50 protein-coding genes and 3 tRNA genes (2 of these 53 running past the window's edge) are annotated in these 57,671 nt (G+C 44.8%); 18 read left to right on the top strand and 35 right to left on the bottom strand.

Annotation, left to right across the window (positions count from 1 at the left end):
- From nusA to MHN00_RS13190, 9 genes are all read right to left on the bottom strand, one after another.
- Positions 1-928, bottom strand: the 5' portion of a protein-coding gene (gene nusA, locus MHN00_RS13150; RefSeq protein ID WP_014949255.1) for a transcription termination factor NusA. 569 nt of this gene lie to the left of the window's left edge; 928 of the gene's 1,497 nt are visible here — the first part of the coding sequence; its start codon is at positions 926-928; its stop codon lies beyond the left edge, outside the window.
- 45 nt (positions 929-973) lie between these two features.
- Positions 974-1,432, bottom strand: a complete 459-nt coding sequence (rimP, locus tag MHN00_RS13155) for a ribosome maturation factor RimP (protein ID WP_014949254.1) — start codon at positions 1,430-1,432, stop codon at positions 974-976.
- A 377-nt stretch (positions 1,433-1,809) separates the two neighbouring features.
- Entirely contained in the window at positions 1,810-2,811 is a 1,002-nt protein-coding gene (locus tag MHN00_RS13160; protein ID WP_014976349.1) for a two-component system response regulator, read from the bottom strand.
- Positions 2,812-2,825: 14 nt separating this feature from the next.
- Positions 2,826-6,161 (bottom strand): MHYT domain-containing protein, encoded by a 3,336-nt coding sequence (locus MHN00_RS13165; RefSeq protein WP_239301401.1) that lies wholly within the window; start codon positions 6,159-6,161, stop codon positions 2,826-2,828.
- Positions 6,162-6,332: 171 nt separating this feature from the next.
- Positions 6,333-6,409: transfer RNA gene (locus MHN00_RS13170), tRNA-Met, on the bottom strand.
- A 52-nt stretch (positions 6,410-6,461) separates the two neighbouring features.
- A tRNA-Met gene (locus MHN00_RS13175) sits at positions 6,462-6,538 on the bottom strand.
- A 53-nt stretch (positions 6,539-6,591) separates the two neighbouring features.
- A tRNA-Met gene (locus tag MHN00_RS13180) sits at positions 6,592-6,668 on the bottom strand.
- Positions 6,669-6,869: 201 nt separating this feature from the next.
- Complete coding sequence (locus tag MHN00_RS13185) at positions 6,870-7,172, bottom strand: 4a-hydroxytetrahydrobiopterin dehydratase (RefSeq protein WP_014949251.1); 303 nt, start codon at positions 7,170-7,172, stop codon at positions 6,870-6,872.
- A 190-nt stretch (positions 7,173-7,362) separates the two neighbouring features.
- A complete protein-coding gene (locus MHN00_RS13190; protein ID WP_239301402.1) occupies positions 7,363-10,068 on the bottom strand; it encodes a TonB-dependent receptor in 2,706 nt (901 codons plus the stop codon).
- Between the two features lie 421 nt (positions 10,069-10,489).
- On the opposite strand from MHN00_RS13190, the gene MHN00_RS13195 reads away from it, so the two are divergent.
- Both MHN00_RS13195 and MHN00_RS13200 read left to right on the top strand, forming a co-directional pair.
- Positions 10,490-11,476, top strand: a complete 987-nt coding sequence (locus MHN00_RS13195) for a mechanosensitive ion channel family protein (protein ID WP_239301403.1) — start codon at positions 10,490-10,492, stop codon at positions 11,474-11,476.
- A 17-nt stretch (positions 11,477-11,493) separates the two neighbouring features.
- Positions 11,494-11,658: an entericidin A/B family lipoprotein gene (locus tag MHN00_RS13200; RefSeq protein ID WP_014949248.1), complete on the top strand. Its 165-nt coding sequence runs from the start codon at positions 11,494-11,496 to the stop codon at positions 11,656-11,658.
- A gap of 274 nt (positions 11,659-11,932) precedes the next feature.
- Here MHN00_RS13200 and MHN00_RS13205 read toward each other — a convergent pair whose 3' ends face one another.
- On the bottom strand, positions 11,933-12,382 hold the full coding sequence (locus MHN00_RS13205) for a MaoC family dehydratase (protein ID WP_239301405.1): 450 nt from the start codon (positions 12,380-12,382) through the stop codon (positions 11,933-11,935).
- A 231-nt stretch (positions 12,383-12,613) separates the two neighbouring features.
- Here MHN00_RS13205 and MHN00_RS13210 point away from each other — a divergent pair, with 231 nt between their 5' ends.
- Both MHN00_RS13210 and MHN00_RS13215 read left to right on the top strand, forming a co-directional pair.
- Positions 12,614-13,516, top strand: a complete 903-nt coding sequence (locus tag MHN00_RS13210; protein WP_239301407.1) for a LysR family transcriptional regulator — start codon at positions 12,614-12,616, stop codon at positions 13,514-13,516.
- Between the two features lie 163 nt (positions 13,517-13,679).
- A complete protein-coding gene (locus MHN00_RS13215; protein ID WP_014949240.1) occupies positions 13,680-14,072 on the top strand; it encodes a DUF3718 domain-containing protein in 393 nt (130 codons plus the stop codon).
- A 170-nt stretch (positions 14,073-14,242) separates the two neighbouring features.
- Here the strand turns inward: MHN00_RS13215 and MHN00_RS13220 are convergent, their stop codons facing one another.
- Both MHN00_RS13220 and MHN00_RS13225 read right to left on the bottom strand, forming a co-directional pair.
- The gene (locus MHN00_RS13220) at positions 14,243-15,760 is read right to left on the bottom strand and encodes a mannitol dehydrogenase family protein (protein WP_239301409.1); all 1,518 of its coding nucleotides are present in this window, start codon (positions 15,758-15,760) and stop codon (positions 14,243-14,245) included.
- A 10-nt stretch (positions 15,761-15,770) separates the two neighbouring features.
- On the bottom strand, positions 15,771-17,486 hold the full coding sequence (locus tag MHN00_RS13225; RefSeq protein WP_014976338.1) for a membrane protein: 1,716 nt from the start codon (positions 17,484-17,486) through the stop codon (positions 15,771-15,773).
- A 440-nt stretch (positions 17,487-17,926) separates the two neighbouring features.
- On the opposite strand from MHN00_RS13225, the gene MHN00_RS13230 reads away from it, so the two are divergent.
- The 4 genes from MHN00_RS13230 (at position 17,927) to MHN00_RS13245 (ending at position 20,988) form a co-directional block, all read left to right on the top strand.
- Positions 17,927-18,607, top strand: a complete 681-nt coding sequence (locus MHN00_RS13230; RefSeq protein ID WP_239301411.1) for an HAD family hydrolase — start codon at positions 17,927-17,929, stop codon at positions 18,605-18,607.
- On the top strand, positions 18,604-19,560 hold the full coding sequence (locus MHN00_RS13235) for a sugar-binding transcriptional regulator (RefSeq protein WP_014949236.1): 957 nt from the start codon (positions 18,604-18,606) through the stop codon (positions 19,558-19,560). Before MHN00_RS13230 ends, MHN00_RS13235 begins: the two co-directional genes overlap by 4 nt.
- 332 nt (positions 19,561-19,892) lie before the next feature.
- Positions 19,893-20,291, top strand: a complete 399-nt coding sequence (locus MHN00_RS13240) for a DUF3718 domain-containing protein (RefSeq protein ID WP_014949235.1) — start codon at positions 19,893-19,895, stop codon at positions 20,289-20,291.
- A 298-nt stretch (positions 20,292-20,589) separates the two neighbouring features.
- The gene (locus MHN00_RS13245; protein ID WP_014949234.1) at positions 20,590-20,988 is read left to right on the top strand and encodes a DUF3718 domain-containing protein; all 399 of its coding nucleotides are present in this window, start codon (positions 20,590-20,592) and stop codon (positions 20,986-20,988) included.
- A gap of 94 nt (positions 20,989-21,082) precedes the next feature.
- On the opposite strand, the gene MHN00_RS13250 is transcribed toward MHN00_RS13245, so the two are convergent.
- The 5 genes from MHN00_RS13250 to MHN00_RS13270 form a co-directional block, all read right to left on the bottom strand.
- A complete protein-coding gene (locus tag MHN00_RS13250; protein ID WP_239301412.1) occupies positions 21,083-21,658 on the bottom strand; it encodes an alpha/beta hydrolase in 576 nt (191 codons plus the stop codon).
- Positions 21,643-21,966 (bottom strand): alpha/beta fold hydrolase, encoded by a 324-nt coding sequence (locus MHN00_RS20560; RefSeq protein ID WP_239301413.1) that lies wholly within the window; start codon positions 21,964-21,966, stop codon positions 21,643-21,645. The genes MHN00_RS13250 and MHN00_RS20560 overlap by 16 nt, the downstream gene beginning before the upstream one ends.
- A 155-nt stretch (positions 21,967-22,121) precedes the next feature.
- Positions 22,122-23,921, bottom strand: coding sequence for an acyl-CoA dehydrogenase C-terminal domain-containing protein (locus MHN00_RS13260; protein WP_014949232.1), 1,800 nt, complete (start codon positions 23,919-23,921; stop codon positions 22,122-22,124).
- Between the two features lie 9 nt (positions 23,922-23,930).
- A complete protein-coding gene (locus MHN00_RS13265) occupies positions 23,931-25,112 on the bottom strand; it encodes an acetyl-CoA C-acyltransferase (RefSeq protein WP_014949231.1) in 1,182 nt (393 codons plus the stop codon).
- A gap of 160 nt (positions 25,113-25,272) precedes the next feature.
- Positions 25,273-27,396: a 3-hydroxyacyl-CoA dehydrogenase NAD-binding domain-containing protein gene (locus MHN00_RS13270; RefSeq protein WP_239301414.1), complete on the bottom strand. Its 2,124-nt coding sequence runs from the start codon at positions 27,394-27,396 to the stop codon at positions 25,273-25,275.
- Between the two features lie 245 nt (positions 27,397-27,641).
- On the opposite strand from MHN00_RS13270, the gene MHN00_RS13275 reads away from it, so the two are divergent.
- From MHN00_RS13275 to MHN00_RS13285, 3 genes are all read left to right on the top strand, one after another.
- Entirely contained in the window at positions 27,642-28,556 is a 915-nt protein-coding gene (locus tag MHN00_RS13275) for a haloalkane dehalogenase (protein ID WP_239301415.1), read from the top strand.
- Between the two features lie 44 nt (positions 28,557-28,600).
- Positions 28,601-29,365: a glucose 1-dehydrogenase gene (locus MHN00_RS13280; protein ID WP_014949228.1), complete on the top strand. Its 765-nt coding sequence runs from the start codon at positions 28,601-28,603 to the stop codon at positions 29,363-29,365.
- 218 nt (positions 29,366-29,583) lie between these two features.
- The gene (locus MHN00_RS13285) at positions 29,584-29,859 is read left to right on the top strand and encodes a hypothetical protein (RefSeq protein ID WP_014949227.1); all 276 of its coding nucleotides are present in this window, start codon (positions 29,584-29,586) and stop codon (positions 29,857-29,859) included.
- A gap of 455 nt (positions 29,860-30,314) precedes the next feature.
- Here the strand turns inward: MHN00_RS13285 and MHN00_RS13290 are convergent, their stop codons facing one another.
- Positions 30,315-30,680 (bottom strand): DUF4870 domain-containing protein, encoded by a 366-nt coding sequence (locus MHN00_RS13290; RefSeq protein ID WP_014949226.1) that lies wholly within the window; start codon positions 30,678-30,680, stop codon positions 30,315-30,317.
- 11 nt (positions 30,681-30,691) lie between these two features.
- Complete coding sequence (locus MHN00_RS13295; RefSeq protein WP_239301416.1) at positions 30,692-31,072, bottom strand: gamma-glutamylcyclotransferase family protein; 381 nt, start codon at positions 31,070-31,072, stop codon at positions 30,692-30,694.
- 226 nt (positions 31,073-31,298) lie between these two features.
- On the opposite strand from MHN00_RS13295, the gene MHN00_RS13300 reads away from it, so the two are divergent.
- From MHN00_RS13300 to MHN00_RS13310, 3 genes are all read left to right on the top strand, one after another.
- Complete coding sequence (locus tag MHN00_RS13300; protein WP_014976329.1) at positions 31,299-33,119, top strand: M2 family metallopeptidase; 1,821 nt, start codon at positions 31,299-31,301, stop codon at positions 33,117-33,119.
- A gap of 264 nt (positions 33,120-33,383) precedes the next feature.
- On the top strand, positions 33,384-36,233 hold the full coding sequence (locus MHN00_RS13305; RefSeq protein WP_239301417.1) for a ligand-binding sensor domain-containing diguanylate cyclase: 2,850 nt from the start codon (positions 33,384-33,386) through the stop codon (positions 36,231-36,233).
- A 195-nt stretch (positions 36,234-36,428) separates the two neighbouring features.
- Entirely contained in the window at positions 36,429-37,061 is a 633-nt protein-coding gene (locus MHN00_RS13310; RefSeq protein ID WP_014949222.1) for an SDR family oxidoreductase, read from the top strand.
- Between the two features lie 168 nt (positions 37,062-37,229).
- On the opposite strand, the gene MHN00_RS13315 is transcribed toward MHN00_RS13310, so the two are convergent.
- From MHN00_RS13315 to yceD, 14 genes are all read right to left on the bottom strand, one after another.
- Positions 37,230-37,787 carry a pyridoxamine 5'-phosphate oxidase family protein gene (locus MHN00_RS13315; RefSeq protein ID WP_101564346.1) on the bottom strand — a complete coding sequence of 186 codons (558 nt, stop codon included), beginning with the start codon at positions 37,785-37,787 and terminating at the stop codon, positions 37,230-37,232.
- 35 nt (positions 37,788-37,822) lie between these two features.
- Entirely contained in the window at positions 37,823-38,605 is a 783-nt protein-coding gene (locus MHN00_RS13320; protein WP_014979120.1) for a TatD family hydrolase, read from the bottom strand.
- A gap of 63 nt (positions 38,606-38,668) precedes the next feature.
- Positions 38,669-39,556, bottom strand: coding sequence for a DNA polymerase III subunit delta' (holB, locus tag MHN00_RS13325; protein WP_239301418.1), 888 nt, complete (start codon positions 39,554-39,556; stop codon positions 38,669-38,671).
- Complete coding sequence (gene tmk / locus MHN00_RS13330) at positions 39,556-40,206, bottom strand: dTMP kinase (RefSeq protein ID WP_014949218.1); 651 nt, start codon at positions 40,204-40,206, stop codon at positions 39,556-39,558. Before tmk ends, holB begins: the two co-directional genes overlap by 1 nt.
- Before the next feature lie 59 nt (positions 40,207-40,265).
- Entirely contained in the window at positions 40,266-41,285 is a 1,020-nt protein-coding gene (gene mltG / locus MHN00_RS13335) for an endolytic transglycosylase MltG (protein ID WP_239301419.1), read from the bottom strand.
- 113 nt (positions 41,286-41,398) lie between these two features.
- Entirely contained in the window at positions 41,399-42,250 is an 852-nt protein-coding gene (gene pabC, locus MHN00_RS13340; RefSeq protein ID WP_239301420.1) for an aminodeoxychorismate lyase, read from the bottom strand.
- Between the two features lie 233 nt (positions 42,251-42,483).
- A complete protein-coding gene (gene fabF, locus MHN00_RS13345) occupies positions 42,484-43,722 on the bottom strand; it encodes a beta-ketoacyl-ACP synthase II (protein ID WP_014949215.1) in 1,239 nt (412 codons plus the stop codon).
- A gap of 80 nt (positions 43,723-43,802) precedes the next feature.
- Positions 43,803-44,042: an acyl carrier protein gene (gene acpP / locus MHN00_RS13350; RefSeq protein WP_012518211.1), complete on the bottom strand. Its 240-nt coding sequence runs from the start codon at positions 44,040-44,042 to the stop codon at positions 43,803-43,805.
- 199 nt (positions 44,043-44,241) lie between these two features.
- Positions 44,242-44,982, bottom strand: a complete 741-nt coding sequence (fabG, locus tag MHN00_RS13355; protein WP_014949214.1) for a 3-oxoacyl-ACP reductase FabG — start codon at positions 44,980-44,982, stop codon at positions 44,242-44,244.
- A gap of 9 nt (positions 44,983-44,991) precedes the next feature.
- Positions 44,992-45,921: an ACP S-malonyltransferase gene (gene fabD / locus MHN00_RS13360; RefSeq protein WP_014949213.1), complete on the bottom strand. Its 930-nt coding sequence runs from the start codon at positions 45,919-45,921 to the stop codon at positions 44,992-44,994.
- A gap of 100 nt (positions 45,922-46,021) precedes the next feature.
- Positions 46,022-46,987, bottom strand: coding sequence for a beta-ketoacyl-ACP synthase III (locus MHN00_RS13365; protein ID WP_014949212.1), 966 nt, complete (start codon positions 46,985-46,987; stop codon positions 46,022-46,024).
- The gene (plsX, locus tag MHN00_RS13370) at positions 46,984-48,009 is read right to left on the bottom strand and encodes a phosphate acyltransferase PlsX (RefSeq protein WP_239301422.1); all 1,026 of its coding nucleotides are present in this window, start codon (positions 48,007-48,009) and stop codon (positions 46,984-46,986) included. Before plsX ends, MHN00_RS13365 begins: the two co-directional genes overlap by 4 nt.
- Positions 48,010-48,024: 15 nt before the next feature.
- On the bottom strand, positions 48,025-48,195 hold the full coding sequence (rpmF, locus tag MHN00_RS13375; RefSeq protein WP_012518206.1) for a 50S ribosomal protein L32: 171 nt from the start codon (positions 48,193-48,195) through the stop codon (positions 48,025-48,027).
- A gap of 3 nt (positions 48,196-48,198) precedes the next feature.
- Complete coding sequence (gene yceD, locus MHN00_RS13380) at positions 48,199-48,732, bottom strand: 23S rRNA accumulation protein YceD (protein WP_014976324.1); 534 nt, start codon at positions 48,730-48,732, stop codon at positions 48,199-48,201.
- A 153-nt stretch (positions 48,733-48,885) separates the two neighbouring features.
- On the opposite strand from yceD, the gene MHN00_RS13385 reads away from it, so the two are divergent.
- Complete coding sequence (locus MHN00_RS13385) at positions 48,886-49,506, top strand: nucleoside triphosphate pyrophosphatase (protein WP_039229658.1); 621 nt, start codon at positions 48,886-48,888, stop codon at positions 49,504-49,506.
- A gap of 51 nt (positions 49,507-49,557) precedes the next feature.
- Here MHN00_RS13385 and MHN00_RS13390 read toward each other — a convergent pair whose 3' ends face one another.
- Together MHN00_RS13390 and rluC are read right to left on the bottom strand one after the other, a co-directional pair.
- Positions 49,558-50,265, bottom strand: coding sequence for an HAD-IA family hydrolase (locus MHN00_RS13390; RefSeq protein ID WP_039229661.1), 708 nt, complete (start codon positions 50,263-50,265; stop codon positions 49,558-49,560).
- A 3-nt stretch (positions 50,266-50,268) separates the two neighbouring features.
- On the bottom strand, positions 50,269-51,210 hold the full coding sequence (gene rluC, locus MHN00_RS13395; RefSeq protein ID WP_014979112.1) for a 23S rRNA pseudouridine(955/2504/2580) synthase RluC: 942 nt from the start codon (positions 51,208-51,210) through the stop codon (positions 50,269-50,271).
- 841 nt (positions 51,211-52,051) lie between these two features.
- Between rluC and rne the strand changes: the two genes are divergently transcribed.
- The 3 genes from rne to MHN00_RS13410 form a co-directional block, all read left to right on the top strand.
- Entirely contained in the window at positions 52,052-55,456 is a 3,405-nt protein-coding gene (rne, locus tag MHN00_RS13400) for a ribonuclease E (protein ID WP_239301424.1), read from the top strand.
- Positions 55,457-55,562: 106 nt separating this feature from the next.
- Complete coding sequence (locus tag MHN00_RS13405; RefSeq protein ID WP_239301426.1) at positions 55,563-56,705, top strand: ecdysteroid 22-kinase family protein; 1,143 nt, start codon at positions 55,563-55,565, stop codon at positions 56,703-56,705.
- A 207-nt stretch (positions 56,706-56,912) separates the two neighbouring features.
- Positions 56,913-57,671, top strand: partial view of a HAMP domain-containing sensor histidine kinase gene (locus tag MHN00_RS13410; protein ID WP_239301428.1) — the beginning only. It continues 810 nt past the right edge of the window; the window shows 759 of its 1,569 coding nt (coding positions 1-759); it begins with the start codon at positions 56,913-56,915; the stop codon falls past the right edge of the window.

The following is a 57,671-nucleotide window of genomic DNA, read 5'->3' on the forward strand; positions in this document are numbered from 1 at the left end:
CGTCCATGCTGTTGCTGTCTTCATCAACAACGATTGACGCCACTTCGGCGGGAGCCATAGCATTGATAACGAATTGCGCTGGGTTTTCGTCCCATAACACGATATCAACACGTTCACCGCCAAGTTCCCCTGATACGGCTTGTACACGTGAACCACGCATACCAACGCACGCACCAACCGGGTCTAAGCGTTTGTCATTAGTTTTAACCGCAATCTTTGCACGAGAACCTGGGTCACGCGCTGCAGATTTAATTTCTAGTGTCTCTTCCGCAATTTCTGGTACTTCCAGACGGAAAAGCTCAACTAGCATGTCTGGGTGCGTACGGCTAATAAATAGCTGTGCGCCACGTGCTTCTGGACGAATAACGTAAAGAAGGCCACGTACACGGTCGCCCGGACGGAAAGTTTCACGAGGAAGCATGTCATCGCGGTAGATAACACCTTCAGCGTTGTTACCTAAGTCGATGATGATGTTGTCGCGGTTTACTTTCTTAACCGTACCTGTAACCAACTCACCTACTTTGTCTTCGTACTCAGCAATCATTTGCTGACGCTCAGCTTCACGTACTTTTTGTACAATCACTTGCTTTGCGGTCTGCGTAGTTATGCGGTCGAATTTAATAGATTCAATCTGTTCTTCCACATAATCGCCGAGTTGTATCTCTGGTTCGTCGATTTGTGCAGCAGAAATCGTAATTTCAGCAAATGGGTTTTCCTGTTCTTGATCATCAGGGATAACCAACCAGCGACGGAATGTATCAAAGTCACCAGACGTTCTGTCGATGCTTACACGAACTTCAATTTCGCCTTCGTTTTTCTTTTTTGTTGCACTAGCGATCGCAAACTCTAGCGCTTCAAAAATTTTCTCTCTAGGCACTTGTTTTTCATTTGAAACGGCTTCCGCCACTAACAAAATTTCTTTATTCATTTTCGCCTCTCTTTTGCTTTCGTCGATGAAAGCAGAGCTGTTCCGTTAATCGAACGTGGGAACAACGTTACCTTTTTCGATATTCGCCACAGCTAACTGGAACTGCTGGCCATCCACTTCAATACTTACGATGCCATTTTCGCACGCGAGTACTTTGCCTTTAAAATTACGTCTGTCATCCATTGGCATAGACAAACGAATTTGAACCACTTCACCCACAGACTCGATATAGTGCTTCTCTTTGAAAAGCGGTCTGTCCATACCCGGTGATGACACTTCCAAGTTGTATTCAGTGCTAATTGGATCTTCAACGTCCAAAATTGCGCTAACCTGATGACTTACATCTGCACAATCATCAACGGTAATACCGTTTTCATGATCAATAAAAACGCGAAGAATAGAATGCTTCCCCGCTCGTACAAACTCGATCCCAACCAACTCAAAACCCAGTGCTTCAACACCTGGCTCTAGCATTTCGGTTAGTTTCTCTTCAAGTTTTGCCAATGCAAACCTCCAAAAACGAAAAAAGGGCCTAAAGCCCACCTGTCATCACCCGGCTCAGCGAGGCTGACTCCAGGTTTTAATACAACAAAAAGCCCCGGACTAGCGGGGCTTTTATTAAAATTCTGAACCCATACCTGCCAACAAGGGCAGTTGCAAACCTATGGGTAAAACCACCGTTAGGTGATAGCTTGCTAATGATAAGTGCGTTACTTTCCTGTACTGAGGGAGCCCGCTCTCATCACTTAATGAGCACATTATACGTATAGCCGTCGCATTAAGCAACAGCCAATAGGCGCACACACTGGAGGGTATCGATTTTTTCTGTGTAAAATTCGGCCTGCATGAAAGTATTTTAATTGCCGTTTAGTCCAGCAGACTTAGTCTTCGTCTTTAAATGTCGCTTTAATATCAAGAATTTTAGGCATAATTTCTATCATCAAATCGACAAGTCTGGGTTCGAAATGCTTTCCCTTTTGGCTTTGAAGAAAATCTACCGTTTTTTCAATACTCCAGGCGTCTTTATAAGGACGTTTGCTGGTTAAGGCATCGAACACATCAGCAATGGCGCAAATACGCCCCTCAATGGGAATATCTTCACCCGCAAGCCCTTTAGGATAGCCTGACCCGTCCCATTTTTCATGGTGGGTAAGCGAAACAGACTTTGCAACTTTCAACAACAAAGAATCGCCGCAATCACCAATGATTTCCGCACCGATCTCAGGGTGGTTTTTCATGGTGGCAAACTCTTCGTCTGTCAGCTTCCCTGGTTTCAACATTATACTATCAGCAATACCAATTTTGCCGATGTCGTGCATCGGTGCAGCATGAAGCAGAATTTCAGCCTGTTTATCTGTAAGTCCATAGGCTAGCGCAAGCTCTTTCGAATAATGGCTCATGCGCATGACATGCATGCCCGTCTCATTGTCTTTATATTCCGCCGCTCTACCTAAACGCTGTACAACTTGTAAACGGCTATCAAGTAGCTCGTCAGCTTGCACCAAACTGAGGTGGGTTTTAACCCGCGCTTTTACGATGGCCGGAGATATAGGCTTAGTAATGTAGTCCACAGCGCCCGCTTCGAAGCCTTCCGTTTCTTCGTGTTCATCATTTAAGGCGGTGACGAATATAACGGGAATGTGCCTTGTATCTGCTTGCTGTTTAAGCTGGCGGCATACTTCAAAACCCGTCAGTCCTGGCATCATAACGTCAAGCAATATCAAATTTGGCTGTCTAGTCTCAGTGAGCTTTAACGCTTCTTCGCCATTTCTCGCAAAAATAAGCTGATAATCATTAGCGAGAAGTTGCTTTAAAACCCTTAGGTTTACTGGCTCATCGTCAACGAGTAATAAAGTAGGTTTTGTAATTTCAATGTTTAACATGCCGCGTCTCTTGGCTACTTTAATTCTTGTATCAGTGTAGAGATGCGCTCATGCGCCAACTCGAACTCAAAATCATCGATATCTAAGAGAATTTGAGTTATTTGTTCTTTGTGACTAGAACACCCAACTTCGCGTAAAAATGACAATTCATCTTCATCTACCATGTTTTGCTCTACACTATCGAGCATAGCCTCCAAATGACTCAGCAGCAATGCATTATCGATACTTTCATTAATGGCATTTTCGGCATACAGTGGCGATTCGCTAAGCATCAACTCGATTTTATCTAAGGCATCACGAAGACGGTTAACGTCTTCAATATTCACCTCTGATTTTAGAGCCTGAGCTTCAATTTCCCTGGTCGTATGATAGAAGGTGGTTAAGCAAAGATTACCCGATGTACCTTTTAAACCGTGTGAAAGTGTGGCAACCGCTTTATAGTCTTCACGAATTGCCGCCCCCATTAAGTCGTCGATTTTATCCCTGCAGGTAGTAGAGAATTTATCCACCTCTTGTAGGACGGCCTCTTCACTCCCCCATAAATCGATGGCCTTCTTCAAATCCAACACGTTTTTATCAACTTTAAGCGCAGATGCTGGAGCATTTACTTCTAATGTGTCTGGTACCGAGTCGACCTGAAGCGTATCTATGTTAAGCACGCGAGCAATCTCGTCCATCAATTGAGGGAAATCGACGGGCTTGTTGGCGAACCCTTCCATTCCCGCCTGCTGCGCGGCATGTTTGTCCTGTACTAACACGCTAGCAGTCAGCGCAATAATGGGCGTAGGTGGTAAGCTATTTTCTTTTTCAAACTCTCGACGCTGTTTGGCTGCCTCTAGGCCATCTAACTTAGGCATCTGTAAATCCATCAGTACCACGTCAAACGACTTAGCGCGCATTTTATCTAATGCAATCTGTCCATCTGTTGCCGTTTCTACACTGTGGCCAGCGCGTTTTAGCAGCAACGAAAGCAACTCAAGGTTTTGCTGCACATCATCAACAACCAGTACGGTTAACGAGGTTTCAATACGTGCTGCTTTAGAGGAGAGCTCACTAGATACGTAATCATCAATTTCTACAACTTCTAGAGGAAGTCTGAAAGTAAAGGTCGTTCCTTTACCTTTTTCACTAGTTGCACAAATATTTCCGCCCATCAGTTCAACTAACTGCTTGGAAATAGTTGTTCCCAGCCCCGTGCCGCCGTACTTTCGACTCATCGATGCATCTGCTTGAGAGAACGGGTCGAATACTCTTTCTACTTGCTCTTGCGTCATACCAATGCCGGTATCTGTCACGTCAAAATACACAAACTTTTCATCACTTTTGACATTGATAGTCACTTCACCCTCGTGAGTGAATTTAACGGCGTTGCCTATCAGATTGTTAAGTACCTGTCGCATTCGCTCCGGTACACCTCTATATCCGTTAGCTACCGAATCATCGACATTAAGTACAAGTCCAACTTTTTTGCGTTTGGCTTCTAACCAAAATGTTGAAATAACCAAATCCAACTCTTCGCGAATAAGGAAATCGCGATAATCTAAATCAAGCTTACCTTTATCTAACTTCGCGCTATCAAGTATGTCGTTAAGAAGATGCAGCAATGAACGTGCGGAACGGTTTATCGTGGTTAAGTGAGATTTTTGCTCTTCGCGTAAGGCTTCTCCTAACATGAGGTCGCTAAAGCCTATTATTGCATTCATAGGCGTACGGATTTCATGACTCATATTAGCAAGAAATGCGGTACGCGCAGCGGCAGCTTGCTCTGCTTTTTCCTTTGCTGCTTTTAATTCATTTTCCATCACTTTTCGATGTGTGATGTCAGATATAAAGCCGTCTACATAAAGCACCATGCCATCATCGTCTTTAACCTGCACTCCATGCTCGATAACCCACTTCACCTCGCCAGATTTCGCGACAATTCTATATTCATATGAGAATTCGCCCACCTCAGGACTAATAGACGAAAGGCGTTCAACATCATCAGGATGGTAAAGATCGGTGAAAGAGCGCTTCGGGTTGGGCAAGGTAAAATCTTCAGGCGGGTATCCGGTTACTTCTATTACAGCATCACTAATAAATACCATGGGCCACCCTGGCATATTTAAACAGCGATAAGCCATACCAGGAATGTTAGAGATAAGGCTTCTAAACTTAGCTTCGCTCTCACGCAGTGCATCTTCCATTTCCTTGCGTTTGCGTAAATCAGAAGCGAAAGAGACAAAAACGGGTTTCCCATCAATTTTTGTGTAGCCGACACCAAGGCGCACTGGTATGCGCTCACCATCTTTGCGAAGTACTTCTACTTCTCTTCCTGTACCAATAATTTGCTCAGTTGGTACTACTCGTTGACTGAAGAAGTCATCACCGTATAAATGACGTCTTTCAGGAGTTACTACCTCAGCTGCGTGCATACCGATTATTTCTTGCTGAGTATAGCCATAGATGCGCTCAACAGCGGGGTTAGCGGTTTTTATGATGCCTTTGTCATCAACGGTCAGGATGGCGTCGACGGCGGTATCGGTAATAGCACTTTGAATTCGCTCACTTTCAATGGCGCGTACCATTACATCGCGATATTTAAACAGAAGGCTAATGCCTAATACCATGGTAATTAATATTAACGTAACGATAGCAATCGAAATTGCTAGATAAACAGCAATATCTGAAGACTGACCCGACGTTTCCATTCCTGGTGGCAATACGAATCTTGCTGCCGCCATCCCCGTATAGTGCATACCAGAAATAGCCAGTCCCATGACGATACTTGCAAGTAATACATGTTTTCCTAACAGCTTTTTACTTTTCGTAGCAGCTGTAATGCCGAATTTAATCCACAGCGACAGCATGGCTAAACACACAGCTACCACAATAGAAAGGGCGAACGTACCAAGGTCGTAACGAAGAAGCGGTGCCATTTCCATAGCGGCCATACCACTGTAGTGCATAGTGCCAATACCAGCACCTACCAGTACACCACCTAATATTATTTCAGCGAGGCTAATACGGGACTTAGTTAAAAGGTGAAGCGCCACCCAAGCAGCGGCAATCCCGGGAACGGCAGAGAGCCCGGTAATCAGAGGATCATAGTCAACGGGCAGACATAAATCAAAAGCGGTCATCCCCAAGAAATGCATAGACCAAATACCACCGCCCAATGCAACGCTGCCGGTGCCTAATAAGGTATTTCGTCGAAGTTTGTCTTCGGTGATCGCGGCTTGTCCTGCCACATTAAACGCCATAAATGAGGCAAATACAGCCACCATAAGCGATAGAACAACCAAAGGAAAATGATAAGCACCTTCTATTAAGGTGGCGTGTTCTTCAAAAGTAAAAAAACGGGATATCATAACGCGGCCATACTACCTATTAGTTTAATTTTCAATGGTGGCGTGAGGTTAACTTAGCACACTCATTTACACAGTGTAGTAATTAATTCAAAATTATCGTGTAAATCAAGGAACGCTATTATGTTTTGCTGTATAAAAAGAAAAAACCCAGCAAAAGCTGGGTTTTAAATGTGGTTGCGGGAGCAGGATTTGAACCTACGACCTTCGGGTTATGAGCCCGACGAGCTACCAGACTGCTCCATCCCGCGACTGTACGGTAAAGCTTGCGATTGCAATGCTTTGTAATTCTGGTTTTCAAATTGGTTGCGGGAGCAGGATTTGAACCTACGACCTTCGGGTTATGAGCCCGACGAGCTACCAGACTGCTCCATCCCGCGCTTGTACGGTAAAGCTTGCCTTTGCAATGCTTTGAAATTCTGGTTATTTTCTGTGGTTGCGGGAGCAGGATTTGAACCTACGACCTTCGGGTTATGAGCCCGACGAGCTACCAGACTGCTCCATCCCGCGCCAGAAAATTATTGTTGTAAGCGCTTCATTTAATGCCTCGCTTCAACGTGGTGCGTATTATACATAGGGACTTTCGCAACACAAGTACCAGCATGCGAAATATTTCATTTTTCTGACTGTTAGCGGTTTAATTGACCAACATGAACAAAGTTAATACGAATTAACCGATTTTTAGCTCCTATTTACACACGTTGATTCAAGCTATTTAAATTTTTCCATTTTTTCAGCCAACGAAAAATCTAATTCTGTTAGCCCACCAGCGTCGTGCGTAGTCAATGTTACCTCTACTTTATTATAAACATTGAACCACTCTGGATGATGTTTTAGCTTTTCCGCCCAAATCGCAATTTGAGACATCCACCCAAAAGCTCGGATAAAGCTCTTAAACATAAACGTCTTTTTGATAGTGTCTCCACTTTGCTCCCATGGTGTGTCATCGGAAACCAGTTCATTGAGCGCTTTCAATTTTTCGTTAATTTCATTATCAGACAGCTTCGTCGCCATTCTTATCTCCTTCAATCACTGATGATTACGTAAAAGTCTTACCTACTACGAGGTACTTTAATCGATTGGTTTAACATTAGAAGAGACTGGAGACAAAATCACAAAGAGGAGTGGAGGCTAAGGTTTACAAAAAAGCCACCCTTCAACTTTTATAGTCAAAGGGTGGCTATACTTCTACCTTATTAACCGATTAGAACTCGATAGCTAAGCGCGCATAGATTTGACGACCTCGAGGATCGTGAACCTTAGAGTCAAATCCGCTGTTAGTGAATAGCTGTGGAGGCTCTTCGTCGAACATGTTAATTGCACCTAACGTCAACACATAACTTTGTTCTGTATCATATAAGCCGCCTAAGTCGATGTTGTATTGAGCATCTACCGTCAAGTGACTATCCACTTCGTAAAAGCCACCTGAACAACCACCCACGTTTGCAGTACCGTCCGCGCAATTTTGATCATCGTCATACGATGAGATGTAGCGAAGGAAGATATTGGCTGCATGGATATCGTTTTGCCAAGCCAGCCCCAAGTTCGCGCGCAATTCAGGAGAAGACACACCAATGTTATTGAAATTACGGCGTCCTGCACCATCAATGTTCCCTGCCTGTGGGTCCATCAAGTCATACTTAGTGATGTAGGTCGCATTCAACGTAGGTGTAAAGTTACCGAAGTCTGTCTCTATTTTATAACTGGTTACAAAATCAAGACCCGATGTTTCCAAAGAACTCGCGTTAACATACGTGTTATTTACTTGAAGAACAGGCCCAGTCAGCGGGTCTCCAGCACGGATAACGCGGTCTGGGTTAGTCGGATCATCATTTAGTACCGCCTGCGCGTTCTCTTGAATGATCAAGTCTTCAAACTCGAAATTCCAATAATCAACTTCAACAGAAAAGTCTCTGAAAGGCTCGTATGAGAAGCCAATATTATAGGCTGTCGACTCTTCAGGTTTTAGATCTTCATTACCCGATGTTCTAACAGCCACAAATGCCGTAGCACCTTGAACGGGGTCAATAAGCTGTTGCAACGACGTTGCACCACCTTGTGCTAAGAACACTGTTGGCGCTCTAAACGACGTAGATATCGAGCCCCGAAGTGAAAACTCATCAGTCGCACGCCACGAAATCGCTAACTTTGGATCCACCGTACTTCCAATGGTACCGCCGTAATCTTCATAACGAACCGCTAGCTGAACATCTAATTCGTCATTTATTGGTAATGCAAGTTCACCGAACGCTGCCCATACATCCTGGCTACCATCAATATCAGGGTTGCCGATAACGAATGTGAAACTGTCTTGGTTAGCAAGGTCATCGTAATCTTGGCTAAGCTGGTTTTCACGATATTGAACACCCAATGCTAACGCAGCAAAGCCACCGCCCATTTCGAACACATCAAACGATGTAAACGCTTCGAAAACTTCAAGGTCAGCTTTAGAGTCAATCACTTCGGTTCCCGTAAAGGAGCTAACCACGTAATCAGAGTTAGGTGCCGTTGTGTAAGACGTTGCAAATGGGTTGAAGAATTCGCAATCCCCTACCCCTGGCGTTCCAGCGATAGGGTCACAATTAGAGCCACCTAGACCGTATAGCGCAAGCTGAAACTCGGTATTTAGTACGTCAGGAACCCTAAATACAAAATCGTTAACCGCACGTGTATAGCTTACTTCCCAGAACCCAGTGTCTGTCACACCTTGTAAACTGGTGCTAAAGCGAAAGGTGTCTGATTCGGTATTAGCTGGGTCACCAGGGAAGCCGTTACCTTCAGCGCGACCGAAGAAAGCGACAGGCTGACCAAATGGATTCTGCGGATGATAATCAGGAACAATTGGAGAGGTTAAAATTGGGAAGCTCGGTGCTCCACCACGTTCAGCACGGTTTCTCGCTAAACTGAATTCAGCCGACCATGTAATATCGTTATCGAACTCGTAGTCTGCACGTACATAAGCATTTGTTCGGCTCTCATCGGCAACATATGAATAGAATTTACCGAAATCAAAACCACAAAAACCAATTTCTAAACCTGGCACTGTACCACTTGGCGCAAGTAAATTGGGTGCACCACCAAACTCCTCACATCCGTACGGGTCGATAATGGGCAGTGCCCCTGCACCTGGAATATTTAAGAAGAAAGAGCCTGGGTTACCCAGAGCACTTGTATCGTCTTGGGGACGACTTAGTCGTCTATCGCTGAGAAAAAGCGGCGAACGGTTGGTATAGCTTATCGCCGCTAGTACGCTTCCGTTATCTCCGGTTGCGCCCCATAAACCTTGTAAAATGTATTCTTTGTTGTCGCCATGCGCACCATCTTGATAGTCAAGGCTTACCATTGCTCCGTCATAATTGCGTTTGGTGATAAAGTTAACGACACCTGCAACGGCATCAGAACCATACAGAGCCGACGCACCATCTTTAACCACTTCCATACGATCAATGGCTATCATCGGTACAAGAGAACTGGTATCGACGAAGTTCAGGCCTTCGTTCGTTGGTTGCGCTGTAACGACCTGACGCTTGTTGTTAAGTAAAACCAGAGTAGACGCTACGCCTAAACCACGAAGGTTAATATTCGACGTACCCGCTGTTGCGTTTTGCGTAAAAGCATCTGGGTTGTTTTCAGCACCCGTGTTAATAGTGAGTGTTTGTGTAATATCCGCAATATTCTTTGCGCCAATCGCGTCGATAGCCACGCTATCTACCACGGCTAGTGGAGAAGGAGATTCGAAGTTTTCGCTACGGCGAACAAAACTACCGGTAACCAAAATGAGTTCTACGTCTTTCTTAGCTTCTTGCTCACTTTCAACGTCTGCTTCTTGGGCTGATGCGATATAAGGAGAGCAAAATAAAGCAGTACCGACCATTGCCGCCACTGCTGTCTTACGCGTTTTAAATTTCATAGTGTGATTCCAAATCTGGGCTTATCACTACCGGCATTACTACCCACACTTTCCGCTAGCGACAGGCTGTTCGATTTCGTGTTGTTATTGTCTGAGGCCATGAACAAATATTGACCTACGCAATTGATACTATGCTTGAATTTCACCTTTGTAAATTTATTGTGAATAATATGTTTACATTAATTTTACACATGGTCTGACCAGATATCCTTTAGGATAAATTGACGCCGCTTCACTGAATTTAGCCATATCCCAATTGAGAATATGTTTCCCAATTTGGGAAATTTATTCATTACGCTTGATTGATCGCGCACCTCAAAAATCAGGCATACCCTCTAACTTTCAATACGTTACAAGATTATTTTGAAAGGAATGATTCTTGAAACATCAGGAGCACTTTATATGAAGGTGCGCGAGGTCTATGGAGTTTCCAAAAATAGATGAGGTTTATAAATTACTCAGCGAAAAGCTAGAGTCTTGGGTAGAGGGCGGCATTACGCTTCTTCCTAACATTGTTGTCGCATTTTTTATTGCGATAGCCTTTGGCATTATCGCCAAGGTGATCGGCAACGTTGCTGGCAAGATTATGCGCAGAACGTTTGAGTCTCGACAAATTGCAAGCCTCCTCACCTCCATAATCAAATCTATCGTTTTAATAGCGGGAATTTTCATTGCGCTAGACTTTGTTGGCCTCAAAGGTACCGTTACCTCTTTACTTGCAGGCGCAGGTATTGTCGGGTTGGCCATTGGTTTTGCGTTTCAGGACATGACGGAAAACTTCATTGCCGGTGTGGCCATGGGAATTCGAAAACCCTTTGAAATCGGTGACGTCATTGAGGCAGAAGGTGTATTTGGTAACGTAAAGGAAATAAACCTTAGAAACACCTTAGTTGAAACCTTTTATGGTCAACTTGAAGTTATACCCAACAAGATTCTTTTCCGAAATATATTGACCAATTATTCATATCTTGGTTATCGAAGAATAGAGATCCCTGTCGGCATTTCTTATGCTGATGATATAGAAGAAGCCGCTAAAGTTATTACGGATGCTATGAATGAAAAAGATTATGTCATCAAAAAAGAAGAGACCGCGGTTTACGCAGAGTCTTTTGGCGATTCAAGTATCAACCTATTACTGTGGTTTTGGATTCGATATCCAGGAGAGCCTGGATTTATGGTCGTACGCCACGACGCGATCAGTACAGTAAAAACGGTATTAGAAGAAAACGATATTCTTATTCCTTTCCCTATCAGAACATTGGATTTCAATGCTAAAGGGGGAGATAAGCTTAATAGCATGCTTAAAAAGCAGGATGAGAGAAGTTCAAGTAAAGGTAATACAAATTCATCAACTGAGCAGTCTGATGTGAAAGCGGGTGATAACCCTGAGCAACCCGCAGAAAAATGAAACTAACGGAGATGCAAATGGAAATGTTGAATTCAAAAACACTTAAACACGCTTTTTTAGTACTTATACTCGCAGCCAGTTTTGGGAGTTTAGGCGGTTGTGCAACAGTTGAAGGGGCCGGTAAAGATATTCAAAGTGCTGGAGAAGCCATTGAAGAAGGTGCCGAGGAAGCGTCTAACTAACTCGTTTCTGTCAACATCGGTCTTGCCGATAAAGTACGACTGTGTAGGTAAAAGCCTGACGATTGCTAAACTAGGCCCTGTTGACCTTTGCTATATATCAAAGGTCAACAAACGCCAGCATCTCAGGCTTTTTTATTTTGTGGCATTATGATTCTGCAATACACGGTGCGACATATCAACTAGACAACGACGTAGTACACGCATCGTAATACGCATTTGGCAATATGCCATACTAGTCTGTACAGCCACTTTTACCGCGTACAACAACAATCTATCAAGGCTTAAGCACCGCGAGCATGAGAAAGCCACCTATTAGCGCAGGGTTCCCATTCGATTTAAGCAGGCAACTTGCCTCTACTTTATAAAGCTTCCCTTGTGCCTTCTCAGTAATTTCGACAAGTTTGAATTGGTATTTAACGGCGTCATTACTTTTTACTGGTTCAAGAAAACGTAACTTATCAATGCCATAATTAATCATAGACGCGATACGTTCGTCTGGCGCAATCACTTCAGCAAATGCTTTAGGCATGAGACTGGCAGTCAAGAAGCCGTGAGCAATTGTTGTTTTAAAGGGACTTTCTTTTTCACAGCGCGCAACATCTAAATGTATCCACTGGTGATCGCCCGTGGCGTCTGCAAACTGATTGATCATGTCCTGCGTAACCGTCAGCCATTCAGGTTGTTCAAGGGTATCTCCCACTGCTAAGTCTAAAAGTGTTTTCATTTTTCAGTCCAATCTCCATTTATTGACGATAAAACTACTATTATTACCTTGAATGTTTCAATTAACTTTTAATAATAGGTATTTATAAATATTCTTGTTACACTAACGTAAATTATTCGTAGATGCTATGTAGCATTGGATCACAGTTTTCTATTAAACGCACCGTGATACAAACTAGCGCCTCTTCATCTATTGGCTTTTTTCAGGGCACTCGCTCTTAAAGGATTAGTTATGAATCTCAATAGAATCGATTTGAACCTTTTTGCAGTATTCGACGCCATTTACACGGCAGGAAGCTTAACCAAGGCAGCAGATGTCTTATGCATTACTCAACCAGCGGTAAGTAACTCTTTAGCGAGACTAAGGGAAATGCTTAACGACCCGCTGTTCGTTCGTACTGGCCACAGTATGACGCCTACCCCCGTAGCGCAAAATATTATTGTTCCAGCTCGACAAGCTTTAGCCTTACTACGCAGAAGCGTGCAAGAAAGTCATACATTCGACCCTCTCACAGCCGAGAAGTCCTTTAACTTTGCCAGCCGTGATTTGCTTGAAGTAAGCATTATGCCTCGACTCATTTCACGTTTGCAGAATTTGGCGCCAAATATTGGGTTGACCAATTACGAGATTCCTAGAAGCCAAGTTGTTTCGGCGATGGCATCGGGCACGTTGGACTTTTACTCAGATGCATCGACATTTACAGACCCTCATTTGTGTAAAGAAAAAATCGCCCAAGACAGACTTGTTGTGTTAGCACGTAAAAATCACCCAGCGCTCAAAAACGGGCTTAACTTAGATACCTTTCTACGATTAGGTCATATTAATGTGTCACAGCGTAAATCTGGTGTGGGTCCAATAGATATTGCGTTAGATAAAATGGGCAAAAAACGCAAGGAAGTTATGCGAGGTCAACATTTTTTAACCGTACCAAGTACGATAGTAAAGACAGACCTAATCGCGTGCCTGCCGTATCACCTTGCTAAACATTACGATCTTGCGTTGTACGAGGTTCCTTTTGATTTACCGCCTGTAGAGTATTTCCTTTATTGGCATGTAAGCGCCGACCATGATCACGCTCATATGTGGATGCGTGAACAAATAATGGAAGTAGCGAGCAACTATAAACCTCACTAACGCCACTTCTCCAAACAGCGCTCGTTATGGGCGCTTTTTTGCCTCCACATACTTATGAAACCACATACCTAAGTATCGCTTAGAACGTTTTCAAGATTTCATTTTTGTCGTTTAATCCTCTCGAACAAACAAACAATCTATAGAAGTACTTGAGGAATTAACCATGTTGAAAATTGTTAAAACTTCTCTTGTTATCGCAGCGACATTAGGTGTGTCGGGCGTAGCACAGGCTGATGTTAACGAAGCACTAGCGAATATTTGTACTATCGTTCAAGCGGACGATAAAGGCGAACTACGTAAGAAAATGCGTTCAGTCGAATCAGACTACCGCATGAAGCTTAAAGACTACTACTCAGCAATTAGCTGTGGCGGTAACAGCCTAATTCGTACAGCACTGCTAAACAATGCTTTAGAAGCTGGCGAGTTACTTGTTAAGAAAATGCCAAAAAGTGATTTAGAAGCACCTGAAGCTGATGGAAAAACACTTCAAGCTTGGGTTGCGGAAAACGGTCTGCAAGATAACCCAATTGCTGCGGTTATCAACGACCGCCTATAAAACAGTTTCACACCATGTGAACCAGTTCAACATGGTTGCAGAGAAATCTGCACTTTAGAAAGCGACCTTCGGGTCGCTTTTTTCTTTTGTATCAGTTGATAAAATTCAATGCATAAAAAAGGAGAGTATTCCCTACTCTCCTTCGTACTAATACAGATTACCCATACAATCTAACAAGCTCTGGCAAGCTCGAGTTTATTGTTTGCTACCTTTTCGCTAATCAGCAACACCGGCTCTTGTTGATACAAGCGCTCTACAAAGCCCTGGAAACTAGCGGTAAAACGCGCTTCATCAACCAGCTTACCAAATACTTCTTCTAGCATTAAAAAACTAAGGCTGTCTATTTGGTTATTACTAGCCGCGTTGTGTAACTTATCAGCTAACACATCGTTGATTTCAAGTGACTTCCCGTCTTGAGAGGCATGCCTGTCTGAATAGAAGGCCCAGCAAGCAACAACTAAAGCACTTATATCGGTGTCTCTGTTGGCCGCCAAATTATCTCGTACGGTGGGAAATAAAAACACCGGAAGCTTAGCCGAACTTTCAAGGCAAATTCGCGCTAGCGTATCTTTAATGAAAGGGTTGGAGAAACGAGATAGCAGCGTATCTCTGTATTCATACACGTCAATCCCCTCTACTGGGTCGAGTGTTGGCATAACCTCTTGTTCCATAAAGATTGATAGAAGACGCTTTAACTGTTTCGCTTCAACACTTTCATGGATAGTTTCAAGCCCTGCTACAGAACCAACCAAGCCAAGTACTGAATGGCCCGCATTGAGCATACGAAGCTTAAGCTTTTCGTACGGTGCCACATCGCTTACAAACTGCGCGCCTACTAAATCTAAACACGGCTTGGTATTGCAAAAGTCATCTTCAATAACCCACTGGTCAAAAGGCTCACACACTACAGGCCAAGCATCTTCTACGCCCTGAGCCCTTAACGTTTCGATATCTTCATTTGTGGTTGCAGGCGTTATTCTGTCTACCATTGAATTAGGGAAACTCACGTTTTCGTTAACCCAAGTAGCAAACGCTTGGTCAAACAGTTCAATATACGCAAGCAGCATTTTCTTTAACACATGGCCATTGTGCTGAATATTGTCACATGACATAACGGTAAAAGGCCTAACGTTGTTTTCTTTGCGTTTTTTAAGCGCTGCAACTAAATAGCCGAAAACCAGTTTAGGCGTTTTGGGGTTTTCGATATCGTGAATGACATCAGGGTTAGTGGTAATAAATTCCCCTGAGGAAGCATCAAAATTATAGCCACCTTCGGTAATGGTTAACGATACGATGCGTACTTCGGGCTCAGCCATTTTATCAATGACTGCTTGAGGATCGTCCGGCGCCATCAAAAACCCCGTCATTGCACCGATAACTGATGCACTGCGGGAACCGTCATTGTGCTTTTCAACCAAGGTATATAAGTTATCTTGTTCGTCGAACACTTTTTTCATCGCACGGTCGTTCTCGCGAAGACCCACACCACAAATGCCCCACGATAGATCGCCGGTTTTTGCCATTAATCTGTCTACATACATGGCTTCATGTGCCCGATGAAAACCACCCACACCAATGTGAACAATACCCGTTTGAACGTTCTCCACATCATAAGCTGGACGCCTTATGTCATTTGGCAACGACGATAAGTTCGCTCTGTTCAATAAAATAGACGTTTGAGATTGCATAAGAACCTTATTAGCTTTGTAACGCTTTGTGGCGACGCATCGCCCAATACGCAGTAACGAAATAGATAACGGTGCACGCGAACCCAACATTAAAGAATAAGTCTCGGTTCAATTCGTAAGCGGCAACCGTGTCACTAAGAGAAAAAGTTTTGATTGCCAATGCTATGGACACCAACAAACTCGCTAGCGAAGTAAGACGCAGTAATTTAGATACGGCAGTAACGTCTTCAACGTGTTCGTTTTCTAACGCCGCTTCTTGCTGCTGATGAGCTTCAACACGTGCATTGAAAGCATCTACTTGTGCTTCTTGCTCAGGATAAGCTTGTTTTGCGCCATACTTGGCGGCCAGTGCTGTATAGACAGCTATAGTGAAGAACCACGTGGGTATGAATAGATAGTAAAAAGACATGACGTCTAATACATTTAAACCAAAGCCAAACACAAGCCCCAAACCCCAACTCGCTACCGCTGGTGTGCTGTGAGTAAGGCTTTGATAATGTGCCCAATAACGTGTGAATCCAATACGCGGAAAAATCATGTGCTCTGCGAACACAATTGCTCCTACAGGAACAACAAGTAATCCAGCATACGTTAACAGTGGCAGTAATTTAGTAAACACGAACGGGAAACACGCAATTGCAACGGTGACCATACCGACGACCGCGGTCGTTGTGGTACGTGATTTATCTTTAAAAATGGCTTGCGCGGCAAGTCCAGCGCGATAGAGATTCGCGTTTGCTGTAGTCCAACCTGCAACGATAACAATAACGAGTCCAGAAAGACCTAATGCATGGAAAGCCACATCGCCCGGGTCTAATTCACCAATGGACTTTTGAACAATAACCGCTGTTCCTGCGCCCATAATACCGGCTGAAATCCATGCTATATAATGACCAAATAACATACCCGCCGACGTACATAAACCGTAACGTTTACGCTTGGCAAAACGCAGTAATGCCATATCAATAAGGCCGAAATGCGTTATCGTGTTCGCTGCCCACGAAAAGCCAATCACTTCTAATAAACCAATACCAGGCTCACCACTTTGGGTGAAGCCCGTCCACACCGATGTACTACCGATATGAATAAAGTCATTCCACGATGTAAGAAACGTTTGCCCAATTACAGATTCAGCGAGTGCAGGCATTAGAATAAGTGGACCGCAAATGAACATGGTGAACAACCAAGGCGCACAAATACGAGAAAAATTGGAAACGGCGTTAAAGCCATACATAGCGACAAAGACAACTATCACACCGACTGCAAGCACGACGGCAACAAAAGCTAAATTAGTCGGATACCAATTTAACTGCGCCGGAATGTTCAATGCAAAACGCACGGCGGTTGCCGACACCGTAATCATAGCGGCCGATATCACTGTAAATATGATGACATTCGCCCAGTTATAGAGCTTGGTCATAGAGTCGCCAGCTATTTTCTGAAGATACGAGTACAAGCTCAAACGGGTATCTACAGCGATAGGCGTAGTGATAAGTGTCCAGCTTAGGACAGCAAGTAGATTACCAATTAATAAACCCAATAGAATATCGGTCATGGTGGCGCCTAGCGCAACAAAGGTTGCACCAAATACGAATTCAGTGGCTGCAACATGTTCACCGGCGTACAAGCCCATGAAATGCTTCCAGCCTTTCAGTTTATGTTTAGCGACGGGGAGTTGCTCGTCACTAACTTGTGAAATATCAATATCACTAGACGTCGACTTCATCTTCAAATCTCGTGTTGTAGGTGTATTTCCCACTGGTTTCAAAATACCTCAAGAGCATTTGCCCATGCATTGGGATATATCTCAATTTTTGTAAATATTTGCATATACCCACTACTTTGTAAACAGCCATTAACAAAATAAATGGAGGCTTGTTTATTTAATTAACACAATAAAAATGCACAATTAACCAATCAAAATAAACGCGATATAATCTATCCAATTGATACTATGAAGAAATTTTAGAGACGAAATTTGAGGCCGAAAACCGCGTATGTAGTCGTATGACTCAAGAACTGCTTGTTAAGGTAGAACAAACGCCATCAATTACCTTACACTTAGGCAAATGTTCATATAATTAGGGCCTGTTGACCTTTGGTGTACGAATACGGAATTGGCAAGGGGACGTTGGTTAAATGTTAATACTTAAAGGAAGGTGACTCTTGCAGGCACACAACGTGGAACTGGTGATTTTTGATTGTGATGGCGTACTGATTGACAGTGAAGTGCTGTCGATGCAGGCGTGGCAAGCACTTCTGTCTAGTTTCGATATTGCATTATCGAAACAATATTTTATAGAGCATTTTCTTGGCAAGAGCATGGAGCACGTTCAGGGTAAGTTAAAAGATGACTTTGCGCTCACACTTTCCACGTCCATGAAAAACAAATTCCATGGATTACTGTTCGACAGCTTCGAGTGCCATTTACAAAAGACTACCGGTATCACCTCTGTACTTTCTGCACTTAACTCACTAGGTATTCCATTTTGTGTCGCCACAAGCAGTTCACCTGAAAGAACAACAAAGGCGTTAACCAGTACAGGGCTTCTTTACTATTTTGAAGGCCGCATTTTCACGCGAGCACTCGTAAATAAAGGCAAGCCAGCACCAGATTTATTTTTATATGCGGCAAATGCTCTCAACATTGCCCCTAAAAACTGCCTAGTTATTGAAGACTCTCAGCCGGGGATCGCTGCCGCTAAAGCCGCAGACATGCGCTACTTCCACTATACAGGTGGCGCACATCTACAGAATTGTATTGTGACATCGGACAACACCATTAATTCATGGGACGAGTTTTACTCTCGAATCCCTGACATTTTTGACATGAGAAAAATTAAATGAGTAAGAAAGCACAAAACGAACTCAATAAACTCGACGAGGCCGCCAGAGCAGGATGGATGTACTATGTTGGTGGTAAGACACAAGATGAGATAGCTAAAACGCTCAAAACATCACGCCAAAGCGCACAACGCTTAGTGGCGTTATCCATGTCGGAAGGTCTTGTGAAAGTGCGCTTAGAACACCCGATTGCTAGATGTATGGAATTAGCGCAAGGCATAAAGAAAAAATTCGGATTAACTTTCTGTGAAGTCGTGCCCAGTGTTGATGACGATCCCAATTCAACGCTTGGCCTTGGTCAAGCGGGTGCAGCAGCAATAGAAAGAGCTTTAAAATTCGACGCTCCACAAACCATCGCGTTTGGCACTGGCCGTGTACTGCGTGCCTGTGCTGATGAATTGTCAATACTTCACTGCCCTCAGCATAAAATTGTTTCCCTTGTTGGTAATATTGCTGATAACGGAGAGGCGACGCGTTATGACGTTGCTGTTCACGTAGCCGACAGAGTTAAAGCACAGCATTATCCTATGCCTATCCCTGTAATAGCATCTAGTAAACTAGAACGGGAAATTTGGCAACAGCAACAACACATATCTAGAATTCACACGCTTGCCGAACAAGCGGATATTAGCTTCGTAGGCATTGGTAACTTAGGCAGTGTGTCTCCATTGTATAAAGACGGATTTATCGACGATGATCAATTAGCAACCCTCGCTGAATCTGGTGCAAGTGGCGAAATCATAAGCTGGATCTTTAATGAAGAAGGTGCGTTGATTAGTTGCGATATTAACGAGAGAGTAACGAGCTTTAAGTTGAAAGCAACGCCAGAAAAGCCTGTAGTAGGTGTTGCAGCGGGCGACAACAAACTGCACGCTATAAGAGGCGCTCTGCGATCGAAATTGCTCAATGGGCTCATCACGACAGAACGTACTGCCTCAGCACTGCTCACTTCTTAATTTCGTTCTTTTCTTATTAATACAATGCCTATTGCGTACATTTTTAATACGCATTAACTTCAACAAAAAGCAAAAAAACAGCATTAACGTTGTTTTTTTACACTTTATTTGGCTATTTATTGATCTTCGATTGCAATTCAACTTAGTTTGCCTGCGCCCTTTAATACTAAAGGCTACAGCGCATTTCATACCTCTTACATCTTTAGTCTAACGTATTATTCGATATACCTTGTTATTTGAATGAATGTTTTTCATTCGACCTGATTGTTTTTTAATTAATCCCGAACAGACAAACCGATTAATTAAACAAATATAACGAAGGAAATTTAACCATGTTGAAAATCGTTAAAACTTCTCTAGTCATCGCAGCATCAACATTAGCTTTTTCAAACGCAGCACAAGCAAATGACGTAAACGAGGCACTAGCAAACATCTGTACTATTGTTCAGGCTGACGACAAAGGCGAATTGCGTAAGAAGATGCGTCGCGTACAGTCAGACTTCAAATTAAAGTTACGCGATTATTACTCAGGTGTTTCATGCGGTGGTCAAAGCCTTATCCGCACGGCTTTAACGAACAACGCAGTTGAGGTAGGTACACTGCTTGTTAAGAAAATGCCAAGCAAAGACCTTTCTGAGCCCGAATCAGACGGCAAAACACTTCAAGCGTGGATAGCAGAGCAAGGCTTACAGAGCTCGCCAATTTCTGCTGAGCTTAACGATAGAATCTAAGCACTAATTCACATAGCCATGTGAGTCGATTCAACATGGTTGCAGCGTCAGCTGCAATGAAAGGCCCCGCTACGGGGCCTTTTTACTTTCTGTCTCTTTAAATTTTCACGTTCTTCAACCCAGTGACTTAGGTAATCAAGCTACGGTATGCGTGAGCTCGTAACGCAAGCTCACACTTTAGGTATGGATTGACATACCATGTTATTTTACAACATGTTTTTCAAATAGTTAGATTCGGGTTTAATGCATCTCAACGAACGAACACAATCTTAATAACAACAACCGAAGGAATTTAACCATGTTGAAAATCGTTAAAACTTCTCTAGTAATTGCAGCATCAACTTTAGCTTTTTCTAACGCAGCTCAGGCTAATGACATCAACGAAGCACTTGCAAACATTTGCACAATTGTTCAAGCAGATGACAAGGGCGAACTACGTAAGAAAATGCGTAGCGTTCAGTCAGACTACAAACTTAAGCTTCGCGATTACTACTCTGGCATTTCTTGTAACGGCCAAAGCCTAATTCGCACTGCTCTTACTAGCAATGCGGTTGAAGTAGGTACTCTACTGGTTAAGAAAATGCCAAGCAAAGACTTAGCAGAGCCTGAGTCAGACGGTAAGACACTTCAAGCGTGGATTGCTGAACAAGGTCTTCAAAGCTCTCCTATTTCAACAGAGCTTAACGGCAGAATCTAATATAACTAATTAATCACACCATGTGATGTAACGATTCAACATGGTAGCGGCAGGACGCCGCACTGGAGGCCCCTTTTAGGGGCCTCACCCCTTTCTAGAGCCCTATAAAATTTATCACTTCTTTTTGTACCCATTCAGGCTTTTCCCTGTGTAACCAGTGCGACGCGTGCGGATTAAACCGCTTAATTATCAATGGAACATAGTGTTCGATTTTATCTAGTACACTTAGATCAAACGCATCATCCTGCTCACCCCACAATAATAGAGTTGGGCAGTGAATGAATATTTCGGGTACACGAATATCATCCAACACTTTCTCAGATACATTCTTTTGTGGCACTTGTTGAGGCATTTGCCGATAGTAATTGAGCATCGCACTGAGGGTTTCAGGTTTACCCCAGTCGTTAAGTAGAGTCCTTGAATAGCTGGTTTCTTTCTCAAAAAAGCCGTTGCCTAACATATTTTTCAATAACGTAAAGCTTGTATTTGTAAGGGTCCGCTCTGCCCCCTTATCAATAAGCGCAGAGATATACTGGCTTTTTGCTCTTTGCGTAGAAGAGGTCTTTATTGCCCGTGTAAAACAAGAAGGATGAGCAGCATTAACAATAATAAGTTTGCTAATTAATGTTTGGTGAAAGGCTGCTAGGGGCCACGCTATTGCCCCCCCCAATCGTGTCCCAACAAAATAACTTTTCGGCCTTTTTGAACTTTCTCGATGAAGGCGGCCATTCGACTTATCAATGATGGAACTTGGTAGTCCGTTTCATTAGGTAGTGGACTCGATAAATGATAACCGGGCAAATCTGGGGCAATGATGTCAAGTGATGTGGGGAGTATCGCCATTAACGCTTCCCATGTGTGCGCATTTTCTGGGAAGCCATGAAACATGATAAGCAGAGGGTTCTCTGCGCTCTCTTCTTCTCGGGATAAATAATGAAGGCTGGCTCCCTCAACATTCACGTACTTTGACACAACCACTGTGCTCACTTCCTCTATGTTGTTTTTAAGAAACAAAAAGGCCGAGCAAAATAACGTATCCAAATGATTATTTGGTTAAATCATTTTCTCGGCTACATTATTTTCTCGGCCTTTCGTACGTCTTTTAATTACGCACGTGCATTGCTTTTATGTCGTTACTCGATAGCGAACATACTCTCTGGCATAGACATCAAGTTGTCTGCGCCTGATTGCATTGCCGAAACCAGTGAGCGAGTACGGGTTAACAAACGGTCAAAGTAGAAGCCCGTTGTTAAGATTTTACTCTTATAAAACTCGGTTTCGGTGCTACCTGCATCAAGCTGTTCTTGTGCTTTCACTGCCATTTTTAGCCAGAAGTAAGCAACGGTGACATAACCTGAATACATTAAGTAATCGACAGACGCTGCACCAATTTCATCTGGGTTCGATGCTGCTGCCTTACCGATATCCATAGTGATCTGCTGCCACTCGTCAAGATGAGAGTTTAGCGCGTTAGTCCAAGCACTAAACTGAGCGTTGTCACGCAATGAATTACAGTAGTCGCGCACTTCTTGAACAAACACATTAAGCAATTCGCCATTAGAGCCCATTACTTTACGACCTAATAGGTCAACGGCTTGAATACCTGTAGTACCTTCATACATGGTGCAGATACGGGTATCGCGAGCTAGCTGCTCCATACCCCATTCTTTGATAAAGCCGTGGCCGCCATAAACCTGCATACCGTAACTCGTGGCTTCTTGCGCGGTTTCAGTTAAAAAGGCTTTTACGATAGGCGTTAAGAATGCAAGTTTTGCATCCGCAAGTTGCTTCTCAGCCTCGTCGCTACCATACAAAGTAACGTCAACTAACTGCATACAGTAAGCGGCAAGCGCTCGGTTGCCTTCCGCGAACGCTTTCTGCGTTAACAGCATACGACGTACATCAGGGTGCACTATAATAGGATCAGCTGGGCCATCAGGATTTTTACGCCCTGTTAATGAACGGAACTGAATGCGGTCTTTTGCGTAGCGAAGCGCACCTTGGAATGCTGCTTCAGATGATGCCAAGCCTTCTAGACCAGTGCCAATACGTGCGGTATTCATGAACGTAAACATGCAATTTAGGCCGCGGTTTGGTGGCCCAATCAAATAACCTTTTGCACCATCGAAGTTGATCACGCAGGTTGCGCTGGCTTTGATCCCCATTTTATGTTCAATGCTTCCGCATCCTACTGCGTTTCTATCTTGCTTTTCGCCATCTTCAGACACGTTAAACTTAGGCACAACAAATAGTGAAATACCTTTGGTACCCTCTGGCGCATCTGGCAATCGAGCTAACACAATGTGTACGATATTTTCAGACAAGTCGTGTTCACCTGCCGAAATAAAAATCTTCGTTCCTGTTAAGCTGTAGGTACCATCTTCTTGAGGTTCCGCGCGACATTTCAACATGCCAAGGTCTGAACCGCAGTGTGCCTCGGTCAAACACATAGTACCTGTCCACTCACCGCTAACCAGTTTTTCAAGGAACATTTTTTGTAGCAATTCAGAGCCATGGGCTTTTATTGTTGCCATACAACCCTGGCTTAGACCTGGGTACATCGCCCAAGAATGGTTTGCGCCTGAGAACCACTCAGCAATGATAGATGACAATGAATATGGTAGTGCCTGACCGCCAAACTCCTCAGGGTGAGACATTCCTGGCCATCCGCCCTCAACATACGTTTGATAAGCTTCTTTAAAACCTTTAGGCGTTGTTACTTCACCATCAACCCACTTACACCCTTCTTCATCACCTGATGCATTGATGGGCGCCAGTACGTTCTCTGAAAACTTTGCAGCTTCAGCGAAAATCGCCGACACCAGATCTTCTGATGCTTCGTCGAAACCTAGCTTTTGATAGTGATTTTGATAATTTAGTAGCTCATGTGTTACAAACATGGCGTCACGTTGTGGAGCTTTATAACCTTCCATACCCAATACCTATATTACTTCAAATAGACCAGCAGCGCCCATGCCGCCACCGATACACATGGTGCAAACAACATATTTCGCACCGCGTCGTTTACCTTCGATGAGTGCATGACCCACCATGCGAGCACCGCTCATGCCGTATGGGTGACCAATAGAAATGGCACCACCGTTTACGTTTAATAATTCGTCTGGAATGCCTAACTTATCGCGGCAATAAAGTACCTGTACCGCAAACGCTTCATTAAGCTCCCATAGACCGATATCGTCCATGGTCAATCCATGCTGCTTTAATAGCTTAGGAATGGCGAACACTGGGCCAATTCCCATTTCATCTGGCTCACAGCCTGCCACTGCAATACCGCGATAAATACCAAGAGGTTGAGCATTGCCTTTTGCCGCTGAGTGCTCATCCATAATCACTGTCGCGCTGGCACCATCAGAAAGCTGGCTTGCATTACCTGCGGTAATACAACCACCTTCTATCACTGGGTTAAGCGCTTTAAGCCCCTCTAGCGTTGTTTCTGGGCGATTTCCTTCGTCTTTCGACAAGGTCACTTCACGCTCAGAGGTTTCACCTGTTTCTTTATTAAATAAGGCTTGCGTTGCTGTGATAGGTACAATCTCATCATCAAACTTGCCCGCTTCTTGAGCCGCTGCTGTGCGCATTTGGCTTTGGTAACCGTATTCGTCTTGTACGTCACGGCTAATGTTGTAGCGCTTACCCACCACTTCCGCAGTTTGAAGCATTGGCATATAAATATCTTTGTGCTTAGCAACCAGTGCAGGGTCTACTGCACGAAACATATTCATATTTTTGTTTTGCACTAAAGAGATAGAATCTAAGCCACCCGCAACCATAATGTTGGTATCGCCTGTACGAATTGAATTCGCTGCGGTAGCAATGGCATACATGCCAGAACTGCATTGGCGGTCGAGTGTCATGCCCGCTACGGTGACCGGTAAACCACCCGCTAAACCAGCCAAGCGGCCAATATTCATGCCGCCACTGCCTTGGGTTAACGCTGCGCCCATTACCACGTCGTCGACACTGGCAGGGTCGATCCCTGCGCGTGCTACTGCGTTTTGAATAGCATGGCCACCTAATGAAGGGGCTGGTAAATTGTTCAGTGCACCTTTATAAGCGCGCCCGATTGGCGTACGTGCTGTACTTACGATAACTGCATCGCGCATTTTCATATTCCTTTCAGTTGGGCTGAAAGTTCAGCCAAAGTTTAGCTAGGCCTATGTGCTTCCTCTCGAAGTTACCTAGCTTTACCAAATTCGGATGTCGGGTAACGAGAGCTATCGCTAGCTCTCACCGTCGATTAACTCTCGCTAACGAGAGCTTTGTCTACTTCGCTTTATAGCTTTTAAACGTGCCGCCGCTTTGGGCCAATTTCACCAACAAATCACTTGGTTCAAGCCACATCTTTCCGTAATCACCCAATTGATCACGATAGGTAGTCAGCTTATCTAAAATAGTGCCTAGCCCTACTTCGTCGGCATATTGCATAGGGCCGCCGCGATACACAGGGAAGCCATAACCGTAAACATAAATCACATCGATATCGCTAGATTTAGCTGCAATGCCTTCTTCTAAGATGGCAGCACCTTCGTTGATCAATGAGTACATGACGCGAACTAGAATTTCCTCATCGCTAATGTCTGAACGCTGAGCCACGCCTAAACGTTCTGCTTCTTGCTTGGCAATTTCTAATACTTCTGGATCTGGGACAGGAACTCGACTCCCAGGTTCATAGTTGTAAGCTCCGCGTCCGGTTTTGAGTCCGTTGCGCCCCTTTTCTACTAAGCGATCTGCCACTGCACCGTAAGCGGGGTCGTGTGCAATGTGCTCTTGTCGAGACTGTCGTACATAGTAACCAATATCTAATCCAGCCATATCACCCATAGTGAACGGCCCCATTGGCATGCCAAACTCGGTTAAAACACGATCAACTTGCTCAGGTGTTGCTCCTTCAAGCAGTAAGCGGTTAGCTTCACGGCCGTAAGGCTCAATCATGCGGTTACCTACGAATCCGAAGCAAACGCCTACCAACACCGCTACTTTCTTGATGCGTTTAGCCATCTTCATGCAGGTTTTAATGACTTCAGCAGATGTCTTCTCTGCTTTAACCACTTCTAGCAGTCTCATCACATTCGCTGGCGAGAAGAAGTGAAGACCAATCACATCTTCAGGACGGGATGTGGCTGTCGCTATTTCGTCTATATCCAGTGTTGACGTATTTGAAGCCAAAATGGCGCCTGGCTTACACACTTTATCCAGCGTCGAGAATACGGTTTTCTTTACTTCCATCTTCTCGAAAACGGCTTCGATGACGAGATCAACATCAGCTAAGTCGTCATACGACGTAGTACCTGAAAGCAGTGCCATGCGGCTCTCTACCTGCTCTTGGGTTAACTTGCCTTTTTTCGCTGAGTTTTCGTAGTTCTTTCTAATAAGCGCTAATCCCTTCTCTAGCGCTTCTTCTTTGAGCTCAAGCATTGTGACTGGAATGCCGGCATTGGCGAAGTTCATAGCGATACCACCGCCCATTGTTCCGGCGCCGATAATCGCAACTTTATCAATGTTGCGCTCAGGAGTATTTTTGTCGAAATCGCTCACATGACCTGCTGCGCGTTCAGCAAAAAAGAAATGCTGCTGGGCACGTGCCTGTGGCGTATTCATACACTCCATGAAAAGCTTGCCTTCATTTTTAAGGCCATCTTCAAAAGCAAGCGTGTAAGCGCCGCGTACCGCTTCGATACATTTTAATGGAGCAAAGAAACCACGAGTCGCTTTTTTAGTTTGTGCAGTTATTGCATCAAACACCGCCTGCGTTTCGTCAGACATGGACAGCGTGATATCACTGGTGCGTTTAATCGCTTTATCTGGCGTTAATGCTTGTAAATACGCTTTTGTATCTTCAAGTAAATGCTCAGGCTTATCAGAAATTTTGTCGAAGACACCTGGAAGTTTGACCACCGACGTAGGCTTGCCTGTTACGATCATTTCTAACGATGTTTGTGCGTCGGCTAAACGAGGAAGGCGCTGAGTACCGCCTGCGCCCGGTAATATGCCTAGATTTACCTCTGGAAGACCCACCTTATTGTCGGCAAAGGTGATGCGATGATGGCAAGCTAACGCCACTTCTAAGCCACCGCCGAATGCTGGTCCAGGGAGAACAGCAACAACCGGCTTAGACGCATTTTCAATCTTGTCTAGTACCTCAGGCAGCATGGGAGACAAATCGCCACCAGAGAATTCGCTGATGTCAGCTCCACCCGAAAAAATAGGTAGTGAAGAAGTAATAACAATGGCACGTACGCTGTCGTCATCTAGTGCATTGTTTATGCCTTCTATCAACCCTAGTCTGATAGCGCGTGACAGCGCATTAACGGGCGCACTTTGCATTGTCAGCGTGGCAACACCCTGTTGTACTGCATATTCTACGGCTTTATTTTCCATCTCAGTCATAACCATGTCCTGTTTATCACGTTAACTGGATGTTATTGCAGTGTTGTCAATCATCCAAGTTTATTGGTGTTATAGACATTTATCATAATATTTAATATTGACCGCCAGCCCCTTTGTGAATTCATTTCTCTGCGCAGAGCCTGTCCTACCTTGCCTAAGGTTTATTTGACAGAAAATAAAACCGGTGTTTTTGTTAATCGAGCAACACTTGTAATTACATTTTATTTACAAAAGGATGATTGGCTATGCAAGTGCTTAAAACACCGGAAAGCGCCTTCGACACGATCACTGACTTTCCCTACTCCCCCTGTTTCACTGAAGTAACAGACACAGTAAGCAGTGAAATAACAATGGCCCATTATCAATGTGGACCGAAAGATGGACATACCGTGCTATTAATACACGGCGAACCGACGTGGGCTTATTTGTACCGCAAGATGATGCCCATATTGGCTGATGCGGGATTCAATGTCATCGCGCCGGATCTCATTGGTTTTGGACGCTCAGATAAACCAGTAAGAAAGGAGGACTACTCCTACGCTCGTCATGTGATATGGCTAAAAGACTGGTTTTCACAGGCTACTAAGGGCCCTGTTACACTCTTTTGTCAAGACTGGGGAGGTTTACTAGGCCTGCGACTTGTCGCCGATATGCCTGAGCGTTTTTCGGGTGTAATGGTGTCTAATACCGGATTGCCCACTGGCGACCACCCGCCAAACGATGCTTTCATCAAATGGCGCCGATTCTCACAGGATGTCGCCGTATTTCCCACATCTACGATCATTCAAAACGCCACAACCACTGTTCTAGATGAGGCGACGCTTGCAGCTTACGACGCCCCTTTTCCAGACGAAAGCTTTAAAGCGGGTGCACGTATGTTCCCTATTCTTGTTCCTACAAGCCCAGACAATGCTGAGGCGCAGGCGAATAGACAGGCATGGGAAAAGCTAAAGCAATATGACAAACCTTTTGTTACGGCTTTCGGTGATAGCGACCCTGTCACTAAAGGTGGCGATAAGGTATTTCAAAAGCTCGTTCCTGGTAGCAGCGGTATGGTTCATACCCTTGTAGAAAACGGTGGTCACTTTATCCAGGAAGATCAAGGGGAAATGCTAGCCAAATTACTCATTCAATTTATAAACCAAACGCAGTTGAAATAGCCACGTTTCAAAAAACATTAAACAGTTACTAATAGGAGATTACCATGGATGCTCTACTCGACTTTTCAGGGCAAGTTGTATTAATTACCGGCGCAGGCAGTGGTTTTGGCCGCTTGTTATCGCTAGGTCTTGCTAACCGAGGAGCAAAACTCGTTCTTTCAGACATTAACGAAACCGCCCTTGAGGAAACGAAAAAGGATGTAAAAGCACTCACTGATGTCGTGGTGCTAGCGGGTAATATTGCTAGCGAGTCGCTAAATAAGGCGCTGGTTGAAACAGCCATTGAAACCTTTGGCAAACTGGATATAGCCGTAAATAATGCAGGCATAGCGCATAACCCTGCACCAATTCATCAAATGACAGAGGAAATCATGGACTCGCAGTTCGCTGTGAATGTAAAAGGCGTTATGTTTGGAATGAAGTACCAAATACCCGTTATGCTTGCACAAAAGCAAGGGCACGTTTTAAATGTAAGCTCACTTGCAGGACTAGGTGGAGCCCCTAAAGGCGGTGCTTATGCTGCAGCAAAACACGCGGTTTCGGGGATAACCCGCACAGCCGCGGTGGAATACGGCCGAAAGAATGTTCGCGTTAATGCAATTTGCCCATTCTATAGTCCTACCAATATTTTGAACGTAGACGGGTACAACACCCCTGAAGCGCGCGAGCAACTAGGCATGGGAAGTCCTATGAAACGTCTAGGCGAACCGCAAGAAATCGTTAACACCATGATGCTGATGCTTTCCCCTGGCAACTCGTACATGAACGGGCAAACCATAGCAGTAGATGGTGGTGTTACAGCGTGGTAATTTTTATCTCGCAGTTTCGAAATACATGCAAAGGTATTTTTTGACATACCTTTGTATGACTCATCATGTTTCTCTTTCGTTCTACTTTAGGTGTAATGAAGAGGAACAAACAAAATCGATGAATGAGGCGAGTGCAACCGCCTCTGCAATCGACCCCCATCAAGTAAAACCCAATAATTTTATTTAGCGATTAAGTTGAACAAAAAGAGAAAAATGTGATGAAAAAGCCAAGTAAAAACATTTTTTTAGCTACTACACTTTGTATAACCTATTCGTTGATTAACGTTAGTATTGCGCAAGAAGCCCAATCTACGCTTGTAAATATGAAGGAAGTGCCTTCTTCCCAACTATTAAAGAAGCAACGTCAAAATAAACCGCTAGCACTAAGCACAGTAAAGCGCGGTACTGATGTTTCGCTTCAAACCACCAAACAATCCAAAAGCCAATACCTTATTCATAGCGCACTGCCAAGTCACCGCTTCAGCGCTAAGTAATTTGTAGGCGAGTACTCGTCTATCAGGTTAATCCTTTATTTAACGCCATTCTTTTCGTTTATTATTCTTTTTTACTCTATCGCACACTTAGAAATAGTATTCTACGAATCAAATATTTATACCAATCCGCATAGATAAGTGCTAACTGACGACATAGCGCTTCTGAAAAAGTAGCGCCCTCGTTACGACATTAGCGACATATGAGTTAATTATACTAATTGTGAATAGCGCGACACCTATTTGAAAACTATCTTCAAGATTACCACAGGTAGAAGAAGTCACAGGAAAGAGGTGAACATGCTTTTAAAACCAAAACACATCGCGTTATTGTTCACGCTGGCAATTGCAGTATCTGCAATGGGATAAGCACGAAGGCGTTTCAACATGGAAACGCCCTTCGAAAGCGATCTTAGGTCGCAGTTTTTCTTGCTAGACGTAACGTAGGATTCTTTAGGTTAACGTTTAAAAAACTCAAAGCTTAGCGGATACACCCACAACTCCCCTTTGTTCGCTTTGACTGCTGCCACGATAGCAAAGACGATGTTCATTAATCCAAGAGCGATGAAGCCTAGCGCTCCTATGATAATCAGCGTCAAGACAAAACAAATAACAGAGTAAATGAGCAAGCTTATTAACCAATTCGCTGTCACCCTGCCGTGCTGATTGATGTCTTCGTTTTGATCTTTGTGAGCAATCCATAGCACGATAGGCAATATGATACCTAAGCCAGGTATAATGAAACTGGATAACTGAGAAACATGAATGAGTGTACAGTAGCTCCGAGCGTTCAAGCCCCAGTAGAGTGGTTCTTCCGTTGACATAATGATCCTTTTTATTGCGTTGGTTTGATTTGATAAATATAGGCGTTTTCAGTGTGACCGGCATCAAGCTTAACAGAAACAATGACCCGCTCATATTGGTCACCTTCAAACTCATCCAGCATGGCCCAGTTTTCGGCAAGTTGAGAAGACGTTAGCATCATGCCCTTCACCTCTTCTTTTGCTTTAGTTAGATCAGAAATAACAATTCCTGGAAACCCCATAACTGCTCCCCACCCTTGTTGAACTAAGTGCCCTTCTACCGTACCAGACTGCCACTGGCCACCAATATGAGCGACGATATGGTGATTTGGACAATTAGGAGCAAGGCTTCCGTAGATAAACAACCTTTCTAAATCAGGTGTAGCAGACGTTACATTGTCATTGGTTTGCATTACTTTGACCCATTATTAAAAAACTTTTCGTCAGGTGTTGAGGTAAATTTAAAAACAGGCCCCAACCGTTCGCATTGCTAGTTATAACTTGCCTAAAAAAGCTAGTGCTTTTGTGAGAGTAATATCGAATTTATTTTACAAAAGCAACACAGCGTTACACAATGCAAGAGCATGTCTATGTGAACGTCGATTCACGTAAAAAAACACAATAATTAAAGGACAAAGTATGCTCAATCACAAACGTACTCTGATAGCAGCATTGGTAAGCGTTTCGCTTATGGGGTGTGGCGAAAGTACAACACAGACAGAAACTAAACCACAACTCACTGCACAAGACGCCAAGCAGTTTTTAACACAGGCGCAAAATGATATTGCAAAAATGCAAGTTCCTGCCGCGCACGCCGAGTGGAGCTACGCCACGAATATCAATTTCGATACAGCAGCAGTCAGTGCTTACTTTAATGAAGTGCTTTCTACCAAGGTTGCAAAGTTAGCTAAAGAAGCGGCGAAATTTAACGATGTAGACGTAGATGCCGACACACGCAGACAGCTTGATCTACTTAAAAACAGTTTAACAATGCCGCCGCCGGCAGATGCCGAAAAAGCAGAGCGGCTTGCAAAAATTGGTTCTGACTTAAGTGCCATGTACGGCTCTGGTGAGTATTGCAGCGAAGATGGTACGTGCAAAAGCTTGGTTGAAATGAGCTCTGAAATGGCCACCCTACGCGATGCTGACAAGCTACTAGAATATTGGACAGGCTGGCGTGAAGTATCTAAACCAATGGCAGGACTCTATGCAGAACAAGTATCGCTTGCCAATGAAGGCGCTGCAGAGCTAGGTTTTGAAAACGTCAGCGCCTTGTGGCGTGGAAAGTACGATATGCCAGCAGATGAATTTCCCAAGGAATTGGATCGCTTATGGACGCAAGTAGAGCCTTTCTACGAGTCACTACATTGCCATGTGCGCGCTAAGCTAGGTGAACACTATGGCGAAGACGTAGTACCTCAAGACAAACCAATCCCAGCCCATTTATTAGGTAACATGTGGGCACAGTCGTGGGGGAATATTTACGATATCGTTAAACCTCAGCAAGAAATGAAAGTTCCTGATGTTACAGGCGCATTAGCTGAACAGGGGTATGACGAAATCGCCATGGTTAAACAAGCAGAGTCATTTTTCTCATCACTTGGCTTTGAAGAACTTCCAGATACCTTTTGGGAACGCTCTATGTTTCAAAAGCCTGAAGGCCGTGACGTTCAGTGTCATGCCTCTGCGTGGGATTTAGATGACAAAGACGATCTTCGTATAAAGATGTGTATTCAAAAGACTGGCGAAGAATTTAACGTTATTCACCACGAATTAGGTCACAACTACTATCAACGCGCTTATAAAGACCAACCACTTCTTTACCGTGGTTCGGCAAACGACGGCTTCCACGAGGCTATTGGCGACACCATCGCTTTATCAATAACACCTAAGTACCTTAAGCAAATCGAGTTAATTGATGAGATCCCAGACGCATCAAACGATATCGGTATGTTAATGCAAGTTGCGTTAGACAAGATTGCCTTCATTCCCTTTGGTCTGATGGTTGACCAATGGCGCTGGAAAGTGATGTCAGGTGAAGTAACACCTGAACAATACAATCAACTATGGTGGGAATTGAGAGAAAAGTATCAGGGTGTGATGGCGCCTGTTGAGCGCAGCGCCGACGCATTTGATCCGGGTGCAAAATATCACGTGCCTGCTAACGTACCTTATACACGCTATTTCCTAGCGCATATCCTTCAATTCCAATTCCATAAAGCACTGTGTGACATTGCAGGTGATGAGGGCCCGCTTAACCGCTGTTCTATCTACGGCAGTGAAGAAGCCGGTAAAGCACTTAACGAAATGCTAGAGATGGGTATGAGCCAACCTTGGCAAAATGCGTTAGAAACACTGACAGGCTCACCGCAAATGGATGCCAGTACTATCGCTGACTACTTTGCGCCACTAAAAACGTGGTTAGATGAGCAAAATGCTACTCGCCAGTGTGGCTGGTAACTATATCCGTTATGATTAGCCACTGGCTAACATAATTAATGCAGTCCAAAAAGCCTCGAATTTCGAGGCTTTTTTTGTTGAATTTAAACTTTTGTACCATTGTAAGAGCGGTAGATTAGCGTAACGTTAGTGTATAAATTTTATGTAATTTTTGATTATATTATGCGCACCCTGTTGGTACTTTCGCTTTTCATAGTTTTTACTGCAACTTGCAGCCTACCTGCACGCGCGAAACCTATTGCCCCAGCGTTTCACTCCTACAATATGGATAGTGGTATCGCCCACGTATCCATTTCAGATATTGCGGAAGATAAATATGGTTTTCTGTGGTTGGCATCGCAGTCTGGTGTCGATAAATTTGACGGCTATACATTTCGAAACTTCGGCTTGTGGGGTGAAGACAAGTCAACAGGCCTCCAAACCCTGTTCGCCCTTCAGATAGAGGCAAGCTTAGACGGTCAATACCTGTGGGTGGGGACATACAGCGGGCTGAGCCGTATAGATGTTGATACTGAGTCGTTCAAGCACTACACGTTACCGGCGTCAGAGCCTTTCAATAAACAGGTAATTAATAGGATCAAGACCACCCACAATGGCCAGCTTTGGATTGTCTCTGAACGAAACCTTTACACATACTCTCCAGAATCAGACAGTGTAGAACTGGTCAGCTACCTTCCCAGTACCACGAGTACGCTGACAGACATAGAACTTATCGGTAACACGCTTTATGTCACTTCCACCTCGGGTCTTTATAAACTTGATCCGTTTAAGAAGTCTCTTGAGTTAGTGGCTTTTGAAAACATGAACTTTACTCGACTGGTGGCAGCAGAGAAATCTCGATTCTGGTTGGGCACCGCTACCCACGGCGCATGTTTGTTCAATCCCGACGAGCAAAGCACTATCATCGACAAAAGCTGTACCTCTGAAACTCACGGATTATCTGATAACTACGTTACAGACATCTTATTAAAGGACAACGGTGATATATGGGTTTCTACTCAGCGTGGGCTGAATATTTTAACGTCACATAACCCCAACTCTGTGCTGCGTGCACCGATTAACGAGAAAGATGCGGCCAAAGAGAGAATTTCAAGCCTTTATCAAACGAAAGCTGGGCTGGTTGTCGTTGGCACCAGAGACGATGGGTTTGCGATCAGTAACCCTCTGCTTAGCAACTTCTACTCTCAGGAAATAGGCGAAGGACGAATCATTTCCTCTTTATCGAATTACAAAGATAACCAAGTATGGGTAGCGAACGAAAAGGGCCTTTGGCTTTACGACACAATAAGTAAAACTCGACAAGGCCCATTTACTTCCAATGGTGCATTTGCGAGTAGCGAAGACACTAACGACAAGCTGTTGAGCGTGTTTTATCATACGAAAAGCGATGCATTATGGGTAACCACACGCACAGGCCTCGCCAAACTGAACCCTCAGACCAGAAACCTAGAATTTGTTGCGCTGAATGGTAAATCGGGTTACAGCATTAATATCGATGATGACGGAGACATTTGGTATGGCGGCTACAGCGATGGGCTGTTTGTATATCGCCCGTCAGAAGATAGGGTAATAAAGCAATGGCCATTGTCGCTGACAACGAGAATTGTTTTGGACGACAATGAAAACGCATGGTTAAGTACGGTATCCGGTTTATTTGTTGCGAATAAACTGACTGGAGACTTGACCAGCGTCAGTGAGTTTACGGACAAGATATCAGATCAAACTGTAGTGACGTGGATTTCTCAGTCAAAACGCGGTGGTTATTGGGTTGGAACGCAAGCAGCTGGACTCTTCTTTATGTCTAAAGAAGGCAGTGATTTGTCAACGATTAAAGTGACACAAATTAAGCCTGAAAGTCGATTGAGCAATGTATCCATCGGGGCAATTGTTGAAGATGATGAATATGGGCTTTGGATCTCTACAATTGAAGGGATTGCGTATTTAGCACCTGACTTGTCTACCCTTTCTTATTTCGGTGCAGAAAACGGCGCACTGTCTACGGGTTACTATATTGGCTCTGTCACCGTAACTGAAAATAACACAATAATGTTTGGTGGAGCGGAAGGCTTAACACAATTTACTCCCTCACAAGTGGCAAATGTAAAGTGGTCACCTGGAGTGCACCTCACAAACGTTGAAACGGTGAGTAGGAACGAGCAAAACGGAACAACCTATCAGCAAAGACAGCGTCTAGACGAGGTAATCGAACTTAAACATAATGATATTGCGCTCACGATTGAATTTGCCGCCACTGATTATATGAATGCAAACGAACTTACGTATGCCTATAAACTCGCAGACTTTGAGAACAGCTGGCGCTTTACTGACTACAAGACAAGAACGGCCACCTACACCAACTTGGACCCAGGACGCTACCGCTTCACTGTTAAAGCTATAAATCAAGAGAATGAATGGAGCACCAATGCAGCGCAACTTGAAATAGTTGTAGTTCCACCATGGTGGGATAAGCCTATATGGCGTGTGGCGATTACCCTGCTAGGCATGCTGTTGATTTCATCGATGGTGTGGCTGAGGATAGCATCGTTGAAAAAGCGCTCTGCTGAACTTGCACTAAAAGTTGAGGAAAAAACCCGAGACTTAGAGGCGGTCGTAGAAAAGTTAACGCAGCTTTCAACTCAGGACGCATTGACGGGTCTCAAAAATCGTCGCTACTTTACACAAAGAGCCAAGGCAGCATGGCAAAATTATAAACGCCATAATCATACTTTCTCCTTGCTAATTGTTGATATTGATTTCTTCAAGCGTATTAACGATGAATACGGTCATCATGTGGGTGACACAGTACTGGTCAAAATAGCTAGGATCCTGGAAGATAGTTTAAGAGAGAGTGACGTTATTGCGCGATGGGGCGGTGAGGAGTTTCTTATATTGCTGCCTTCATTAAAGGTACAAGAAGCATTTTGGGTGGCAGAAAAGCTACGTAAAACTGTCGCGGATTACGAAATCGATGCTCCCCCCTACTCTGTATCGGCTACCATAACCTGTGGTGTAGCGGATATACGAGATTACGATAGCGTCGAGGCTTGCATCCACGCCATCGATAAAAAGCTATATGTCGGCAAAGAATCAGGCCGAAATGCGGTGATAAAATAGCCGCTGGCTGATCATCGTACCTTTTAGTTTCTCTTCCCCCCATTGCATTGCCGTTTAAATGGCAATGCATGCAGGCAAACGTTTTGTCATGCATTTTATCGCAGTAATTGATCGCTTTCCTTTTTACCCGCCTATGTATTGTGAATTCTTAAGTAGCTTAAGATGAGCGAAATCACCCACAAGGAGGATGAAAACATGGCAAATGTATTAGTAATCGGCGCATCAGGCCAAATTGGTAAGCAAGCAACAGTGAAATTGTTGGATGCTGGTCACAAAGTCGTAGCGCCAGTAAGAAGCCCAGACAAACTGTCAGATATCCAAAATGCCAACCTCACAGTGGTTGAGCAGGATTTAGAAAAAGATTTTTCAGCACACTTTGAAGGTGTGGACGTTGCGGTTTTCACAGCAGGTTCAGGCGGTAGCACCGGCGCAGATAAAACACTTATGATTGATCTTTGGGCGGCCCGCAACGCGGTTAACTATGCAAAAGCGGCGGGGACACCCAAATTTGTTATGGTTAGTTCTATTGGTGCAGACGATCCTGACGCCGTGGAGTCAGCAATAAAACCATATTTGGTTGCCAAACACATGGCCGACGAGCATTTAATTAATAGCGGCTTACATCACGTAATTCTTCGACCTGGCACTTTATTAAATGAACCGGGCACGCATTTAGTACGAACCGATATGCCAAGCAATAGGGACGATGCTGTAATACCAAGAGAAGATGTAGCGACAGCTATTGTCGAAAGCGTTGCAAGAGAAAGTAATGCTGACTTGATCACCTATTTATTTAAAGGTGATACACCAATTTCCCATATTTTCTAGGTGATCGGCGCCCTCTCATTTGCCAATGCGTTATCGCGTCTATTCAAGCTAGAGAGGGCTTACTTTTTGCTTAGGTCGCCGGTTTGTATACTGCTGACTTAGGTGGTGCCCAGAATAGGCAGTATCATGCACTCAATGTGTGCCTACTTAGAGACTAGAGGTGGTTACCTACGGTATTAATGACTGGCTAACCCAGTTGCCATTTCCGTCTTTTTGATGCCACTCTCGACTTTGAGGGTTACCTCTCAAATTCAGGTAATCTACGCTATCAATAGCTAGCATGATCACGCAAAAGTGAGGTGGAACTACACCAAAATCCCCTTCAACCTGTAGTGCCGAACCATCGTTTCTTGGCGTGCCGGGCTCGCCCCACAAAAACTGCTTTTTGCCTGCATCTGACAATTTATTCCAGTGCTGAGTAACTAAGTCAGCATCTTGATGTAACGTTATTATTGTTGCATTACAAGAGAAGCGATATTGCTCCCGGGTTTTAGAAAAATACCAACATACCTGCGAGTGAGGATTCTGGCCAAGCTGGTCATATTTATCTGAGCGGGTGTCAGAAATAACCACCAGTTGGTTGTCGTCGGTGATCCCTCTAAAAACCACGGTACGGCAGTACGGTACACCACTACCGTCCACAGTAGCTAACTGAAAGTAACGACTTTCTGGCATACTGCGGGTTTGGTGAAGACTCTTTGTCAACCCTTGTCGCCACTGGGGCATAACCACCTCCGAGAGTAAAATCGCCTGGTTTACCGCTACGCGGCTTTCTTCTTCGCAGCTAAAGAGAACAGCGTGTAGAAGTTTTGCGTGGTAATTTCCGCTAGTTCTTTTACCGTCACGCCTTTAAGCTCAGCAATAAATTCTGCCACTTCTACCACGTAACCTGGCTGGTTTTGTTTACCTCGATGAGGAACTGGCGCAAGCCATGGTGAGTCAGTTTCAATAAGTAGTCGCTCTAAAGGGATCGCTTTTACCACTTCACGCAATTCATCTGCTGAATTAAAGGTTACGATGCCTGAAATAGAGATATAGAAGTCCATCTCTATTGCTGCCAGTGCCATGTCTAATGACTCAGTAAAGCAATGCAAAACACCTTTGGTGTGCGCAGCTTTGTGTTGGCGGAGTAAGTTAATGGTGTCTTCCCTTGCATCCCGCGTATGAATAATTAACGGCTTTTTAGTTTCGTTAGCTACTTTGATGTGGTCGACGAAAGATGTTAGCTGGACTTCTTTACTTTCCGGGCTATAAAAATAGTCCAGCCCAGTTTCGCCAATGGCTACCACTTCTTCACGCTGCGCCTTCTCTAACAGTTCTTCATAGCTACACGCTTCATCTTGATGTAGTGGGTGCACACCACAAGATACTGATACATCTTCAAACTGACTTACAGCTGCTAACATGCTGTCGTAATCACCAACAGATACGCACACACAAAGGAAGTGTTCAACACCTCGGGTTCTTGCGAAATTTAAGGTTTCAGCCAGCTCTTCTGGCCCTTGCTTAAGTCGGTCTAAGTGACAATGAGAATCTACGAACAAACTACACCTGTTTTAAAAAATTGCTGTCAGACAAAAGGGCTTCGACAAGCCAGCGTTTGCCTATTAACGTTGAAATTGCTTTAGTAACCCAAAAAGTACCATTGATTTGTTAACACCTGCGTGCTGCAGCGTTCTTACCGCATCAACACACGCTTCATAGCGTTTAAAATCAACAGCCTGTTGACGTTTTATGTATTCGTCATGGGCCATCTGTTGACACCACAATGCGATTTGAGGCGCATTGTCCTGCCACTTATTCGCAAGCGTTTGTACTTGCAAATTTGCATCGCCTGCTAAGAGCGCTTGCATACCATCGCTAAAATTGCGATAGCTAATGTCTTTTTCACCACTGAGGGCCTCTTCTACGCGAAGAGGAGCATAGCCATAAGCTGCCAGTAACGCTTCGCTTGCATCTTCTACGCCCTTAGCGTTTAAGTAGTTCAAACTATCTGACACTGACGGGAGTGAGAGTATCTGCCGTTCACATCGACTTAATATGGTCGGCATAATTTTATTGATACTGTCAGTGATCAGCAGCAAGAAGGTATTATTTGTGGGTTCTTCTAAGGTTTTCAACAGTGCATTAGCTGCCGCTTCCGTCATAGTATCGGCACGGGGAATCAACAACACTTTATTGCCCCCCATTTGCGCAGTACCTGATAGCTTACCAATGCCCTCGCGAATTTTATCCACACCTAACTGCTTTTCACTTTCTAAAACATGAAAGTCTGGGTGGTTTCCAGCTTGCCTCAAATGGCAACTTTGACACTGTTCACATGGCCCATTTATGCTTGGCTGCTTACACAATAGCGCATTGCTTAACCCAAACGCGAGTTGGTATTTTCCAATTCCCTTTGGCCCTGTCAGCAATAAACCATGGTGTAGTTTCTTTGCCATATATCGCGACAGTAACGTCGAGAACGTTGTAGCAAACCAAGGCATTACTTGCATTAACCTTTCCCCTGCTGGCTTTCGCTACTTGTGTTCGTCACATAGTCATTGATAATCGCAATCACGTCTTGATGAACCTTTTCCATAGGCTGCATTGCACTGACCACGACGATAGATTCATCTTGCTTAGCAAGAGACAAGTATTTTGCACGAGTTCGTTCGAAAAAGGCGAGCCCCGCTTGCTCAATGCGGTCAAGCTCCCCTCGCCCACGGGCGCGCTCTAGTCCAACCGCAGGCTCGACATCCAGATATAAAGTTAAATCTGGCTTAAACCCTTTAAGGGCGATATCGCTGATGGCCGACATTGTTTTTCCACTGACGCCCCGACCACCGCCTTGATAGGCTTGAGATGACAGGTCGTGTCTGTCACCTACCACCCACGCACCAGCATCAAGTGATGGTAAGATTTTATTGGTAAGTAATTGCACACGCGCCGCATACATAAGAAGTAGTTCAGTCTCCTCACTCACGGTCTCATCCCAGTCGTGTTTTACACATTCTCGAATGGCTTCTGCCATCGGTGTGCCGCCTGGCTCACGAGTTTGCTCAACGCGCTTTCCTGCACCTTTTAATGCTTGAACAATCAGCCCAATCACTGAGCTTTTTCCTGCCCCTTCAAGGCCTTCAACTACAATAAACTTTCCGCGCATTACTTTTTAAACTCTGTTTTTATTTAGCTATAACGTATCGGTTGTCTGCATCAATACGGCTATCGTTTTAACTGGTATTTTCGCACAGCTGCATTGTGTTCAGCTAGTGTCGTAGAAAATTGATGGCTGCCATCTCCCTTCGCCACAAAATAGAGTGCATCCGTTGTCAGTGGGTGCAACGCAGCGTGAATGGCGGCCTTGCCTGCCATCGCGATAGGCGTAGGTGGGAGCCCTTTAATAACATAGGTATTGTAAGGCGTTGCTGTTCGCAAGTGCTTACGGGTAATGTTTCCGTCAAACGTAGGACCGATACCATAAATCACGGTGGGATCAGTTTGAAGACGCATATTTCTGTTTAGCCTGTTGACGAAAACGCCTGAAATCATGTCACGTTCCGCAGGCACAGCCGTTTCTTTTTCAATGATACTCGCTAAGATAAGAGCCTCGTAAGGTGTGGCTAACGGCAGTTCGGCATCCCGTAATTCCCATTCGCTAGAGACAAAGTCAATTAGCGCGCGGTGTGCTCTTTTCAATACCTCGCTTGCGGTTGTGCCTTTGGTAAAGAAATACGTATCAGCCAAATATACGCCCTCTGTCTGCGAAACGTTTTCGCAACACCAATCTACACCATTATCCTGAGTGAGCTGGTTTAATTTCCCTTCATTTAAATCAAACACCAAATCTGGGTTTTGTTTAAGCGCCTCAAGCCACTGTGCAAGAGTTAGCCCTTCAACTAGACTCACTGCGAAGAGATGCTCATCGCCCTCAGTAAACAAGGTAAACACATCTACTAGTGACTGCCCTGGGCGCAGCATGTAGGTGCCAGACTTAACAGACGTACTGCCTGCAAAGAATTTGAGCCACACCTTAGCAACAAAGGGCGACACATCGGTCATGCCTATTTTACGCAAGTGTTTCACGGTACGATAAGCGTTACTGCCGCTCTCTATCGTAAATAAGGATTCACTTTTTAATGCTAGTTCATCGGTAACCTTGCTCGAGACATACATTACGCCAGAGGCTGCCCCAACAACGGCAAGCATGAAAAGAGATAATAGAATAACAATTACCCGCTTCATGCTTGAACTTCCCCTTTCTTCATTGCTTTACATTCCATTTTATTTCTTTTTACTACTAATCTGGTGAAGCTCGTAAAACGTTGACGAACCCCGTTGTGAGAAGTGCGTTTTAGTTAATTTTGAAGCGCAGTCTGAAGCCGTGTCTTTAGCGCTACAATCGCATCGCTTCTTACATCAAAATCGACATAAGAGAAATCCGGCATTTGTATTCTCTGTACCGGCATTACGCCCATTAGTGCATTGGTAATTACCACTGCACTCGCTTTTCGCAAATAAGAAAGGTCATATTCCCCCACGTGAAGCGAACAATTGTCGTTTAACAGCGAATCAATAAGACACTGCCTGACTACGCCATTGACACCGCTTCCCTTCAAAGACGGGGTATACCATTGTTCATTGAGGTAGAAAAATACATTGCCAGCACTCGCTTCAATAATGTTATCTTGGGTATCGCAAACAATAGCATCGTGTACGCCAGCGTCGTCTACTTCGTGCTTAATTAAGACTTGTTCTAGCCTGTTCATATGCTTTACACCCGCAAGCAATGGTTGAATGGCTAACCGCGTTTGAGCGCATATTACCGTTGCACCTTCATTCGCAAGACTATCGTAATGGACAGGGTAAGGGTGCTGGCTAAATCTGACTAATGCTTCACTGTCTTCGCTTCGCGCATACCCCCTTCCGGCTTGACCTCCCGACACGTGAACTTTTAGCACATATTTTGGAGAAGCGTTATCACCTGAACCGCTCTTTATCGTCTTAACCTGTTCAGCAATTGCGGCTTCAAGCGCGCGGATATCAATATTGAGCTTGATGGCTGCCGCATCGTGCTCTAAACGTGAAATATGATAAGGCAATAATTCTACTTGATGATCACTTACCAACAATGTGGTAAACACACCGTCGCCATAATTAAACGCCCTGTCACTTGATGAAATAGGCGTAGCGCTAGGAATAATTCTCACTGCCTACTCTTGTTCGCCGTTATTGTGGTTGTTGGAAGTATACCAACTTGCGTTGGTCAGACAACGTCTAGCTGAATTGATTTGGCTGTAGCTGTGCTCAAAGAGACCTGAGTTTTATGATATTTACTGTGAGATTTAACTGTATAAACAACAAAAGGCAGCCGAAGCTGCCTTTTAAATATACGTGAATTACACTTAAACAGCGATAATTACGCTATATTAGTTACGCCGTATTAGATACGCTTGAAAATCAATGAGCCGTTCGTACCGCCAAACCCGAATGAGTTACACAGTGCGTAGTCTTCATTGAATGCTTTTGCTTTGTGTGCAACAAAGTCTAAGTCGCAGCCTTCACCTGGTTCATCCAAATTAATGGTTGGCGGCGCCATTTTGTCACGCAGTGCCAAAATAGTGAAAATTGCCTCAACTGAACCGGCGGCCCCTAGCAAATGGCCCGTCATTGACTTGGTAGAGCTAACAAGTAGCTTGTGAGCATGGTCATTGAACACGCGTTTTACTGCTGCCACTTCCGCAATGTCACCTGCAGGCGTAGACGTACCATGTGCGTTAACATAGCCGATTTCGCTTGCATCCAACTTCGCATCATTTATCGCGTTTTGCATAGACGCTGCCGCACCTTCTCCATCTTCAGGTGGAGAAGTCATGTGGTATGCGTCGCCGCTCATGCCAAAACCAACCAGTTCTGCATAAATGGTCGCGCCACGCGCTTTTGCAGCTTCGTATTCTTCTAGCATTACCACGCCAGCGCCCTCACCCATGACAAAACCATCGCGGTCTTTATCCCATGGGCGGCTTGCTGCTTGTGGGTTGTCGTTGCGAGATGACAACGCACGTGCTGCGGCAAAACCAGCCATGCCTAGCGGAGTAATAGACGCTTCTGCGCCTCCGGCCAACATGGCATCAGCATCGCCATAAGCAATTGTTCTTGCGGCAATACCAATGTTATGAACGCCTGTTGTACAAGCAGTCACAACGTTTAAATTCGGTCCTTTCAACCCTTCCATGATAGACAAAAAGCCTGAGATCATGTTGGTAATGGTTGAAGGTACAAAAAATGGCGATACGCGCTTTGGACCGCTATTTGTCAGTTTCAAATGGTTTTGTTCAATTTGTTCTAAACCACCAATACCTGAACCAATAGCTACACCTACACGATGCGCATTATCTTGTGAAATAGTTAAACCAGAATCGACCAAGGCTTGCTTGCCTGCTGCTATACCCAGCTGGATAAAGCGGTCCATTTTCTTGGTTTCTTTCTTTTCAATGTATTCCTGCGGATCAAAATCATTAATTTGACCTGCGAAACGGGTTGAATAGTTACTACAATCGAAATGGGTGATTTCACCGATGCCGCTTTCGCCCGCGAGCAATTTGCGCCATGTGTCTTCGCTATTAAGACCTAATGGTGAAAGCATTCCAAGACCAGTAACCACTACGCGACGTTTTGTCACAAAAAGCCCTCGCTTTGGAACTAAGGTAGGAGATACAAAAACGGCTCTGTTAGAAGAGCCGTTTTGTCGCTACTTAAGACTTAAGCGTCTTTGTTAGCGTTGATGTAATCAATTGCTGATTGAACAGTAGTAATTTTTTCTGCTTCTTCGTCAGGAATTTCAGTATCGAATTCTTCTTCCAAAGCCATTACTAGCTCAACAGTGTCAAGTGAATCAGCGCCTAAATCGTCAACGAATGAAGCTTCTGCTTTTACTTCTTCTTCTTTCACGCCAAGTTGTTCAACGATGATTTTCTTAACGCGTTCTTCAATGTTACTCATAATTCTAGGTTTCCCTTAAACGTCACTAGATAATAAAAGTGCCGCTAGTTTATTTTGCAAGGTGCATCCTTGCAAGCACCAGTTTAAACAAATTTTCTGGTCAAACCAGCGACATTCGAAATTCGTAAAATACTATTTTTACATCCAAGTTCGGGTAAATACCACCCCAAACTAAGGAAAATTCGCAATTTTTGCGAATTTACCCCATATACATACCACCATTTACATGGATAGTTTCGCCTGTAATATAGGCTGCACCATCGCTTACTAAAAAGGCAACAGTGGCTGCAATTTCATCAGGCTCGCCTAATCGGTTAGCCGGAATATCTTTGAAAATGGCTTCTTTTTGGTCATCGGTCAGCGCTTTTGTCATATCGGTATCGATAAAACCAGGCGCTACAACGTTGATGGTAATACCACGAGAAGCCACTTCACGCGCCATAGATTTAGAAAAACCAATGACCCCTGCTTTCGCTGCAGCGTAGTTTGCCTGTCCGGCATTACCTGCACTGCCCACCACTGAACCAATATTCACGATGCGACCAAAACGCTTCTTCATCATACCGCGAAGTACCGCTTTTGACAGTGTGAAAATTGAGGTTAAGTTGGTGTCGATAATATCCTGCCACTCGTCATCTTTCATGCGCATTAGCAGATTATCACGTGTGATACCGGCATTATTGACCAAGATATCGATACCACCATGTGCTTCATTAATCGTTTTAATCGTGGTATCTACGCTTTCTTTGTCGGTGACATTTAGCGCAAAGCCCTTGCCGCCGAATTCAGAAAGATAATCGCTGATCGCTTGTGCACCATTTTCACTGGTTGCTGTGCCGATAACCGTAGCACCTTGCTGTGCAAGCTGCGTAGCAATCGCTTTGCCTATACCTCGGCTTGCGCCGGTAACAAGCGCAATTTTACCGTCTAATTGACTCATTGCGTTTCCTTATTGTTTTAATGCTTCAACACCATCAGGTGTATTAACTGCAAGAGATTCTAGGCTCTTGTCGATACGTTTGTTCAATCCAGTAAGTACTTTACCAGGACCTACTTCAATAACGCGCTCAACGCCCGCTGCCGCCAAGTATTCAACAGTACGCGTCCATTGAACGGGGCAATATAGTTGTCTCACTAATGCGTTCTTGATTGCATCACCTTGGGTTTCAATAGTGACATCAACATTATTCACGATATTAATTGCAGGCTCATTAACGTTCAATGACGATAACGCGTCTTCTAACTTGTCTGCTGCAGGACGCATTAACTCACAGTGTGAAGGAACGCTTACCGCAAGAGGAAGTGCGCGCTTAGCGCCCGCTTCTTTACACGCATTAGCAGCTTGCTCGGCGGCGTTCTTTTCCCCTGCAATAACCACTTGGCCTGGAGAGTTGAAGTTAACTGGTGCAACCACATCGCCTGTAGCAATAGCAGTTTGCTGACAAATATCCGCAATGGCGGCATCGTCTAATCCGATAATGGCATACATGGCACCCGCACCTGCTGGTACAGCTTCTTGCATGTATTTACCACGGGCTTCCACAAGCTTGATAGCATCAGCAAAATCCATGGCGCCGCCACATACTAATGCTGAATACTCACCAAGGCTGTGACCCGCTAGGTAATCTACATCGATGCCCTGCTCGCGAATAACACGCCAAATTGCTACGCTAGCAGCAAGCAACGCTGGTTGAGTGATATGGGTTTCATTAAGTTTACCGTCTGTATCATTTTGGACTAAATCCCACAGATCGTAGCCGAGCGCGTCAGAGGCTTCTTTAAACGTTGCTTCGATAATCGGAGAAGTCTCAGCAAGTTCCTTTAGCATACCTACGCTTTGAGAACCTTGTCCTGGAAATACACAGGCTGTCTTTGTCATGTCGATTCCTTATTATTTTTAATTTACTAGAAGCGAGAAAACGTCGGAGTTGGAGTGCCCCTTAACGAGGCAAATATCACCAAGGCAAATATCTGCAAGGCTAATAGCGTACAAGCGCCGATGCCCAAGCAAATCCGCCTCCGAAGGCTTCTAGTAATAAGTGCTGTCCGCGTTGAATGCGCCCGTCTCTGATAGCTGTATCAAGCGCTGTAGGCACAGTAGCAGCAGAGGTATTACCATACTGCTCTAACGTAAGCACTACTTGATCAAGAGACATATTCAGCTTTTTAGCTGTCGCTTTAATAATTCTAAAGTTTGCTTGGTGAGGTACTAACCAGTCAAGATCAGATTTTTGCATACCGTTGGCAGCAAGGGTTTGTTCTACCACTTCTGAAAGCTTGGTTACCGCAACCTTAAAGACTTCATTGCCACGCATCACCCCCCAGTTCTCGTGAACCGACTGCTCGTCACCTCGGGTTGGATTACCCACGTAAAGCAAATCACCGTGAGAGCCTGATGCATTGATATGTGTGGAAAGAATGCCAGGTTCATCGCTAGCTTCAATAATCGTTGCACCCGCTGCATCGCCAAACAAGATAACCATGGTTCTATCTTCAGGGTTTATCAAACGGCTTAAACAGTCGGTACCGACAACAAGAATACGTTTCGCCATTCCCGACTTAATGTATTGATCGGCAACACTTAACGCGTAGCAGTAACCTGCACATGCAGCAGCTACGTCAAAGGCAGGGATGCCGTCAATATCAAGAATGCGTTGAATTTCACATGCTGTGCTTGGAAGCGCATAGCGACCACTTGTGGTAGCGCACACAATCATGTCGATAGATTTCGGGTCAATGCCAGCCATCTCAATGGCTTTCTTACTGGCTTCTGCCCCCATGGTAGCAGCGGTTTCATCTGCTCCAATAATACGTCGCTCTTTTATCCCGGTACGGTCAGTGATCCATTCGTCACTGGTGTCCACCATTTGCTCTAAATCTGCGTTTGTACGCACGTCGCTGGGATAATAGCTACCTGTTCCTATAAAGCGTGAATATTTGCTCAAAGCTGCTCCAACAATACCGTTTCTATCTTTGTCTTTATCTTTTCAGGTAAATGCATCTTTGCTTCTTTCATTGCTTGCACGATGGCGTAATAAAAGGCGTCTTTTTGTGCATTTCCGTGACTCTTGATAACAATGCCGCGCAATCCTATCAGACTCGCACCGTTATACTGGTCGGGGTTCACGCTGTTATAGATAGATTTCAGTAATGGGAAGGCAATTTTTGCCAATAATCGGGTATAAAAGTTCTTCTGTGACTGGCGTTTTACTTCGTTTATCACTAACTTAGCCAGCCCTTCGCTCGATTTAAGCGCTACATTTCCGGTAAAACCGTCTGTTACCACTACATCGGCATGATCGGTGAAAATGTCGTCGCCTTCTACATAACCAATATAGTTTATGCCTGGCGCATCTTTAAAAAGCTGATCGGCAGATTTTACCTGTGCGTTACCTTTAATATCTTCTTCGCCCACGTTCAACAAGGCAACTCTTGGCGATTCAATCCCCGCCACCTCTTGTGCAAGCACTGAACCCATAACACCGTACTGGAAAAGTATTTCAGGCGTACAGTTCACGTTTGCGCCTAAATCCAAAAGAAATACGTTATGGTGCCCTGTCGTAGGCATCATATTAATAAGTGCGGGCCTATCAATGCCTGACAAGGTTTTAAGCAAATAGAACGATAAGGTAAGCAGTGCACCGGTATTACCTGCGCTTACGCATGCGTTTGCCTCGCCACTTTCGACAAGTTCAATAACGCGACGCATAGAAGAATCTTTTTTGTTTCGTAGCGCTGACGTTGGCGCTTCGCCCATCTCAACGACTTGTGAGCAATGCACAATAGTAACGCGGTTGCGTTCAGCGTTGGTAAGGAGCTGTGTACCTGCTTTGATGGTATCTTCATCACCGCATAACGTGAAGTGCACGTCTGGGTGAAGTTGAATAGCCTTTACGGCTGCGGGAAGGATAACAGGGGGACCATGATCGCCCCCCATGATATCTAACGCGATGGTTAGTTTAGACAAAATGTAGTCGCCGTATTACGCGCCGATTACTTTCTTGCCTTTGTAATAACCGTCAGCGGTCACGTGGTGACGACGGTGAGTTTCGCCCGACGTTGAATCGACAGACAAAGTCGCGCCTGTCAATGCATCGTGTGAGCGACGCATACCGCGCTTAGAACGCGTTTTACGATTTTGTTGTACTGCCATAACTTACTCCTGGTCTCGCTTAAGTTCTTTCAAAACCGCGAAAGGGTTTTGTCGCTCTTGTTCCGGTTCAATCTTTCCAAACGACATATCGTCTTGCTTCACTGTACACTCCGACTCTGCATGAAGGGGCACAATTGGCAAAGATAACAGTAGCTCGTCTTCAAAAATTTGAAGCAGATTAACTTCTCCGTGGTCGTTGACCTCTACCGGTTCGTAAGCCTCGGGAATGATGTCATCGCTTTCCTGTTCTTCTCCCTGCACTGGAGTAAAACAGAATTCCGCTTCCACGGGATAATCGAGTTCACCATTACACCTTTGACAGATAAGTGTTACCTGCGTGGCTAAATGGCCGTGAAAGACAGTAAGACCCTGCGCGTCTTTTTCGAACTGTACTTCTGCGTCCACATAGTCATTGCATCGGACAACTGCTTCACTCAATCGTTCCATATCTTTAGACGCAATCACGCCCCGGTAATCGGAACGTTTCATGGCACTTTTAGTCGGTTCAACCGAATGAGGGAGTTTCACTTTCTGCATAGGGCGCGCATGATATAGGGTCAACCCCTTCCTGTCAAAGCAAAATTGCGTTTTAACCTACAATAAAACGCTGTATGTGGTACGCAGTGATAATGTAACATTGTACTACTAACTGAAAGTACGCAACATATTGATTTTATAAAAGGAGTAATTGTGGCCTCCCTTGTTCTAGCCTCATCATCGCAATACCGAAAAATGTTACTCGCCAACATTGGTATTCAGGTAGACAACCACGCACCAGATATTGACGAAACGCCCTTTGCGAACGAAAGCCCTACTGCATTGAGTTTACGTTTAGCCGAACAAAAGGCGCACAAGGTTGCCGCTGAATTAGAAAAGGTAAATAGCGACACCATTATTATTGGTAGCGATCAAGTAGCTTTGGTACAAACCGATGCAGGCCCGCAGCTACTTGGCAAGCCTGGCACGTCAGAAAATGCTGTAAACCAGTTGATGGCATGCCAAGGTAAGCAAGTGTCATTTTATACTGCACTCTGCCTTCACCAGCCAAGCGCCAATAAAACGATAACACAGGTAGATGAAACACGAGTATTCTTTCGCCATAACAGTGAAACTGCCATTCGCGCCTATGTAGACAAAGAGCAGCCACTTGATTGTGCTGGCAGTTTCAAAAGCGAAGGCATGGGAATATTACTGTTTGATAAAATAGAGAGCCGTGACCCTAACAGTTTAATCGGCCTTCCTATAATGCTGTTAAATGAACTACTGGGCGCGCACTTCAATGTCGATTTATTAGCAATGGCTGCACAGTAAGCCACTAATTCTGTCAGAGCAGCTCTATCAAAGCAGTGCTACAAACCAGCGCTATTTGAATAGCGCTGTTTCTAGTTCACTTATAGAGTGTACAAGTGCAACAGGTAACAACGCTTCTAAATGAACCTGCGCATGTACACCGTATGACACACCTATCCTATCCATACCAATCGTTTTCGCCATTTGCATGTCGTAGGTTGTGTCACCAATCATCACGGCGTCTTCTATTTCATAGCCCAGTTCATCAAGTAATTGTAGGAGCATGTCGGGCGAAGGCTTTGATTCTGCCTCATCGGCGGTACGTGACGCACTAAAGAAAGGTCCCGTCCCTGTTTGTGCCCACGCTCTATCAAGACCGCGGCGCGCTTTACCTGTCGCAACGGCCAATGTGCATCCCGCTTCTTTCAAATTGCTAAGTAACTGTTCAACGCCATCAAACAAAGGGCACGGCGTTGTATCGCGAGTGACAAATGCCTCTTTATAGGCGGCGACTAAACGTTCGGCTAACTCATCGTCTTTGATATTAAAAAGCTGTTTAATGGCAGGCTTTAAACTTATACCAATAATGTGACCTACTTCATCGTAGGTAGGAACAGGCATATCACACTGCTTTGCAGCAAGCTGCATGCAGCTAACAATTTTTGCCGCCGAATCCATGAGCGTGCCATCCCAATCGAAGATAACAAGTTTGTACTTAGGCAGTGTTTTATCTAACGAAATGAAAGGCTGTGTTTCCACAGCCTGTTTTTTTGAATGCATAACTTACAGCGCTTTAAGTGTATTTGAGAGTGTGTCGTCTAATGGCGCGGTAAATGTTACGCGCTCTTCAGTCGCTGGGTGCAGCAGTGAAATACTGCGAGCGTGAAGGAACAGTCTGTTCAGTCCTTTTTGGCGCATTGCCGCGTCGAAATCCGCATCACCGTATTTTGGATCACAAGCAATAGGATGACCCGCATGCAAACAGTGAACGCGAATTTGGTGGGTTCTACCTGTAATAGGCGACGCTTCGACCAAGGTTGCACCTGCGTATTCCTCTAATATGCGATAGCGAGTTTCTGACGGTTTACCATCGTCGCTTACACTTACCATGCGCTCACCCGATTGCAGCACATTTTTACGAAGCGGCGCTTTAACTTTAAATCGGGTTTTAGGCCACTCACCTGCAACTAGCGCATTATATCGCTTGTCCATTTTGCCAGTGCGAAGCTGCTCATGCATGTGGCGAAGGGCAGAACGTTTTTTAGCAATTAAAATGCAGCCCGACGTGTCACGGTCTAATCGGTGTACCAATTCCATAAATTTGGCATCGGGACGCAAGGCTCTTAAGCCTTCGATTAAACCAAAACTCAAGCCACTTCCTCCGTGAACTGCCATTCCCGATGGCTTGTTGATAACAAGTATACGGTCGTCCTCGAAAAGGATATGCGACTCTAATGATGCAATTTTATCGAGCTTTGGCGATGGCGCAGGCGCACCTTCCGACACGCGAACCGGTGGAATTCTGATTAAATCGTCGGCTTGTAACTTATATTCAGGCTTAACACGACCTTTATTCACCCGCACTTCACCTTTGCGTAAAATGCGATAAATCATGCTTTTCGGCACACCTTTTAGCTGGGTGCGCAAAAAATTATCGATACGTTGACCAGCCAAGTCGGCTTCAACCGTTACAAAACGTACTTTTTGGGGAGCTTCTTCTTTCATAGAAGCATTATACCCTATTGCAAAGTGCCCAACATACTGAAAGTTACGTTTTACTAAATAATTATTATATCAGCGCTTAGCTAGGACTTAGAAAACCCACCTTTGCGCATACTTTTTATCCAAAGCGCATGTTTTCTGTATTTAACATCTCAATTTATGGGATTTATTCATTCGCTTTCCTTGCTAAAATTTGACTTTTAGTGCGATAATTATCGATGTTTTTAACACGATTAAATTCACGTAAAAAGAAAGGTGTGGAACAGGCATTTCGTTGCCGCACTTTAACAATGTGAAACACAGCGTTATAAAAACAACAACAAGACCGAAAATCAGCACGCATCTGAGTGTGTTGTTTTAACTTGTAAACGATAAAAGCATGGTTTGAGCGTCGGTGACATCAGCAATGATAAGTGTTCGATGAAATAACACATTCATACCGACCCCGCGAGAGAGGCAACGACTACACTGCCGTAAAAAGCGAGGCCATGCTTGCGAACATAAAATAAGTTTGCCGTTTAGCTAACAGAATTAAATGACAATTGAGTGGCAAAAATGATGCCGCTTGAAAAAATGAAATGAGTAATAAGGGCTAGTCGCTCCCGACATCCTTAAAGCAGTGTGAACATGAATGCATCTGTACGATTATACGTGTCAATTCACGATCGTATGGGTTTGCGCTTAAGATAAAGGCGCTTGTTTATTCGCGTGAGTGTTTGCCCACCAGGGATAATGCGACGTTACAACAAGGTCCCCGTCCAGCCGTGAGGTTGCGCGGTGAGGGTTTGCACATGTCACTTTAATTTTGTGTCTTAACGGCTGTACGAAAACAGAGTTAGATACAATGAAAAGAATGTTAATTAATGCAACTCAGCAAGAAGAGTTGCGCGTTGCTCTTGTCGATGGGCAACGGTTGTATGATTTAGATATAGAAAGTCCAGGACACGAGCAGAAAAAAGCGAACATCTACAAAGGTAAAATTACCCGCGTTGAACCCAGCTTAGAAGCTGCTTTTGTTGACTACGGTGCAGAGCGCCATGGCTTCCTACCCCTCAAAGAAATTGCCCGCACTTACTTCCCTAAAGGTTACAAATTCGAAGGCCGCCCTAACATCAAAGATGTGATTAAAGAAGGCCAAGAAGTAATTGTTCAAATTGATAAAGAAGAGCGCGGCCAAAAAGGCGCTGCATTAACTACATTCTTATCGCTTGCAGGCAGTTACCTAGTGCTTATGCCAAACAACCCTCGCGCTGGCGGTATTTCACGCCGAATAGAGGGCGATGAGCGTACAGAGCTTAAAGAGTCACTAAGCAAATTGGACCTTCCTGAAGGTATGGGTTTGATTGTTCGCACTGCAGGCGTTGGCAAATCTTACGAAGAGCTAGAATGGGATTTAAAAGTCTTGCTTACCCATTGGGAAGCTATCTCTAGCGTTGCTGAAGAACGTGAAGCCCCTTTCTTGATTCACCAGGAAAGTAACGTAATTGTTCGTGCTATCCGCGACTACCTACGTCGCGATATTGGCGAAATCCTTATCGATAAAACCAGTATTTATGAGCAAGCTTTACAGCACATTCAATTGGTGCGTCCTGACTTTGCAAATCGCGTAAAGCTCTATCGTGGTGAAGTGCCGTTATTTAGTCACTACCAAATCGAAAGCCAAATTGAGTCTGCATTCCAACGCGAAGTGCGTTTGCCTTCTGGCGGCTCAATTGTTATCGACCCAACAGAAGCACTAACCTCTATAGATATTAACTCTGCCCGTGCAACAAAAGGTGGTGATATTGAAGAGACAGCGCTTAACACAAACCTAGAAGCGGCAGACGAGATTGCCCGTCAACTGCGTCTTCGTGACCTAGGTGGATTGGTTGTAATCGACTTCATTGATATGACGCCAGTACGTCACCAACGTGAAGTTGAAAACCGCATGAAAGACGCGGTGAGAAGCGACAGAGCACGAGTGCAATTGGGTCGCATTTCTCGCTTTGGCCTTTTGGAAATGTCTCGCCAGCGTTTACGCCCTTCTTTAGGCGAATCAGCGCATCACGTGTGTCCTCGCTGTTCTGGTCACGGTACCATTCGAGGCACTGAGTCTTTGGCACTGTCTATTCTTCGTATTTTGGAAGAAGAGAGTATTAAAGAAAACACGGGGCAAATTGAAGCACAGTTGCCTGTTCCAGTTGCGACGTATTTACTTAACGAAAAGCGTAAGTCAATTCAGCTTCTCGAAAAGCGCCACGGTGTTGATTTACTGCTTATTCCTAATGCAAACCTAGATACACCGCACTACCAGGTATTACGCAGACGTCCAGATGACGTTATATCTGAAGCGAGTTACGACGTAGAGTTAATGCCTGCGGTAGAAGCTGAGACGGAAACAACGACTTCTGCACCGGTTAAGCGCGAAGAGCCAGCACTGAAAGGCCTTGTTGCACCAACGGCTGCACCTGTAGTTGCGCCAAAAGAAGAAACAGCAAAGAAAGCCGACGATGTACCTTCACTATTTGCCCGATTTGGCAAATGGATTAGTGATTTATTCGGTAGCGAAAGCGAAGAAGAAACCAATAAAGACAAGAAGCCACAGTCTGGTAATAAAAATAGAAACAACCGCAGCCGCAATAATGACGACCGTCGCCGCAAGCCGCGCAACAAGAACAATCGTCGTGGCAATCAGTCTCAAGGTAAAGACCAGAACCGCGATGGTGAGCAGCAGGATAATCGCAAACCGCGCAGCGAGCAGCAGCGAGACCAGCGTCAAGATCAAGATGATAAGCGCAATAACAAAGGTCGTAAGCCTCGTAAGGCACAGCAACCACGCGATGAGCAACAAAAGCCTAAGCACGAAAAGCAAGATGGCGAGCAGCAAGAAAACCAAGCGCAGAAGAAGCGTGAAGTTGCTGAACGTAGAAAACGTCGTGATAAACGCCGCAGCGTTCGTGTGAAGAAAGATGACAACGCGGTGAATACTGCTGAACAAAGTGAAGCGCAGGCCACACCAGTAGCCAAAGAAGCGCCAGTGCAGCACAAAGCTAAAGCTGACACCAAGCCTAAAGCGCCGAAAGCAGAGTCACCGGTTGAAAACACTGCTGAACAGAAGAAGGATGAGCAAAAGCCAGCAGTCAAAGCCGCGCAAAAGCCAGCGGATAAACCTGCTGAAGCGAAGCCAGTATCGGATGCTGTTAAGGGTGAAGATGACTCATCAGCGGTAACTAGTGATGCCGTTGACGGCACTGATGCAAATACCGACGCTAACAGTGAAGAGCATGGTCAAAAACGTGAAGGCCGTGGCCGTTCACGCCGCTCTCCACGTCACGTTCGTGCGGCTGGTCAACGTCGTAAGAAAGAGTCGCAGCAAGTTGACGATTCAGACACGCAAGCTAAACAGCCTGGTGAGTTGTCACCGCAGCAGCCAGAAGCAGAAGTTGAAGCGACAGCTAAGACAGATGCACCTGTTGTCGAAGAAACACAAGCAAAAGAGCCTGGGCAGTTAGCGCCAGCTGAAGAGCAACCTGTTTCTAAGCAAGAGAAAGCAAAGCTTGACGTTGAAGCCGTTCAGGACGAACTTCAGTTTGATGCAGAGCCTTTAGCGGGTAAAGAGCCTTCAGCGGATGCAGAGCCTTCAGCGGGAAATAAGCCTTCAGCGGATGCAGAGCCTGTAGCGAACGATAAACCTTCGGAAGCTGTAGACTCAACTGATGAAGTAACGTCAGCAGACGATAACGCGACAACTGAAGCTAAACCGGCTAAAGAAGCTCAAACTTCAGTGCAAGAAAGCAACGTTGAAGTAACAGCTCCGGCAGCACAAGCGGAACCGGCAGTTGAAGCTAAAACAACGCAAGCTGATACGGCGTCAGAAGCTAAAGACGAAGCAACGGCATCGCCAGAGCAAGTTGAAATAAACTTGGCTGACGCACCTGTAGTTGCAGAACCAGAAGCACAGCTGCAAGAAGCGAAAGCACATACGCCAGCGGCTAAAGAAGAAGCTGAAACAACAGCAGCGCCTTCTTCGAGCCTAGCAGCGAGTGGCAAAGGAAAGCGTGGTGCATCGCACCCTATGGCATTGCCTGCAGCAGTAAACGACGCATTTGTTGATGTAGCGCTTACCGCTAAAGCTGACGACACACGACCTGCACTCGCAGTATCGGGTAAAACTGCAGCGATGTCGCACGTAACGTCACGTGCATCAGCAGTAACAACGCTTCCTCAGTCGGTAGATGACGTTGCCGAAGTAGCAGCAGTGGCTGAATAATTTTCAGTCGCTAGTGCGCTACTAGCTAATTGATGTAAAAGCCGCTTTCGAGCGGCTTTTTTGTTTGCTAGTGTACGTTTAACATCGAGTCCGAGTTGAGAATAAAATGTCAGATACGGTAAACCAGCAGTATATAGATTGGTTAAGCCAAGTATGTAGCGCGCAAGTATTAGACACACAAATGATTCAACCTCTTTGGAGTGGCTACGGAGCATGCTTTCGTGCCACTTTGGGCTATCCCAATAGTACTTTTTCAAAGAATCACGACGAGAGAAGCCCTTTCCAAGAAAGCCAGTATCACCAAGCTCAACAAAACCCACTTGGCGCGCAACAAGGTGGAGACGAAGCAGCGCTAAAAGTAGTTGTGAAATGCGCCACTCCGCCACACAGGCTCTCACACCCTAAAGGCTGGAATGGTGAAGCTAGCCACAACCGTAAGTGCCAATCTTTTAAGGTAGAGAACTGTTTTTATAGCGACGTTCAAGTCCAAACTGATGCGTCGTGCCGTACAGCTAAATGTTTAGGGCACAGCCAACAGGGCGAAGCCTCCCTTCTTGTTATGGAAGACTTAGCACACAGTGGCTATTCTCGCACGGCCTCTTCACTTACCGCTGCGCAATGCATCACTGTTCTAAAATGGCTTGCCAACTTTCATGCACGCTTTGTCAATGTAAGAGATGAATTTGATAGCCGAAGTTTACAATTATGGCCTGAAGGCACTTATTGGCACTTGGCAACCCGTGCAGATGAGTTCAATGCCATGTCGGATGGATTACTAAAGCAACATGCTGTCGATATATCTACCACGTTAGGCGACGCTCACTATCACACTTTGGTGCACGGCGATGCTAAAGTGGCTAACTTTTGTTTTACCGAAGATTTTTCTGACTGTGCAGCTGTCGACTTTCAGTACGTGGGTTATGGCGCAGGCATAAAGGACGTGGCGTATTTTTTGGGCAGTGCCCTATCAACCCAAACCCACATGAAACATCGTGATGCATTGCTCGATAACTACTTTCAAGCGCTCGAAGATGCGCTACACACTCGATTGGCTAACAATGATAGTTCGGCTTGTTTCAAGCGTGCTGATATTGCGCTTATCATTGCTGAATGGAAGTACCTGTACCCCTTCGCCTGCGCTGACTTTTATCGGTTCTTAGCGGGTTGGAGCCCCGAACACTGGAAAATAGATGAAGAGCTCCAATATCAAACAGATATTGCCTTGTCTATTCTTGAGCGCACGGCTTAAACGATTACGTTTTCATAGTGATCACGACTTTTATGAACGTACTTTTTTTCTCTTTCGCGCCCTTTTTTACGTTCTATTTCTACACCAATTCAGACGACATGTCGCTGGTAGCCCATCTGCTTAGACTTACTATTTTATTGCCGTGAAACTGCACCATTAAATTACATTTAGCGTATATAGTGACAAATAATCATAACGCTGCTGCCAATGTACAAACGTAAACTCTACCTTTTTGGGCTACTTTCCACTTTTATTCTGTTGATTGCTTTAGCCAGTGCAGCCATATCTGCGCATTTAACGCGCACTAACTTAGCGCAAGCTCAACTCGCTCAATCCCTGCTGTCAGAGCACCAGCAGTTATCAAGTATTTCCTACAGGCTTTTCAAACAGCTAACCGATGAGCTTATTTTTGGCAAGAATGCGAACCAAGCGAAAGTGAGAAACAAACAACAACAAATAGAAAACTCGTTGAACCGTATAAAATCTCTGGAACTTGCCCAACGCGAAGCACTAGGGCTTGAGGCAACATTAGGAAGTGTTGAAGATACCGATGAACTTGAAGCGCTGATTCAAGGCATTGTGGAAGAGTTTAGAACTATTGCACTAAGTAACGACAGTACTCCACTTAATCAACAGCAGCGCCTTCAAACATTACTAGAAGTAACTATCGACAACCAGTTTAGGGAGGCCATCAACTCTGCAGTAAACCGCCAAACAGGCGTTGTATCGCGCATTAACGCTAGCATTGAAACGCTAAACAGCAGCATTGTGTGGTTTACTATCAGTTTAGGCCTTATCACCTGTCCTTTCATTCTGCTGGGTTGTTATTGGCTATTCAATGCCCTGTATCAGCCGCTTACAGTTATTCGCACGGGTACCGATGCCATTGCCTCGGGAAACTACCACTATCGATTGCCTGAAACCCTGGATAGCGAATTTACTGACTTGGTCAAAGCACTAAATTCG

Origin of the sequence: Alteromonas sp. Cnat2-8 (assembly GCF_022348355.1) — a bacterium.
GTDB lineage: Bacteria > Pseudomonadota > Gammaproteobacteria > Enterobacterales > Alteromonadaceae > Alteromonas > Alteromonas macleodii.

Excerpts from the sequence above, each read along its gene's own strand:
- MHN00_RS13160 (WP_014976349.1), bottom strand. The coding sequence starts at position 2,811 with ATGTTAAACATTGAAATTACAAAACCTACTTTATTACTCGTTGACGAT.
- MHN00_RS13165 (WP_239301401.1), bottom strand. The coding sequence starts at position 6,161 with ATGATATCCCGTTTTTTTACTTTTGAAGAACACGCCACCTTAATAGAA.
- MHN00_RS13185 (WP_014949251.1), bottom strand. The coding sequence starts at position 7,172 with ATGGCGACGAAGCTGTCTGATAATGAAATTAACGAAAAATTGAAAGCG.
- MHN00_RS13190 (WP_239301402.1), bottom strand. The coding sequence starts at position 10,068 with ATGAAATTTAAAACGCGTAAGACAGCAGTGGCGGCAATGGTCGGTACT.
- MHN00_RS13195 (WP_239301403.1), top strand. The coding sequence starts at position 10,490 with ATGGAGTTTCCAAAAATAGATGAGGTTTATAAATTACTCAGCGAAAAG.
- MHN00_RS13200 (WP_014949248.1), top strand. The coding sequence starts at position 11,494 with ATGGAAATGTTGAATTCAAAAACACTTAAACACGCTTTTTTAGTACTT.
- MHN00_RS13205 (WP_239301405.1), bottom strand. The coding sequence starts at position 12,382 with ATGAAAACACTTTTAGACTTAGCAGTGGGAGATACCCTTGAACAACCT.
- MHN00_RS13210 (WP_239301407.1), top strand. The coding sequence starts at position 12,614 with ATGAATCTCAATAGAATCGATTTGAACCTTTTTGCAGTATTCGACGCC.
- MHN00_RS13215 (WP_014949240.1), top strand. The coding sequence starts at position 13,680 with ATGTTGAAAATTGTTAAAACTTCTCTTGTTATCGCAGCGACATTAGGT.
- MHN00_RS13220 (WP_239301409.1), bottom strand. The coding sequence starts at position 15,760 with ATGCAATCTCAAACGTCTATTTTATTGAACAGAGCGAACTTATCGTCG.
- MHN00_RS13225 (WP_014976338.1), bottom strand. The coding sequence starts at position 17,486 with ATGAAGTCGACGTCTAGTGATATTGATATTTCACAAGTTAGTGACGAG.
- MHN00_RS13235 (WP_014949236.1), top strand. The coding sequence starts at position 18,604 with ATGAGTAAGAAAGCACAAAACGAACTCAATAAACTCGACGAGGCCGCC.
- MHN00_RS13240 (WP_014949235.1), top strand. The coding sequence starts at position 19,893 with ATGTTGAAAATCGTTAAAACTTCTCTAGTCATCGCAGCATCAACATTA.
- MHN00_RS13245 (WP_014949234.1), top strand. The coding sequence starts at position 20,590 with ATGTTGAAAATCGTTAAAACTTCTCTAGTAATTGCAGCATCAACTTTA.
- MHN00_RS13260 (WP_014949232.1), bottom strand. The coding sequence starts at position 23,921 with ATGGAAGGTTATAAAGCTCCACAACGTGACGCCATGTTTGTAACACAT.
- MHN00_RS13265 (WP_014949231.1), bottom strand. The coding sequence starts at position 25,112 with ATGCGCGATGCAGTTATCGTAAGTACAGCACGTACGCCAATCGGGCGC.
- MHN00_RS13270 (WP_239301414.1), bottom strand. The coding sequence starts at position 27,396 with ATGACTGAGATGGAAAATAAAGCCGTAGAATATGCAGTACAACAGGGT.
- MHN00_RS13275 (WP_239301415.1), top strand. The coding sequence starts at position 27,642 with ATGCAAGTGCTTAAAACACCGGAAAGCGCCTTCGACACGATCACTGAC.
- MHN00_RS13280 (WP_014949228.1), top strand. The coding sequence starts at position 28,601 with ATGGATGCTCTACTCGACTTTTCAGGGCAAGTTGTATTAATTACCGGC.
- MHN00_RS13285 (WP_014949227.1), top strand. The coding sequence starts at position 29,584 with ATGAAAAAGCCAAGTAAAAACATTTTTTTAGCTACTACACTTTGTATA.
- MHN00_RS13290 (WP_014949226.1), bottom strand. The coding sequence starts at position 30,680 with ATGTCAACGGAAGAACCACTCTACTGGGGCTTGAACGCTCGGAGCTAC.
- MHN00_RS13295 (WP_239301416.1), bottom strand. The coding sequence starts at position 31,072 with ATGCAAACCAATGACAATGTAACGTCTGCTACACCTGATTTAGAAAGG.
- MHN00_RS13300 (WP_014976329.1), top strand. The coding sequence starts at position 31,299 with ATGCTCAATCACAAACGTACTCTGATAGCAGCATTGGTAAGCGTTTCG.
- MHN00_RS13305 (WP_239301417.1), top strand. The coding sequence starts at position 33,384 with ATGGATAGTGGTATCGCCCACGTATCCATTTCAGATATTGCGGAAGAT.
- MHN00_RS13310 (WP_014949222.1), top strand. The coding sequence starts at position 36,429 with ATGGCAAATGTATTAGTAATCGGCGCATCAGGCCAAATTGGTAAGCAA.
- MHN00_RS13315 (WP_101564346.1), bottom strand. The coding sequence starts at position 37,787 with ATGCCCCAGTGGCGACAAGGGTTGACAAAGAGTCTTCACCAAACCCGC.
- holB (WP_239301418.1), bottom strand. The coding sequence starts at position 39,556 with ATGCAAGTAATGCCTTGGTTTGCTACAACGTTCTCGACGTTACTGTCG.
- tmk (WP_014949218.1), bottom strand. The coding sequence starts at position 40,206 with ATGCGCGGAAAGTTTATTGTAGTTGAAGGCCTTGAAGGGGCAGGAAAA.
- mltG (WP_239301419.1), bottom strand. The coding sequence starts at position 41,285 with ATGAAGCGGGTAATTGTTATTCTATTATCTCTTTTCATGCTTGCCGTT.
- acpP (WP_012518211.1), bottom strand. The coding sequence starts at position 44,042 with ATGAGTAACATTGAAGAACGCGTTAAGAAAATCATCGTTGAACAACTT.
- fabG (WP_014949214.1), bottom strand. The coding sequence starts at position 44,982 with ATGAGTCAATTAGACGGTAAAATTGCGCTTGTTACCGGCGCAAGCCGA.
- fabD (WP_014949213.1), bottom strand. The coding sequence starts at position 45,921 with ATGACAAAGACAGCCTGTGTATTTCCAGGACAAGGTTCTCAAAGCGTA.
- rpmF (WP_012518206.1), bottom strand. The coding sequence starts at position 48,195 with ATGGCAGTACAACAAAATCGTAAAACGCGTTCTAAGCGCGGTATGCGT.
- yceD (WP_014976324.1), bottom strand. The coding sequence starts at position 48,732 with ATGCAGAAAGTGAAACTCCCTCATTCGGTTGAACCGACTAAAAGTGCC.
- MHN00_RS13390 (WP_039229661.1), bottom strand. The coding sequence starts at position 50,265 with ATGCATTCAAAAAAACAGGCTGTGGAAACACAGCCTTTCATTTCGTTA.
- rluC (WP_014979112.1), bottom strand. The coding sequence starts at position 51,210 with ATGAAAGAAGAAGCTCCCCAAAAAGTACGTTTTGTAACGGTTGAAGCC.
- rne (WP_239301424.1), top strand. The coding sequence starts at position 52,052 with ATGAAAAGAATGTTAATTAATGCAACTCAGCAAGAAGAGTTGCGCGTT.
- MHN00_RS13405 (WP_239301426.1), top strand. The coding sequence starts at position 55,563 with ATGTCAGATACGGTAAACCAGCAGTATATAGATTGGTTAAGCCAAGTA.